This window comes from Brachymonas moutaii (nom. illeg.) (genome assembly GCF_049977365.1).
GTDB lineage: Bacteria > Pseudomonadota > Gammaproteobacteria > Burkholderiales > Burkholderiaceae_C > Brachymonas.
The window spans coordinates 229966-285790 of sequence record NZ_JBNGEN010000002.1; the positions used below are offsets into that span (position 1 = coordinate 229966).

The 55825-nt window shown below is 64.8% G+C and carries 55 protein-coding genes and 1 pseudogene; 11 read left to right on the plus strand and 45 right to left on the minus strand.

The genetic code is table 11. The features are described 5' to 3' along the window. Positions 1–156 precede the first annotated feature (156 nt). Together ACP2WS_RS04720 and ACP2WS_RS04725 are read right to left on the minus strand one after the other, a co-directional pair. Positions 157–2550 carry a DNA translocase FtsK gene (locus ACP2WS_RS04720; protein WP_426459728.1) on the minus strand — a complete coding sequence of 798 codons (2394 nt, stop codon included), beginning with the start codon at positions 2548–2550 and terminating at the stop codon, positions 157–159. An 89-nt stretch (positions 2551–2639) separates the two neighbouring features. After that, positions 2640–3314 (minus strand): Crp/Fnr family transcriptional regulator, encoded by a 675-nt coding sequence (locus tag ACP2WS_RS04725; protein ID WP_374492454.1) that lies wholly within the window; start codon positions 3312–3314, stop codon positions 2640–2642. A gap of 289 nt (positions 3315–3603) precedes the next feature. On the opposite strand from ACP2WS_RS04725, the gene trxB reads away from it, so the two are divergent. The 3 genes from trxB (at position 3604) to rpmG (ending at position 5246) form a co-directional block, all read left to right on the plus strand. Continuing rightward, positions 3604–4593, plus strand: coding sequence for a thioredoxin-disulfide reductase (trxB, locus tag ACP2WS_RS04730; RefSeq protein WP_426459730.1), 990 nt, complete (start codon positions 3604–3606; stop codon positions 4591–4593). 216 nt (positions 4594–4809) lie between these two features. Further along, entirely contained in the window at positions 4810–5043 is a 234-nt protein-coding gene (gene rpmB, locus ACP2WS_RS04735; protein ID WP_374492459.1) for a 50S ribosomal protein L28, read from the plus strand. 32 nt (positions 5044–5075) lie between these two features. Next, positions 5076–5246 carry a 50S ribosomal protein L33 gene (gene rpmG / locus ACP2WS_RS04740; RefSeq protein WP_374492460.1) on the plus strand — a complete coding sequence of 57 codons (171 nt, stop codon included), beginning with the start codon at positions 5076–5078 and terminating at the stop codon, positions 5244–5246. A 240-nt stretch (positions 5247–5486) separates the two neighbouring features. Here rpmG and ACP2WS_RS04745 read toward each other — a convergent pair whose 3' ends face one another. Next, on the minus strand, positions 5487–6767 hold the full coding sequence (locus ACP2WS_RS04745) for an RsmB/NOP family class I SAM-dependent RNA methyltransferase (protein WP_374492462.1): 1281 nt from the start codon (positions 6765–6767) through the stop codon (positions 5487–5489). 58 nt (positions 6768–6825) lie between these two features. On the opposite strand from ACP2WS_RS04745, the gene cutA reads away from it, so the two are divergent. Beyond that, a complete protein-coding gene (gene cutA, locus ACP2WS_RS04750; RefSeq protein ID WP_426459731.1) occupies positions 6826–7524 on the plus strand; it encodes a divalent cation tolerance protein CutA in 699 nt (232 codons plus the stop codon). On the opposite strand, the gene nagZ is transcribed toward cutA, so the two are convergent. From nagZ to ACP2WS_RS04860, 22 genes are all read right to left on the minus strand, one after another. Then, positions 7482–8585, minus strand: coding sequence for a beta-N-acetylhexosaminidase (nagZ, locus tag ACP2WS_RS04755; protein WP_426459732.1), 1104 nt, complete (start codon positions 8583–8585; stop codon positions 7482–7484). The two genes, cutA and nagZ, sit on opposite strands and share 43 nt — an antisense overlap. 92 nt (positions 8586–8677) lie before the next feature. Continuing rightward, complete coding sequence (acpS, locus tag ACP2WS_RS04760) at positions 8678–9088, minus strand: holo-ACP synthase (protein ID WP_374492467.1); 411 nt, start codon at positions 9086–9088, stop codon at positions 8678–8680. 30 nt (positions 9089–9118) lie between these two features. Continuing rightward, positions 9119–9886 carry a pyridoxine 5'-phosphate synthase gene (locus ACP2WS_RS04765; protein ID WP_426459733.1) on the minus strand — a complete coding sequence of 256 codons (768 nt, stop codon included), beginning with the start codon at positions 9884–9886 and terminating at the stop codon, positions 9119–9121. Further along, the gene (gene recO, locus ACP2WS_RS04770) at positions 9883–10665 is read right to left on the minus strand and encodes a DNA repair protein RecO (RefSeq protein WP_426459734.1); all 783 of its coding nucleotides are present in this window, start codon (positions 10663–10665) and stop codon (positions 9883–9885) included. Before recO ends, ACP2WS_RS04765 begins: the two co-directional genes overlap by 4 nt. A gap of 64 nt (positions 10666–10729) precedes the next feature. After that, entirely contained in the window at positions 10730–11764 is a 1035-nt protein-coding gene (gene era / locus ACP2WS_RS04775; RefSeq protein WP_426459735.1) for a GTPase Era, read from the minus strand. After that, positions 11761–12555, minus strand: a complete 795-nt coding sequence (rnc, locus tag ACP2WS_RS04780) for a ribonuclease III (RefSeq protein WP_426459736.1) — start codon at positions 12553–12555, stop codon at positions 11761–11763. The genes era and rnc overlap by 4 nt, the downstream gene beginning before the upstream one ends. Positions 12556–12557: 2 nt before the next feature. Continuing rightward, on the minus strand, positions 12558–12914 hold the full coding sequence (locus ACP2WS_RS04785; protein ID WP_374492475.1) for a DUF4845 domain-containing protein: 357 nt from the start codon (positions 12912–12914) through the stop codon (positions 12558–12560). A gap of 92 nt (positions 12915–13006) precedes the next feature. Continuing rightward, positions 13007–13972, minus strand: coding sequence for a signal peptidase I (gene lepB / locus ACP2WS_RS04790; protein WP_374492476.1), 966 nt, complete (start codon positions 13970–13972; stop codon positions 13007–13009). A 5-nt stretch (positions 13973–13977) separates the two neighbouring features. Beyond that, the gene (lepA, locus tag ACP2WS_RS04795) at positions 13978–15786 is read right to left on the minus strand and encodes a translation elongation factor 4 (protein ID WP_426459738.1); all 1809 of its coding nucleotides are present in this window, start codon (positions 15784–15786) and stop codon (positions 13978–13980) included. A 307-nt stretch (positions 15787–16093) separates the two neighbouring features. Continuing rightward, on the minus strand, positions 16094–17680 hold the full coding sequence (locus tag ACP2WS_RS04800; protein ID WP_374492479.1) for a DegQ family serine endoprotease: 1587 nt from the start codon (positions 17678–17680) through the stop codon (positions 16094–16096). A 229-nt stretch (positions 17681–17909) separates the two neighbouring features. Beyond that, positions 17910–19091, minus strand: coding sequence for a MucB/RseB C-terminal domain-containing protein (locus ACP2WS_RS04805; protein WP_426459739.1), 1182 nt, complete (start codon positions 19089–19091; stop codon positions 17910–17912). A 224-nt stretch (positions 19092–19315) separates the two neighbouring features. Next, positions 19316–20032, minus strand: a complete 717-nt coding sequence (locus ACP2WS_RS04810; RefSeq protein WP_426459740.1) for a sigma-E factor negative regulatory protein — start codon at positions 20030–20032, stop codon at positions 19316–19318. 13 nt (positions 20033–20045) lie between these two features. After that, a complete protein-coding gene (gene rpoE / locus ACP2WS_RS04815) occupies positions 20046–20714 on the minus strand; it encodes an RNA polymerase sigma factor RpoE (protein ID WP_426459741.1) in 669 nt (222 codons plus the stop codon). Beyond that, on the minus strand, positions 20711–21166 hold the full coding sequence (locus tag ACP2WS_RS04820) for a hypothetical protein (protein WP_426459742.1): 456 nt from the start codon (positions 21164–21166) through the stop codon (positions 20711–20713). The genes rpoE and ACP2WS_RS04820 overlap by 4 nt, the downstream gene beginning before the upstream one ends. 175 nt (positions 21167–21341) lie before the next feature. Further along, positions 21342–22583, minus strand: coding sequence for a beta-ketoacyl-ACP synthase II (gene fabF / locus ACP2WS_RS04825; protein ID WP_426459744.1), 1242 nt, complete (start codon positions 22581–22583; stop codon positions 21342–21344). Between the two features lie 298 nt (positions 22584–22881). Continuing rightward, the gene (gene acpP / locus ACP2WS_RS04830) at positions 22882–23121 is read right to left on the minus strand and encodes an acyl carrier protein (protein WP_374492491.1); all 240 of its coding nucleotides are present in this window, start codon (positions 23119–23121) and stop codon (positions 22882–22884) included. Positions 23122–23309: 188 nt separating this feature from the next. After that, entirely contained in the window at positions 23310–24071 is a 762-nt protein-coding gene (gene fabG, locus ACP2WS_RS04835; protein ID WP_426459745.1) for a 3-oxoacyl-ACP reductase FabG, read from the minus strand. Positions 24072–24085: 14 nt separating this feature from the next. Next, positions 24086–25027 (minus strand): ACP S-malonyltransferase, encoded by a 942-nt coding sequence (gene fabD, locus ACP2WS_RS04840; RefSeq protein ID WP_426459746.1) that lies wholly within the window; start codon positions 25025–25027, stop codon positions 24086–24088. Between the two features lie 84 nt (positions 25028–25111). Then, a complete protein-coding gene (locus ACP2WS_RS04845; protein ID WP_374492496.1) occupies positions 25112–26089 on the minus strand; it encodes a beta-ketoacyl-ACP synthase III in 978 nt (325 codons plus the stop codon). A 192-nt stretch (positions 26090–26281) separates the two neighbouring features. After that, positions 26282–27394 carry a phosphate acyltransferase PlsX gene (gene plsX, locus ACP2WS_RS04850; RefSeq protein ID WP_374492566.1) on the minus strand — a complete coding sequence of 371 codons (1113 nt, stop codon included), beginning with the start codon at positions 27392–27394 and terminating at the stop codon, positions 26282–26284. 180 nt (positions 27395–27574) lie between these two features. After that, positions 27575–27757, minus strand: a complete 183-nt coding sequence (gene rpmF, locus ACP2WS_RS04855) for a 50S ribosomal protein L32 (RefSeq protein WP_374492498.1) — start codon at positions 27755–27757, stop codon at positions 27575–27577. 187 nt (positions 27758–27944) lie between these two features. Next, positions 27945–28529, minus strand: a complete 585-nt coding sequence (locus ACP2WS_RS04860) for a YceD family protein (protein WP_374492500.1) — start codon at positions 28527–28529, stop codon at positions 27945–27947. 40 nt (positions 28530–28569) lie between these two features. On the opposite strand from ACP2WS_RS04860, the gene ACP2WS_RS04865 reads away from it, so the two are divergent. Together ACP2WS_RS04865 and ACP2WS_RS04870 are read left to right on the plus strand one after the other, a co-directional pair. Beyond that, a complete protein-coding gene (locus tag ACP2WS_RS04865) occupies positions 28570–29196 on the plus strand; it encodes a Maf family nucleotide pyrophosphatase (protein WP_426459747.1) in 627 nt (208 codons plus the stop codon). Beyond that, entirely contained in the window at positions 29193–29972 is a 780-nt protein-coding gene (locus ACP2WS_RS04870; RefSeq protein ID WP_426459748.1) for an SAM-dependent methyltransferase, read from the plus strand. Before ACP2WS_RS04865 ends, ACP2WS_RS04870 begins: the two co-directional genes overlap by 4 nt. A 438-nt stretch (positions 29973–30410) precedes the next feature. Here ACP2WS_RS04870 and ACP2WS_RS04875 read toward each other — a convergent pair whose 3' ends face one another. Both ACP2WS_RS04875 and ACP2WS_RS04880 read right to left on the minus strand, forming a co-directional pair. After that, positions 30411–30698 carry an H-NS histone family protein gene (locus ACP2WS_RS04875; protein WP_426459749.1) on the minus strand — a complete coding sequence of 96 codons (288 nt, stop codon included), beginning with the start codon at positions 30696–30698 and terminating at the stop codon, positions 30411–30413. A 49-nt stretch (positions 30699–30747) separates the two neighbouring features. Further along, the gene (locus ACP2WS_RS04880; protein WP_374492508.1) at positions 30748–32076 is read right to left on the minus strand and encodes a hemolysin family protein; all 1329 of its coding nucleotides are present in this window, start codon (positions 32074–32076) and stop codon (positions 30748–30750) included. Positions 32077–32108: 32 nt separating this feature from the next. On the opposite strand from ACP2WS_RS04880, the gene ACP2WS_RS04885 reads away from it, so the two are divergent. Then, complete coding sequence (locus tag ACP2WS_RS04885; protein WP_426459750.1) at positions 32109–32930, plus strand: symmetrical bis(5'-nucleosyl)-tetraphosphatase; 822 nt, start codon at positions 32109–32111, stop codon at positions 32928–32930. 83 nt (positions 32931–33013) lie between these two features. Here the strand turns inward: ACP2WS_RS04885 and ACP2WS_RS04890 are convergent, their stop codons facing one another. From ACP2WS_RS04890 to dcd, 3 genes are all read right to left on the minus strand, one after another. Then, positions 33014–34528 (minus strand): DEAD/DEAH box helicase, encoded by a 1515-nt coding sequence (locus ACP2WS_RS04890; RefSeq protein WP_426459751.1) that lies wholly within the window; start codon positions 34526–34528, stop codon positions 33014–33016. 528 nt (positions 34529–35056) lie between these two features. Next, the gene (gene ypfJ / locus ACP2WS_RS04895) at positions 35057–35914 is read right to left on the minus strand and encodes a KPN_02809 family neutral zinc metallopeptidase (RefSeq protein WP_374492513.1); all 858 of its coding nucleotides are present in this window, start codon (positions 35912–35914) and stop codon (positions 35057–35059) included. A 185-nt stretch (positions 35915–36099) separates the two neighbouring features. After that, a complete protein-coding gene (gene dcd, locus ACP2WS_RS04900) occupies positions 36100–36669 on the minus strand; it encodes a dCTP deaminase (protein ID WP_374492515.1) in 570 nt (189 codons plus the stop codon). A 179-nt stretch (positions 36670–36848) separates the two neighbouring features. Between dcd and ACP2WS_RS04905 the strand changes: the two genes are divergently transcribed. Both ACP2WS_RS04905 and ACP2WS_RS04910 read left to right on the plus strand, forming a co-directional pair. Then, complete coding sequence (locus ACP2WS_RS04905) at positions 36849–38036, plus strand: hypothetical protein (protein ID WP_426459752.1); 1188 nt, start codon at positions 36849–36851, stop codon at positions 38034–38036. Further along, positions 38000–39394: a PEP/pyruvate-binding domain-containing protein gene (locus tag ACP2WS_RS04910; RefSeq protein WP_426459781.1), complete on the plus strand. Its 1395-nt coding sequence runs from the start codon at positions 38000–38002 to the stop codon at positions 39392–39394. The genes ACP2WS_RS04905 and ACP2WS_RS04910 overlap by 37 nt, the downstream gene beginning before the upstream one ends. Here the strand turns inward: ACP2WS_RS04910 and ACP2WS_RS04915 are convergent. The 6 genes from ACP2WS_RS04915 to ACP2WS_RS04940 form a co-directional block, all read right to left on the minus strand. After that, entirely contained in the window at positions 39363–41246 is a 1884-nt protein-coding gene (locus ACP2WS_RS04915) for a nitric oxide reductase activation protein NorD (protein WP_426459753.1), read from the minus strand. The two genes, ACP2WS_RS04910 and ACP2WS_RS04915, sit on opposite strands and share 32 nt — an antisense overlap. A 43-nt stretch (positions 41247–41289) precedes the next feature. Beyond that, entirely contained in the window at positions 41290–42063 is a 774-nt protein-coding gene (locus tag ACP2WS_RS04920; RefSeq protein ID WP_374492520.1) for a CbbQ/NirQ/NorQ/GpvN family protein, read from the minus strand. 127 nt (positions 42064–42190) lie between these two features. Beyond that, a complete protein-coding gene (locus ACP2WS_RS04925; protein WP_426459754.1) occupies positions 42191–42454 on the minus strand; it encodes a cytochrome C oxidase subunit IV family protein in 264 nt (87 codons plus the stop codon). Positions 42455–42551: 97 nt separating this feature from the next. Then, a complete protein-coding gene (locus tag ACP2WS_RS04930; RefSeq protein WP_426459755.1) occupies positions 42552–43205 on the minus strand; it encodes a cytochrome c oxidase subunit 3 in 654 nt (217 codons plus the stop codon). Between the two features lie 136 nt (positions 43206–43341). Further along, complete coding sequence (locus ACP2WS_RS04935; RefSeq protein ID WP_426459756.1) at positions 43342–44796, minus strand: cbb3-type cytochrome c oxidase subunit I; 1455 nt, start codon at positions 44794–44796, stop codon at positions 43342–43344. A 45-nt stretch (positions 44797–44841) separates the two neighbouring features. After that, entirely contained in the window at positions 44842–45267 is a 426-nt protein-coding gene (locus tag ACP2WS_RS04940) for a c-type cytochrome (protein WP_426459757.1), read from the minus strand. A gap of 201 nt (positions 45268–45468) precedes the next feature. On the opposite strand from ACP2WS_RS04940, the gene cobA reads away from it, so the two are divergent. Then, on the plus strand, positions 45469–46299 hold the full coding sequence (cobA, locus tag ACP2WS_RS04945) for a uroporphyrinogen-III C-methyltransferase (protein ID WP_426459758.1): 831 nt from the start codon (positions 45469–45471) through the stop codon (positions 46297–46299). A gap of 135 nt (positions 46300–46434) precedes the next feature. Then, positions 46435–47316, plus strand: a complete 882-nt coding sequence (locus ACP2WS_RS04950; RefSeq protein WP_426459759.1) for a DUF3553 domain-containing protein — start codon at positions 46435–46437, stop codon at positions 47314–47316. 155 nt (positions 47317–47471) lie between these two features. On the opposite strand, the gene ACP2WS_RS04955 is transcribed toward ACP2WS_RS04950, so the two are convergent. The 9 genes and pseudogenes from ACP2WS_RS04955 to ACP2WS_RS04995 all read right to left on the minus strand — a co-directional run bounded on the left by ACP2WS_RS04955 (position 47472) and on the right by ACP2WS_RS04995 (position 55611). After that, positions 47472–47750, minus strand: a complete 279-nt coding sequence (locus tag ACP2WS_RS04955; RefSeq protein WP_426459760.1) for a sulfurtransferase TusA family protein — start codon at positions 47748–47750, stop codon at positions 47472–47474. Between the two features lie 60 nt (positions 47751–47810). After that, on the minus strand, positions 47811–48515 hold the full coding sequence (locus ACP2WS_RS04960; protein ID WP_426459761.1) for a Crp/Fnr family transcriptional regulator: 705 nt from the start codon (positions 48513–48515) through the stop codon (positions 47811–47813). A gap of 84 nt (positions 48516–48599) precedes the next feature. Then, positions 48600–50483 (minus strand): cytochrome D1 domain-containing protein, encoded by a 1884-nt coding sequence (locus ACP2WS_RS04965; protein WP_426459762.1) that lies wholly within the window; start codon positions 50481–50483, stop codon positions 48600–48602. Continuing rightward, the gene (gene nirJ, locus ACP2WS_RS04970; protein ID WP_426459764.1) at positions 50468–51739 is read right to left on the minus strand and encodes a heme d1 biosynthesis radical SAM protein NirJ; all 1272 of its coding nucleotides are present in this window, start codon (positions 51737–51739) and stop codon (positions 50468–50470) included. Before nirJ ends, ACP2WS_RS04965 begins: the two co-directional genes overlap by 16 nt. 145 nt (positions 51740–51884) lie before the next feature. Continuing rightward, positions 51885–52361: a siroheme decarboxylase subunit beta gene (ahbB, locus tag ACP2WS_RS04975; protein WP_426459783.1), complete on the minus strand. Its 477-nt coding sequence runs from the start codon at positions 52359–52361 to the stop codon at positions 51885–51887. 129 nt (positions 52362–52490) lie between these two features. After that, a pseudogene (locus ACP2WS_RS04980) lies at positions 52491–52985 on the minus strand (Lrp/AsnC family transcriptional regulator); the annotation flags it as partial. Next, entirely contained in the window at positions 52969–54054 is a 1086-nt protein-coding gene (gene ahbB / locus ACP2WS_RS04985) for a siroheme decarboxylase subunit beta (RefSeq protein WP_374492544.1), read from the minus strand. The pseudogene ACP2WS_RS04980 and the gene ahbB (ACP2WS_RS04985), both read right to left, overlap by 17 nt. 4 nt (positions 54055–54058) lie before the next feature. Then, positions 54059–55333 carry a cytochrome D1 domain-containing protein gene (locus ACP2WS_RS04990; protein WP_426459765.1) on the minus strand — a complete coding sequence of 425 codons (1275 nt, stop codon included), beginning with the start codon at positions 55331–55333 and terminating at the stop codon, positions 54059–54061. Next, positions 55330–55611 (minus strand): c-type cytochrome, encoded by a 282-nt coding sequence (locus tag ACP2WS_RS04995; protein ID WP_426459784.1) that lies wholly within the window; start codon positions 55609–55611, stop codon positions 55330–55332. The genes ACP2WS_RS04990 and ACP2WS_RS04995 overlap by 4 nt, the downstream gene beginning before the upstream one ends. Positions 55612–55825: the final 214 nt, after the last annotated feature.

Here is a 55825-nt window from a genome sequence, read left to right on the forward strand (position 1 = left end):
AAAGATGTAACAGGCACTCTCCCCCTCCGTCCAGAGGACGTTTCCGTGCCTCCGGCTCTGTTACATATTGCCGGAGGGGCGGTTTCTGCCACGGCCCTGCCCGCTTTGTGCACCCCAGGGCCTGACCGCACGAAAAGTGGCCGAATCGCCGATCGATCAGTCGTCGCGCGCGGGAACCAGAATGTCGCGCTGGCCATTGGTCGAGAGGCTGCTGACCAGCCCGGCCTTTTCCATGTCTTCGAGGAGACGGGCGGCGCGGTTGTAGCCGATGCGCAGTTCGCGCTGCACCAGGGAAATGCTGGCCTTGCGCTTCTTAAGCACCACTTCGACCGCCTGGTCGTACATGGGGTCCTGCTCGTCGCCGGCCTGGCCCTCTCCGCCCGGACCGTCCTCTCCCTCCACGGTGCCGCCTTCGAGCACTCCCTCGATGTAGTTGGCTTCGCCATGCTCCTTGAGGAAATCCACTACCCGATGCACTTCCTCGTCGCTCACATAGGCGCCATGCACCCGCTGCGGCACTCCGTGACCTGCCGGCAGATAGAGCATGTCCCCCAGCCCCAGCAAGCTTTCGGCCCCCATCTGGTCCAGGATCGTGCGGCTGTCCACCTTGCTCGACACCTGAAAGGCAATGCGGGTGGGAATGTTGGCCTTGATGAGCCCCGTAATGACGTCCACGCTGGGGCGCTGGGTCGCGAGGATCAGGTGGATGCCGGCCGCCCGAGCCTTCTGCGCGAGGCGGGCGATCAGCTCTTCGATCTTCTTACCCACCACCATCATCAGATCGGCCAGCTCATCGATGACCACCACGATCTGCGGCAGTCGCTCCAGAGGCTCGGGAGACTCCGGCGTCAGACTGAAGGGATTGGGAATGAGGACCTCACGCGCCCTGGCGTCGTCGATCTTGGCGTTATACCCGGCCAGATTGCGCACCCCGAGCTTGCTCATGAGACGATAGCGCCGTTCCATTTCACCCACGCACCAGTTGAGGCCATGCGCCGCCTGGCGCATGTCGGTGACCACAGGCGCCAGCAGATGCGGGATCCCCTCATAGACCGACATTTCGAGCATCTTGGGGTCGATCATGAGCATGCGCGCCTCTTCCGGCGTGGCCTTGTACAGGATGCTCAGGATCATGGCATTGATACCGACCGACTTGCCCGACCCTGTGGTCCCTGCCACCAGCACATGGGGCATCTTGGCAAGATCGGCCACCACCGGGTTGCCCACGATATCCTTGCCCAGCCCCATGGTCAGCACGGAGCGCCCTTCATGGTAGGCGTTGGAACCCAGCACTTCGCTGAGGTGAATGGTCTGACGCCGCGCATTGGGCAACTCGAGCGCCATGAGATTCTTGCCGGGAATGGTCTCGATCACCCGGATCGACACCAGACTGAGCGAGCGTGCCAGATCCTTGGCCAGATTGACGATCTGGCTGCCCTTCACCCCCGTGGCCGGCTCGATCTCGTAGCGGGTCACCACCGGCCCCGGCATGGCGGCCACGACACGCACCTCCACCCCAAAGTCACGCAGCTTCTTCTCGATGAGCCGGCTGGTCATCTCCAGCGTCTCGTGCGGAATCCCTTCCTGCATCAGGGGCGCCTCGTCGAGCAGACCGATCTGCGGCAGATGGCTGTCTGGCATGTCGGTGAACAGCGGCTTCTGGCGCTCCTGCACGACCCGGGGACTCGGCTCGACCACGGCCGGCCGGGGTGGTTGCTCGATGACGAGGGGCACATGGGGCTTGGCCTGAGCCTGTTCGAGCTCCTGCTCCACCATCTCCTCGCGCTGGCGGGCCGCTTTCTGGCCTGCTGCCTTGTCGGCCGCGATCTCGCGCTGTTCGCGGGCAAACGTGAGACGGCCATCCACCCACGCCCCCACGGTCTGCGCCACCTGCCCCCACTCGAAGCGGAACACCCAGGACAGCGACCACAGGAACAGGATGATCCCGACCAGCCCCGACCCCACCGCACCCAGCGCCATGGTGGCGACAGGCCCGGTCATGGTACCCAGCATGCCGCCCGCTCCGTTGGGCAGGCGGGATTCGCCCCCGTACAGGCGACTCCATTCGAGCGCGGTCGAAACCGCCAGCATCACCCCCACGGCCAGCCACCATGCGGCAGTGCCTCCTGCCAGGGAACGCCCCCAGCGCTTCCACCAGGCCCGCACCGAAGTCGTCTCTGCCGCCGGTGCGGAAGGCATCGGAGCAACTGCCCGCCCTCCCCGCATCCACTGGCGCAGCAGACGCCACCACCCGGCCACTGCCGTGGCAAACAGCAGCCAGACCGAGCGTCCGAACACGAAGAAACTGATGTCGGCGGCCCAGGCCCCCACATGCCCCAGCAGATTGCGGGGCTGCACACGAATGCCCGTGGTGCTCCAGGCCGGGTCATCCGGACTGTAGCTCAGCATGGACAGCAGCCAGCACAGCAGGAACAGTCCTCCGAAGAACAGCACGGTCTCCTGGCTGAAGCGGCGAAAAAGCGGGGGAATCAGGGGTTTGGGTGCCTGTGCAGGCACCTCGCGGGAAGCGTTACGGATCAGATAGGCCATTCAACAACTACTCTCAGGCAAGGCCACCGGCGGCACCGAAGCGAAGCGGGGACACAAAGGAAAGGATGCGCGGCTGCAGTCCACCGGATTCACTCCAGGGTATGTGGCATGGGCCTGAGCAGGAAACTGCCATCCCCCCGTGCCTGCACAAGGCCGTTGTCCTCGAAATGCTTCATGACCCGGCTCACCATCTCGCGCGAGGCGCCGACCATGCGGGCGACTTCCTGCCGCGACACCTTCTTGCGCAGCACCAGGGTGCCATCGGCTTCCTCTTCGGCCATGTCGAGCAGGGCATCGCCCACCCGTCCATACACGTCCATCAGCGCCAGCGAACGGATCTGCCGGTCTGCATTGCGCAGTCGACGCACCAGGGCACGCATGACAGCCTCGGCCATGTTCACGTTGTCGCGCAGGCAGCGCGTGAAGGCATCGTGTTCGAGCGTGAGCACATCGGTCTGCACCTCGGCCCGCACCGTGGCGGAATGGGGATCTCCGTCGATGAGGCTCATCTCGCCGATGCAGTCTCCAGGCCCGAGGGAAGCCATGATGACCTCCCGCCCCCGGTCATCCTGCGCCACGACGCGAGCCTTGCCGGACAGGATCATGAACAGCATGCCGCTAACGGCTCCCTGTTCGACAATGGTTTCTCCCCGCCGGAAGCGTCGCTTGCCCACGGCGGAAGAAATGATGCCCGATTGGCCGGGCGTAAGATCGCTGAACAGGGGAACCCTGCGGATCAGCTCCAGATTGGATACGATTGCCATCCACTATCTCCAGATCTTCAGGCCATGAACGGGAACGAGAGCATTCTTGCACGATCCCTCTGCGCACGCTGCAGCGCGGTGGATTATAAGGAATGAATCCCGATTACTGGAATTATTTACAGTACACACTTCCTGCATGCCATTGGCCTGCCAGCACCACGGCGGCAGGGGCATGCTGCTATATTCCGGCAGCATGGCTGGCGGCACTCCCACCGAGGGGTTCCAACGGCCCGGCCTCCTGTGTGGCCATTGCCGCGCAGGACATGTTTTGCCTGACAGGACATTCATCATGACTCACCCCACCCTCCACGCCCAGGTCTTGATTCTGGGCTCCGGCCCCGCTGGCTACACGGCCGCCATCTATGCCGCCCGCGCCAATCTCAAGCCGGTCCTCATCACCGGCATGGCACAGGGCGGACAGCTCATGACCACCACCGAAGTAGACAACTGGCCGGCCGACGTGAACGGCGTGCAGGGGCCCGATCTGATGCAGCGCCTGCAGGCGCATGCCGAACGCTTCAAGACCGAAATGGTGTTCGACCATATCCACACGGTCGATCTCTCCCGTCGTCCCTTTACCCTCACGGGGGACAGCGGCACCTACACCTGCGACGCCCTCATCGTGGCCACCGGAGCCACGGCCAAGTATCTGGGACTGCCGTCGGAGGAAGCCTTCATGGGCAGGGGCGTGAGTGCCTGCGCCACCTGCGACGGCTTCTTCTACCGCGATCAGGAGGTCTGCGTGGTGGGCGGCGGCAACACAGCCGTGGAAGAAGCCCTCTATCTGGCCAATATCGCCCGCAAGGTGTATCTGGTACACCGGCGCGACACCTTCCGTGCCGAGCCGATCATGATCGACGTGCTCAGCGAAAAAGTGCAGGAAGGTCGCATCGTGCTCAAGCTCGACTCCACGGTCGACGAGGTGCTGGGTGACGCATCGGGCGTCACCGGTGTCCGGCTCCGGCATGTATCCAGCGGCAGCACCGAGGAGCTGGCGCTGCAGGGCTGCTTCATCGCCATCGGACACGCGCCCAATACCGAAATATTCAAGGGACAGCTGGCCCTGGAGAACGGCTACATCGTCACGCAGGGGGGCCATCAGGGGTTTGCCACCCAGACCAGCGTACCCGGAGTGTTCGCCGCCGGCGACGTGCAGGACTACATCTATCGCCAGGCCATCACCAGTGCCGGAACCGGCTGCATGGCTGCACTGGATGCTCAGCGCTTTCTGGAACAGGAAGAAGCGGCCGCTGCGCTGCTTGCACAGGCAAAGAAGTAAGTTATAATCCAAGGTTTTCTGTCTTGCTCCTCGGCTTTTACGGGTCAAGGCGCGGCAGGAAAAAAGTCCCCTTACCACCGGCATCCGGGTTTTCTCGCGAGATCACGGAGATGCAGGCCTTGCGCAATGCGGCTTGCGTTGCCGGTGAGGTGCAGGTGTCGGCCAGCGCTGTCGACCCTGTTTTTCGACAAACAGTTCATTCAAGGAGTGTCCTTCATGGCACGCAAATGTGAAGTCACGGGCAAGGCCCCGATGGTGGGCAACAATGTGTCCCACGCCAACAACAAGACCAAGCGTCGCTTCCTGCCCAACCTGCAGTACCGTCGTTTCTGGGTCGAGAGCGAAAACCGTTGGGTGCGTCTGCGCGTGTCCAGCGCAGCCCTGCGACTGATCGACAAGAATGGCATCGACTCCGTGCTCGCCGACATGCGCGCCCGCGGCCAGGCCTGATCCACTCCCTGTTTCACTGAAAGGAATTCATCATGGCAAGCAAAGGCGGACGCGAAAAAATCAAGCTGGAATCCAGCGCCGGCACCGGTCACTTCTACACCACCACCAAGAACAAGAAGACCATGCCCGAGAAGATGACGATCATGAAGTTTGATCCCAAGGCTCGCAAGCATGTCGAGTACAAGGAAATCAAGCTGAAGTAAATTTCAGCCCCTTCCTGCCGCAAGAACCCGCCTCTTCAGGCGGGTTTTTTATCGCCCATACATCACCACGGCCACAGCGACACCTGTCTCCGCGAGCGTCAGAGCGCAGCGCCAACGCACTCCCGACAGGCGGACACACTCACACGCTCACCTCTGACGGGTGGCTGGCGTGGAGGAGAAGATATGTACTGGCAGCCCTGACTCTCTCTGGGGGCCGACCTCAGGGGCGCAGGGGCAGGATCAGTCCTTCTGCCAGGCGGCAGCAAAGAAGCCGTCGGTGTGATGCAGCCCGGGCCACAGGCGCAGATAGCGCCCCGCCTCGACGCCTGGGGCCTCGGCAGTGCACAGGCTTTCGGCGTCCGGCACCTTGAGCTGGGTCAGCAGCGAGGCCACGTTGAGCGGTTTGAAGGCTGGATTGGCCAGGGTGAAGGCATTGGCAATGGCCTCGTTTTCCTCCGGCAGAACGCTGCAGGTGGCATACACCAGCCGTCCACCGGACCGGAGAAGGCGGCATGCGCTCTGCAGAATGGATGCCTGCTTGAGCGTGAGCTCGCGCACGGATTGCTCGTCCTGTCGCCACTTGAGATCGGGATTGCGGCGCAGCGTGCCCAGACCGGAACAGGGGGCATCCACCAGCACGCGGTCGGCCTTGCCGGAGAGCCGCTTGACCCGCTCGTCGCGCTCGTGCGCAATGGCCACCGGGTGCACGTTGCTCAGGCCACTGCGCGCCAAGCGGGGCTTGAGCTGTTCGAGCCGGTGGGCCGAGACATCGAAAGCGTACAGACGCCCGGTATTGCGCATGGTGGCGCCGATGGCAAGCGTCTTGCCGCCTGCTCCAGCACAGAAATCCACGACCATTTCGCCCCGATGGGCGTCGAGCAGCAGGGCCAGCAGCTGGGAGCCTTCGTCCTGCACCTCGATGGCACCTTCCTGAAACAGCGCCATGCGCGTGAGGGCAGGCTTGTCGTGCAGGCGCAGCCCCCAGGGGGAATAGGGAGTGGGAACGGCTGGAAATCCATCTGAGGCCAGTGCCTTCTGCACCTCGGTGCGCTTGGCACGCAGGAGATTGACGCGCAGATCCAGAGGAGCCGGCTCCAGCATGGCACGCGCCTCTTCCTCGAAGCGGTCTCCCAGCTGCGCGCGCAGTGCATCGGCGATCCAGATGGGCAGGTTATGGCGGTGCACGGGCAGCAGATCGCTGTCCTGCACCTGGTCGCAGCCCTGGAGCCATTCGCGCTCCTGCTTGTTCAGGGCGTCCAGCAGGAAGGCACGGTCAGCCGCGAATCCGAGAATCGCCAGCCGGCGCTCCCGGGGGCCGCTGCCGCTGCGTGCCAGCATGTCGAAGAGGGATTTGCGACGCAGCACGGCATAGGCGGTTTCGGCCAGAGTGGCACGTTCGCGGGAACCGAGCTGACGATGGTCGCGGAAGTAGTGCGACACGACGGCATCGGCGGGATGATCGAAACGGAGAATCTGCGCCAGCAGGGCGGCGCTGTGGTCCAACAAGGCTTTAGGATGCATAGGTGCGTATTGTCCCACGCCAGACTCCGCTGCAGCCCATTGTCCTTCTCTCGCGCCCATGTCCAGCCCCTCCTCTTCCACATCCTTCGTGTCCGGTCTCTATGTGCATTGCAAGGGCCGGTTCTACCGGGCGTGGGAGGTGGTGCGCCACAGCGAGACAGCGGAGCCTCTGGTGCTGTATCAGACGCTCTACGGAGACCGGGGATGGTGGGTACGGCCGCTGGCCATGTTCGTGGAGCAGGTGCAGTGGCAGAACCGGCAGGTGCCGCGCTTTGCCCTGCTGCAGGCCGAAGAGGCCGACAGGGATGCCCCTGTGTGCAGCGCGCCGCCCTCTGCGCACGCTTCCGGAATCGCGCTGGTGACGACCACGCTGGGCAGCGCGCAGGAAGCCGAACGCTGGGCAGATCTGCTGGTGCGGCACCAGCTGGCTGCCTGCGTGCAGATCACGCCCATCCGCAGCGTGTACCGCTGGCAAGGCACCGTGGAGCGCGCCCCGGAATGGCTCTTGGCATGCAAGACACCGGACGCATGGGCCCCACTGGTGGCAGCGCTGCTGCAGGCCCTGCATCCCTATGCGCTGCCCGAAATCAGGATCGCACGTTCAGAGCCTGTCTCGCCAGCCTATGCGGCATGGGTGCAGGACAGTACCCGTGACCCACGCTGTCCCGATGAGCTGCTGCTGCGCCTCCATGACCGTGCCGACAAGACAGGCCTTCAGGCGGGAATGGTCGCCAGCACATCCAGCGCGGCCATGTAGCGATGGCTGCGCATGAGGGCGTCCCACTCCATGGGGGCCCCCGGCGGAAGCAGCGCCCGGCGGCGAAGGTCAGATGCTTCGCGCGGTTGCCAGTGTCCCTTGACGATGGCCTCGCTCAGGCCGTCGAGCACCTCATCGAGCACCTGTCCACCATCGAGACTCTGGTTGCACAGCAGCGCCAGATCACATCCGGCATCCAGTGCCGTCTTCACGGCATCAAGTGGTGTGAGCTGCCGTCCTTCGATCTGGCGCGCTCCCTGCATGCTGAGATCGTCGCTGATGATGGCGCCCCCAAACCCCAGTCGCCCCCGGAGGATGTCTTCCAGCCAGCGGGAGCTGAATCCAGCCGGACGGGAATCGACCTGCGAATAGATGACATGGGCAGGCATCACGGCGGTGAGTGTGTGGTCGAGCCATCCATAGGGCTGGGCATCGCGCCGCAGAATGTCAGCCAGGGGACGATCATCCACCGGCATGGCGACATGGGAATCGGCCCGAGCGAAACCATGCCCCGGAAAGTGCTTGCCGCAGTTGCCCATGCCTGCCTGCAGAAGGCCGTGCATCAGGCTGGCAGCCAGGGCACTGACCATTCTCGGATGCGCGGCAAGGGCGCGATCCCCAATGACGCCGCTTGATCCATGGTCGAGATCGAGCACCGGGGTAAAGCTGAAATCCACCCCGCAGGCACGGAGCTCCGATGCGAGCACATAGCCACAGGCCGTGGCAGCCCGTGTGGCAGCAAGGGCATGCCGGTTCCAGCGCACGCGGCCCTTCACTCCGACATCCTCCGACCACATGCGCCCCAGCGCACGCATGGGGGGAAGATGGGTGAAGCCGTCCGAACGGAACCGCTGCACACGCCCTCCCTCGTGGTCCACCGCAATGAGCAGATCGGGCCGGATGGCCTTGATGGCACGGCTCAGGGCCGTGAGCTGTTCGCGGTTTTCCCAGTTGCGCGAGAAGTAGATCAGTCCCCCCACGAGCGGATGGCTGATGCGGCGCTTGTCGTCCTCGCTCAGATGGGTGCCAGCGATGTCGATGATGAGGGGGGAGGGATACATGGAGAGGGACTCCTGAACGGAAGGGAACGGAACGGCATGGAAGCAGGATGATTCAGGGGCCATCCCGACGCCCCGCTTGCAAGCCCACTCACTCAGGCAGGATCGCCCGGGCAGATGCGCTCCACCACGCAGAAGGTGGCTGCATAGGCCGATTCGTCCGACACGGTGACGTGAACCTGCAGGTTCCGGGCCTCGCACCATTCCCGCAGAGGCCCGTGCAGACGCACATACGGCTGTCCGCCCGGCGCGTTGAGAATTTCGCAGCGCCGCCAGGTCATGGGCATGTGCATGCCAAGGCCGATGGCCTTGCTGAAAGCCTCCTTGGCCGAGAAGCGTGTGGCCAGATACCGCACGGCCCGATCGGGCCAGCGCACACCCCGCGCATGGTAGACGTCCATTTCGGCATCTCCGAGCACGGTGGCCGCAAAGCGCTCGCCCCGCCGCGCGAGGGCTGCCTCGATGCGGCGGATGTCGCAGATGTCGGTACCGATGCCGTAGATCATGGGGTAGCTTCCTGCAGGGACTCCTGCAGATCAGTGCCCTGCCTCGCGCAGGCACCGCAGATAGGCCTGTACGGTGGCGGCATACCCCTGCTCCAGGGCGTCGGCGATGAGCGCATGTCCGATCGACACCTCGCACAGGCCTGGCACATGGCGGGCGAAATGCGTGAGGTTGTGCAGATTCAGGTCATGGCCTGCATTGACCTTCAGCCCGGCATCCAGAGCCGCCTGGGCTGCCACGGCAAACCGTTCGGTCTCGGCGGCCTGTTGCCCGGTGCCCCATGCCGCAGCATAGGGTTCGGTATAGAGCTCGACGCGGTCGGCTCCCAGGCTGCGTGCCACTTGCATGGGGGCGGGTTCGGCATCCATGAACAGGCTCACGCGCACCCCCAGGGCATGGCACTCGTCGATCAGCCCGGACAGCCTCCGGCAGGTGGCATCGTCGGTCAGATTCCAGCCATGGTCGCTGGTGAACTGGTCCTCGCTGTCGGGAACGAAGGTGGCCTGTTGCGGACGCACCGTCCGGATGAACTCCATCAGATTCTGGGTGGGATTGCCCTCGATATTGAACTCACGCCCCTGCCATTGTTGCCTGAGCAGGGTGGCCAGATCGGACACATCGCCCGCGCGGATGTGCCGCTCGTCGGGACGGGGATGCACGGTGATGCCGTCGGCCCCGGCTTCCAGACAGAGCTGTGCGGCACGGGTGACGCTCGGGATGCCGAGGTGCCGCGTGTTGCGCAGCAGAGCCACCTTGTTCACATTGACCGAAAGAGCGATGGGAGAGAAAGAGCCTGTCATAGTTTCTGCAATTCGAGCAGCAGTTGCCGCGTGCGCAAGGGATTTCCCCCGCAATGGTAAAGCAGCACGGTCCGGAGTTGGTTCTTGAGTGCCAGCGAAATGTCCTTGCGGCGCAGGCACAGCGCGATCAGGGCCTGCTGCGGGGCCGGATCGCACAGAGCCTCGTCGATCAGCCTCCATTCGCTCCCCCCCAGAGTGGCCCGGGCCGGGCCGCCCTCCTCGTCCTGCGCCTCGCGCAGGCCGGATTCGGCCGTGAGCAGATAGGGTGCAGCGTCCTGCAGGGGACGCTGGGTCAGCGTCTGGGCGTCGAGTGCGGGCAGCACTCCGATCTGGCGCAGCAGCACCAGCTCGAAGGCACGCAGCACCGCCTGGATCCAGTCCCCCTGCGAGCCCGTCCCCTCTTCGGGCGCCGTGAGACTGGCCACCGTGAGTGCATAGGCATCGAAGAGCGCGGGATGCGGATCGTCGCGTGCCAGCAGGCGCATCAGCAGCTCATTGAGGTAATACCCCGACAGCAGCGCCTCGCCCACGGGCATCACATGGCCGCCGGCCCATTCGGCGCTCTTGAGCGTGCCGATCTCGCCATCTGCGCTGTAGTTGAGGTGCAGCGGCTGCAGCGGCAGCAGCACGGGCCGGAAGTTGGAACTGGGACGCTTGGCCCCCTTGGCCACGAGGGCCGTGCGGCCCTGGCGGCGCGTAAAGACCTCCAGGATCAGGCTGCTTTCACTCCAGTCGTAGCGATGCAGCACAAAGGCCGGCTCATGCAGCACCCGCTTCATGTCGGCGTGCAGCCCAGGAGATCAGGCATGGTGATGCGTTCGTTCCGTCTGTGCGGTCCGGGACTCACTCGTAGCCGTAGGAGCGCACGCGCGCCTCGTCGTCGGCCCACCCCGAGCGCACCTTGACCCACAGCTCCAGGAATACCTTGGCCTCGAACAGCCTTTCGAGCTCCTGCCGCGCCTCGGTGCCGATGCGCTTGATGCGCTCTCCGCGGTCTCCAATGACCATGGACTTGTGTCCGTCCCGCTCCACCACAATGGTCGCGGCAATACGCACCATGCGCGCAGCGGTCCGGCCGGGCTCCTCCTCGAAGCGGTCGATCACCACCGTAGAGGTATAGGGCAATTCATCGCCCGTGAGACGGAACAGCTTTTCGCGGATGATCTCGCCGGCCAGAAAGCGCTCGCTGCGATCGGTCAGCTCGTCAGCGCCATACCACCAATCCTGCTGAGGCAGGTAACGAGCCACCACCTCCAGGAGGCGCTGGACATCGCGGGGATTCTTGGCCGACAGGGGCACGAATTCCGCAAACGCATGGCGCTGCTGCATGTCGCGCAGCCACGGCGCCAATTCGGCGCGACGGTGCACCATGTCGAGCTTGTTGGCCACCAGCAGCACCGGCACCTGGGGCGGCAGCAGCGACAGCACCTTGGCATCGGCCAGACCGAAATGCCCGGCCTCGACCACGAACAGCACCACATCCACATCCGCCACGGCCCCGGTCACGGCCTTGTTGAGCGACTTGTTGAGCGCATTGCCGTGCCGTGTCTGGAACCCGGGCGTATCGACGAACACGAACTGGCTGCTGCCCTCGGTGCGCATGCCCGTGATGCGGTGGCGCGTGGTCTGAGCCTTGCGCGAAGTGATGCTGATCTTCTGTCCCACCAGGGCATTGAGCAGGGTCGACTTGCCCACATTGGGCCGCCCGACGATGGCCACCAGCCCGCAGTGTGGCTGCACCGGCTCCCCCGTGGCAGGGCCCGAAGCCTCAGCCGGGGCGGCCGCGATGGGCTCCTTGCCGAGAATGCGGTGCAGCTGCGCCGAGACGTCGGGCGACAGGTCAGCCTGGGAGGCCGGTTTTTGAGGCGATGGACTCATGGTTGGGACGACGGTTTGTGGCGCGCGTGACGGGTGGTCTTGCGGGTGATTTTGACGATGGCATGGGCGGCCTCGCCCCCCTGTGCCAGGGACTGCTGCAGATGGGCGAGCATGCGCGCAGCTGCATCCTGCTCGGCCGCACGGCGCGAACTGCCGCTGCCGCGCTGCACCTGCTGCAGGGCATCGACACGGCAGTCCACGAAAAAGGTCTGCTGGTGCGCCTCTCCGGCGATCTCCGACACCGTGTAGTCGGGCACATGCATGCGCCTGCCCTGGAGCCATTCCTGCAGGGCCGTCTTGGGATCCTTGCCCATGGCCGCCATGTGGGTGCTGATTTCGATGTCGGCAAACAGATGGTGCACGATGGCTTCCGCATGCAGATAGCTGGAATCGAGGTAGATGGCCCCCAGAACCGCCTCGAAGGCATCGGCGAGAATGGAGGGACGCTGCGCGCCTCCGGATCGGCGCTCGCCTTCGCCCAGGCGCAGGCCTGCTGCCAGATCGAGCCGCAGCGCGATCCGGTGAAGGCTGTCCTGCTTGACGAGGTTGGCGCGGATGCGCGAGAGCTCGCCCTCGGTGGCGGAAGGCAGGCGCGCGTAGAGCAGGCTGGTGATGGCCAGGTTGAGCACCGAATCCCCCAGGAATTCGAGCCGCTCATTGTGATCTGCACAGAAGCTGCGATGGGTAAGTGCCTGCTGCAGCAGGGGCAGGCAGGAGAATTCATGCCCCACCCGCCGGGCCAGAGCCGTCAGCTCCGTCTGGGCAGGTACAGGCACTTCATGGGAAGACATGTTTATTTCGATTCACCTGAATAATGAATGAGCAGGGAAACCGGACCGGCAAGGGGCACTTCCTTGTCATAGGCGAACTTGATCTTGACCTGATCGTTGACCTTGGTGACTTCCAGATCCTTGCCCGAGATGGTATGAATATCGTCAATGGCAGCGGAGGCGTCGAAGGCACGCTCGATCTCGGCCACCGTGGCGCCGGTCTTGGCCCGCTCCACTGCCTTGAGAATCGACTGGTACTCGACGATGCTGGGCACGGCACGCGCCACGGCAATGCCGACCACGGCGACGAGCGCCAGAATGAGAACCAGACCGAAAAAGGTCAATCCGCGCTGATGGCGGATGGGTTGGATGTGCTGCATGTCGATGCTCTCCCTGTCTGATGGATGGGGCCTGCGTGTCGTCCGGGGCACAGACTCGGAGTCCGTGCCGGGTGCTCCGGCAGTTGCCGCGCTCAGTCGATGCGACCGATGCGCTTGAAATCGCTGAAATTGAACCACACGACAATGGCCTTGCCCACGATATTGTGATCCGGCACAAACCCCCAGTAGCGGGAATCTGCCGAATTGTCCCGATTATCCCCCATGACGAAATACTGACCCTGCGGCACCTTGCAGGTCACGCCTTCGGCGCTGTAGCGGCAGTTGTCGCGCTGGGGAAAGGGCTCGGTCACCGGAATGCCGGCAGGCCGGTTGTCGTCGATGAGGATGCGGTGCGTATGTGTGCCGAGCTGCTCCTGGTACTGCTTGAAGTACTGCATGGTGCTCGTGTCCAGATAGTCGGGCAGCGGGGTCTCGTCGATCTCGCGGCCGTTGATCGTCAGCCGCTTGTTGAGATACGACACGGTGTCCCCCGGAAGCCCCACCACCCGCTTGATGTAATCGACGCTGGGGTTGGGCGGATAGTGGAAGACGATCACGTCGCCGCGCTGCACGGGGCTGCCCTGCGTGATGCGAGCATTGCTCACGGGCACCCGCAACCCCCAGACATGCTTGTCCACGAGGATGAGGTCACCGATGAGCAGCGAGGGAATCATCGACCCGGACGGAATCTTGAAGGGCTCATAGGCGAACGAGCGCAGCAGGAACACAGCCACGATCACCGGGAAGAGTCCTGCCGTCCAGTCGAGCCACCACGGCTGGGCGAGCATGCGCTGGCGGGTTTCCTGCACGTGGGAAGTGTCGGAGGCAATGCCCTGCGCAGCCAGCGCTTCTTCCTGCTGTCGGCGGGATTCCTCGAACTGCGCGGCAGCACGGCGGCGACGCGGCAGAAACACGAGTTTCTCCGCGACCCAGTACACCCCGGTGACCACGGAGGCCCAGAGCAGAAAGACGCTCATGTCGCCCTGCAGGAACCCAAGATACCAAGCGGCCACGTAGGCCACGAACGCGGCTAGTACCGCACTGGTGAGAAATGGCATGTTGTTCAGTCTTCCACTTGCAAAATGGCCAGGAAAGCCTCCTGAGGGACTTCGACCGAGCCGATCTGTTTCATGCGCTTTTTGCCGGCCTTCTGCTTTTCGAGCAGCTTGCGCTTGCGCGTGATGTCGCCGCCATAGCACTTGGCCAGCACGTTCTTGCGCAGGGCCTTGACGGTTTCGCGGGCAATGATATGCCCGCCGATGGCCGCCTGGATGGCCACGTCGAACTGCTGACGGCTGATGATCTCGCGCATCTTGGCCACTACCGCACGGCCCCGGTACTGGGACTGGCTGCGGTGCACGATGATGGACAGGGCATCGACCCGTTCGCCATTGAGCAGGATGTCCACCTTGACCACGTCGGAGGGGCGGTATTCCTTGAACTCGTAGTCCATGCTGGCATAGCCGCGGCTCACGGACTTGAGCTTGTCGAAGAAGTCGAGCACGATTTCGCCGAGCGGCAGGTCATAGGTGAGCATGACCTGCCGGCCGTGGTAGGCCATGTTGAGCTGCACACCGCGCTTCTGGTTGCAGAGGGTCATCACCGGGCCCACGCAATCCTGCGGCATGTACAGATGCACGGTCACGACGGGTTCGCGGATCTCCTGGATCTGCGCCACATCGGGCATCTTGGAGGGATTCTCGACCATGAGCGTTTCGCCGTTGCCCTTGAGCACCTCGTACACCACGCTGGGCGCGGTGGTGATGAGATCCTGGTCGAATTCCCGTTCGAGCCGCTCCTGCACGATCTCCATGTGCAGCAGCCCCAGAAAGCCGCAGCGGAAGCCGAAGCCCAAGGCCTGGGAAACTTCGGGCTCGAAGTGCAGCGAGGCATCGTTGAGCTGGAGTTTCTCGAGACTGTCACGCAGGGCGTCGTACTGGTTCGCCTCGGTGGGGTACAGACCCGCGAACACCTGTGGCTGCACCTCCTTGAAGCCAGGAAGCGGGTTAGTGGCAGGGCCGAGGTTGTTGGGGAGCTTCTTTTCCAGTGTGATGGTGTCGCCGACCTTGGCGGCCTTGAGCTCCTTGATGCCGGCGATGATGTAGCCCACCTCGCCGGCTTCGAGCACGTCGCGCGGCTTCTGGGACGGAGTGAAGACGCCCAGGTTGTTGGCATCGTAGGCCGCTCCGGACGCCATCATCTTGAAGCGCTCGCCCCGCAGCAGCCGGCCATCGACCACACGCACAAGCATGACCACGCCCACGTAGCTGTCGAACCAGCTGTCGATGATCATGGCCCGCAGGGGCGCATCGACCTGCCCCCGGGGAGCAGGCACCCGCGCCACGATCAGCTCCAGAATCTCGTCGATGCCTTCGCCGGTCTTGGCCGAGCATGGAATGGCATCCGTCGCATCGATGCCGATGACGTCCTCGATCTCTTCCTTGGCGCGCTCGGGATCGGCCTGCGGCAGATCCATCTTGTTGAGCACCGGCAGCACTTCTACTCCCAGATCCAGGGCGGTATAGCAGTTGGCCACGGTCTGCGCCTCGACACCCTGGCTCGCATCGACCACGAGCAGGGCCCCTTCGCATGCCGACAGGCTGCGGCTCACCTCATAGCTGAAGTCGACGTGCCCGGGCGTATCAATGAGATTGAGGTTGTAGATCTGGCCATCCTTGGCACGGTATTCGAGTGCCGCCGTCTGTGCCTTGATGGTGATGCCGCGTTCCTTCTCGATGTCCATCGAGTCGAGCACCTGCTCGCTCATTTCGCGCTCGGACAGCCCCCCACAGCGGGCGATCAGCCGATCGGCCAGGGTGGACTTGCCGTGATCGATGTGTGCAATGATGGAAAAGTTGCGGATATGTTTCATGAGGGCTGTCGTGCACGGGCAGCAAAAAAACGCCCCGCTTCTCGGTTCTCTGCCGTGGCAGGGAACGTCGCCTGGCAGCAGGCGGGAGCGTGGCGTGAGGAGGATGGGACCCTTCTGGTGCAACGGAAGACCCCATGTGCGGCACCGAAGATATCGGGAGGGGCAAGGGGCCTGCGCTTTCCCCCTGCATCCATGTCAGGGCATTTTAACGGGATTCGCGCGCAGAGGCGCCCATTCCGGCAGACCAGGACTACACGAAGGGGACGTATGTGCAGCTGCCCCCTCCCTGCCCGCCTGGTCGCATTCCTCAGCGAGTGGGCTTGATCAGGGTGTACTGCGCCCAATCGCCGCGCTGCAGCAGAACCACAGCCGGGCGCTCCAGAGGAAGCCTGGCCACAGCCGCCCCGAAGGCCGCGACATTGGCCACCGGCTGATTGCCGATGCTCAGAATCACGTCCCCCGCCTGCAGACCCGCACGGTCGGCAGGGCTGCCGTCCTCCACCTCGCGCACCACCACGCCGCCCTTGCCGTGCAACTGCTGACGCTGGGTGGTCGAGAGTTCGCCGACGGAAAGCCCCAGCCGCTGCACGCTGGCTACACTGCCGGGCTCGGCTTTGCTGCCCAGCGAGGATGCAGCGCTGTCGCTCCCTTCGGTGAGCTTGCCGACCGTGATGGTCAGATCATGGCTGCTCCCGTTGCGCAGCACCGTCATGCTGGCACGGGTGCCGGGGGCGGTATCCCCCACCAGTCGCGGCAGGTCGGAGGTGCGCTCGATCGGGGTGCCATTGAAGCGGGTGATGATGTCGCCCGCCTGCACGCCAGCCTTTTCTGCCGGTGAACCGGGCATGACCCCCCGCACCACGGCGCCCCTGTCCTTGCCCAAGCCCATGGATTCGGCCACATCGCCTTCCACGGTGCCAATGGTCACGCCAATCTGGCCTCGTGTGACGCTGCCGGTGGCACGCAGCTGGTTGGCAATGCGCATGGCTTCGTTGATGGGGATGGAAAACGAAATCCCCATGAAGCCGCCCGAGCGGGAATAGATCTGGCTGTTGATGCCCACCACCTCGCCGGCCATGTTGATCAACGGCCCTCCGGAATTGCCGGGATTGATGGCCACGTCGGACTGGATGAAGGGAAGATAGTCCCCGGTGTCGCGTTGCTTGGCACTGACGATGCCGGCGGTCACGGAGTTTTCGAGCCCGAACGGCGAACCTATGGCCATGACCCACTGCCCGACTTTCAGATTGGCTACATTGCCGATCGTGACGGCTGGCAGATTCCTGGCGTCGATCTTGACGACGGCCACGTCGCTGCGGCTGTCCTTGCCCACGACCTTGGCCTTGAACTCGCGCTTGTCGGGCAGCGTCACGACCAGATCATCTGCACCATCGACCACATGGGCATTGGTGAGGATGTAGCCATCAGGCGAGATGATGAAGCCAGAGCCCACCCCTGTGGGACGTTCGCTCTCGCCGCCGCCCGGGCTCGGCTGCTGGCGGCGCTGAGAGTTGTCCGGCAGGGGAACACCAAAGAACCTGCGCAGCAGCTCATCCATCTGCTGCTCGGCACTGCCGCCCTGCACACCGCGCGCCACATGGGTCTTTTCCATGGTGCGGATGTTGACCACAGAGGGGCCGACTTTATCCACCAGAGGGGTGAAATCAGGAAGTCCGCTGACCAGGGGCCGCGAGGGCGGCGCAGACGCTGGCGGCACAGCGGCCAGAGAGGATGTCTGCGACTCTCCATCCGGCCGGGAAGCCGCGGAAGTCTTGGCATTGCAGGCCGACAGCACCAGGGCCAGGGTAGTGAGCGCCACGGTGGCGCCGCGATGGCAGCGGAGAGTCAGACGCGAACGGGCGGCCGCATCAGCGGCTCGATCGGGGACAGGCATCGTGAAACCTCATCAACGAATGAACGGGTAAGCCGGGCCGGCCTCCACGATTTCCAGGAAATGTCGTCATCTCCCGGCCTCTTCTGTCGTGCATCGCAGCAATGCCAGCCTCTCAGAGGCACATTCTTGCAGGCCCCGGTTTTTTCAACCGGAACAATCGTAAGAACCTGTATGTCATCCCCTCTTCCCTCCTCACCTTGCCTGTGCGAGGGAGCCATGAAAAGGGATCCTAGCGAATGCGATACAGGTTCTGCAGGACTTCCTGCAGGGCGGCCAGCGGCGCCTCCCCCACGGCTGTCACAAACGCATCGGGACCGAAAGTGCGCGACAGGATGCGGGTGGCGCCCCGTTCCACCGGCCCTGGAGGCGGGTGGCGCATCGCCCCCGGAGACTCGATGAACAGCGAGATGCTGCCGAGGCCATCCGACAGCACACACTGCGTCACGGGAGGTCCCCAGCCTTCGCTCGGGGGCGTCGGGCGCTGGAGAAAGGGAGTGGACGCTGGCGGCGGGGGGCGATGCCCGAACCAGCGCCCCCCATGCCCTCCGGGACCTTCTCCATGCCGGCCACCATGCCCCTCGTGTCCCGGCCGCATGCCCATGAGAGGGCCAGCCTCCGCCGGCCCTCCGTCGCCACCTTCCATGGGGTGGCGCTGGTAACACGATGTCACAACATAGCCCGGGGTCGGCTGTCTCCACCCCCATCCGAGACGACTCAGGTCCAGGGATTGCAGGGCACGCCGATCCACCCGGTAGGCCTGGGTGGCTGCCATCATGCGCTCGAGTGTCTGAAAATCGACCGGGGCAGACAATTGGACATTCTCGAACGCCACCTCGCGCACCACCCTCAGATTGCCAGGCTCCCACACCCCTGGCCGCACCGCATCCAGCATCTGCCAGCGCAGGATCAGTCCGGTCTGCTTGTCACTCCAGAAACGAAAGGCATTGCGCAAATGGTCCACAGGGGCAAGCAGGGTCACCCAGGCCTCGCGCCCCGCCACCCGTGCACTGCCCTGCGCACCGGCCCGGTAGCGTGCCGCCGTCTCGACCAGGTGCATGCGGCTCAGCGGTGCCAGCCCCGGAAAGAGACTGCGGAATGCTGGCATGTTGGTACGCAGCTGCACGACATGCGCATCCGGCATGAAGACGGCCACCGCCTGATCGGTACGGAAGATGGTGCGTCTGCGCCCTGCCAGCAGCTCGACCCGTTCGATTTGCCGTGTGCCCTGCACGGCATGGACCATGCGGGCACCACGCACCCGTCCATCCGGTCCCGACATGGCGAGCGTGCCTGCATAGGGCTGTGAAGAGGCCGCATTCTGCCAGCGCTCCAGCCACGGCAGAGCCGAAGTCCAGCGCACGGGCGCGACCCAGCCATCCCGGGAAGGAAGCACGAATGCAGTGCGCTGCATTTCAGGCTCTCCATGCCCATGCCTGTGCCCATCTCCATGCATATGCATGTGCGCAGTGGCGGGCGCCCCCCACAGCAGCACCGCACACAGGGCTGCAACCTGGAATGCCCCCGCTGTCGACCGACGCACGATGACCACGCCACCGCCAGGCGCACAGAAGGCACCTGGTCTTCCACCCTGCCTCTGGATCACTGTGGACACCCCTTTATCCCTCCCCGCACCCATCAGAAGGCCGAGCCATCATCGACTCCTCCCTGCACCAGGTCCGGCAGCATCGACTGCCCTCCCAGCTGCGCATGCGCCACCACCAGACTGTCGATCTGGCGCTCCATGAGCTGATCGGCAGCCCCACTGGCAGCGGTCGTGGCCTGCATGCCTCCGACCTTTCCGCCTGCAGCCACCGTCTGCGACCAGCCCGCTGCATCCTGCCCCCGCGACACCATCCCCCCTTCGAGCATGGCAGGCCACTGCGATGCCGCCACATTCCAGACAGTCACGACCATGACCGCCAGAGAAGCAAATCCGACCGCCCATTTCCAGCGCCACACAGGCGCATTGGCCGCCTCGCGCTGGCCGCGGACATCCACCACGGGCTCGGATGGTTCACGGTGCGGCTCCAGTGCCCGTGATCCGGTATCGCCTGCCAGCACATCCTCGCGCATGCTGCCCACCTCACATTGCTCCAGTCTGGCATGCAGGGCCACCATCCAGCCAGAACCCCCTACTGCCGCACTCTGATCGCCCGTCGCCGCATGGGAAACCAGCTCCCCACGCAGCAGGTCGCGCATGCCATGCCACTCTGCCCACTGTGCCCGAGCCTCTGCATCCTGCAGCAGCCATGCGAGCACCGCGTCCTCCTGCACCTCATCGGGCAAGGGGGCGCCATCCATCCAGGCCGACAGGGCCTGCGGCAGAACCTGATTGACTGTGTCTTGCTGCATGATTCCTTCTACCTTACCAACGTTTACCCGTCCGGTGATCCAGGAGTGGGCGCAACTTTCTGGCCACGGCCTCCCGGGCCCTGAAGATGCGCGAACGCACCGTTCCCACCGGACACCCCATCTCCTGGGCAATGTCCTCGTAGCTCATTCCATCCATCTCACGCAAGGTCAGCGCCCGCCCCAGTTCTTCCGGGAGATCTTCCAGCGCCTGATGCACGGCCTCGGCCACCTCGCGTGCAGCCATGACCGCCTCCGGGGTTTCCTCGCTGGTTGGTTCGTTGTGCTTCAGAAAAGTTTCATCGTCTTCATCCCCGGCCACCGAAAGCGACGCGTCGCTCACCGTGGGATTGCGCTTGAGGTCGAGCAGCGCCTTGCGGGCGGTGTTCATGGCAACGCGGTACAGCCAGGTGTAGAACTGGGCGTCCCCCCTGAACTGGTGGAGAGCCCGATAGGCGCGGATGAAGGTTTCCTGCGTGATGTCCGGCACCAGATCGACGTCGCGGACCATGCGTCGCACCAGCCGCTCGATGCGATGCTGGTATTTGAGCACCAGCAGCTCGAAGGCGCGCTGCTCGCCCCCGAGCGTACGCTGCACCAGCAGCCAGTCGGCATTCTGGTTTTCCTGAGCGGAAACGGCGCCCTCTCCTTCGCCAGACGCCCCATGAGACTCGACTGGGCTCATGGATGCCCCCCTGGATCGCTGCTGTCTTCCACCACAGGACGCCACCCATACAGAGCCGACCGCAGGGCATGCCAATGCGCGGGAGCCTGCGAAGCGCTGAGCCAGAGATAACGCACTGCAGGACGGGACGTGGTGGAAGCAGCGCGCCAACGCACCAGTGCCATGTGCTGGAAATCCAGCAGCACGGCACATGCGCCTTCGTCACGCTGCAGAGGAGCTTCCGAGGCTTCTGCCGTACACGCAGACCATTCGAGCCGCCATTGCTGGCCTGACCACACCAGCCAGCCGGCTGTCTGCCGGGAAGCCCAGTGCCAGCTCCACAGACTCAGGATCACCGAAAGGGCTACACACCCCCACCACAGCGCATCATGCCGCCAGGCCGGAAAGCGCTGTGCAAGCCGCCATCCCCCCAGCGTGCATGCGAGCACCAGGGTTTCCATCCCCCACGCCATGCGCCATCCTGCCCGACCTCCTGTCGGGTAATGCACTGCAGGAGGCTGGTAGGATTTCTTCACGGTTCTCTGCCATGAAAGGAAGACGCCCCCTCCTCCATGCGAAGGAGGAGAGAGACGGAGGAATGCAGTTCCCCTCGACGCACAGCCCAAACGGAGGGAGAGGCTGGATGCGTCAGACGCGCTTGAAGATCAGCGTGCCGTTCGTTCCACCGAACCCGAAGTTGTTCTTCATGGCCACATCGATCCGGCGTTCACGCGCCGTGTTGGCACAGTAATCCAGGTCGCAATCCGGATCCTGATCGACCAAATTGATGGTTGGCGGGCAGATCTGATGGTGCAATGCCAGTACCGTGAAGACACTCTCCACGCCGCCGGCACCGCCGAGCAGATGCCCTGTCATGCTCTTGGTCGAGCTGACCACGGTACGGTAGGCATGATCCCCCAGCGCCGCCTTGATCGCATTGGATTCGTTGGCGTCTCCCAGGGGAGTCGAGGTGCCATGGGCATTCAGGTAGTCCACGGCATCGGCATTGAGACCTGCATCGCGCAAAGCGGCCACCATGGCGCGGCGCGGCCCATCCATGTTGGGAGCCGTCATGTGTCCGGCGTCACCGCTCATGCCGAAACCGACAATCTCGGCATAGATGCGTGCCCCGCGTGCCTTGGCCCGCTCGTACTCTTCCAGCACCAGGATTCCTGCGCCTTCACCCAGCACGAAACCATCGCGCCCCTTGTCCCAGGGACGGCTGGCGGCCTCGGGCTCGTCATTGCGCGTGGACAGGGCCCGCATGGCAGCGAACCCTCCGATGCCGAGAGGAGACACAGTGGATTCTGCTCCGCCAGCGATGATCACATCGGCATCGCCATGCTCGATCAGACGGGCTCCCTGGCCAATGCAGTGCAGCCCGGTGGTGCATGCCGTGACGATGGCCAGGTTGGGCCCCTTGTAGCCAAAGCGCATGGACACATGCCCAGCCACCATGTTGACGATGGAAGCAGGAACGAAGAACGGAGTAATGCGACGGGGCCCCCGGTTGACATATTCGCTGTGCGTGTCCTCGATCAGGGGCAGACCGCCAATGCCGGAACCGATCACGCAGCCGATGCGTTCGGCTTCCTCCTGGGAAAGCGCATCGCCGAAGGGCAGACCGGCATCCTCCACGGCTTCCTGCGCAGCGGCAATCCCGTAATGGATGAAGGTATCCATGGTGCGCGCCTCCTTGGTGGAGACGTACTTGTCGACCTGGAACCCCTTGACCTCACCCGCGATCTGGCAGGCAAAGTTCGATGCATCGAAACGGGTGATCCGGCCGATGCCGGAACGGCCGGCGATGAGGTTCGCCCAGGATTCGCCTACGGTATTGCCTACGGGAGTGATGCACCCGAGGCCAGTCACAACAACGCGACGGGACATATCAGTTTCTCGGCAGTGTGACTCGCCTGTGCAGAGGTAACCCGCTAGGCGAATCTTGGAAAAGCGGAGACTTTCGCACCTTGTCTTGCACAGTGCCTGCCAGATGCGCAGAGAGCCATGCCTCTGCCATCTCTCGCAGAGATGGCACAAGACGACGAAGTCCGTCCGGAAATGGGAATGATGGCAATGGGAACCGCCCTACTGTGACGCACTCCCACAATGCACGATACCCCATGCCCCTTCGTTTTCACGCAAGGGGATATGGGGCCATGCAAACGCTCTGTCCACCCGCAGGGGATCAGGCCTTCTGGTGAGAAGTAGCGTAGTCGACAGCGTTCTGGACGGTGGTGATCTTTTCGGCGTCTTCGTCGGGGATCTCGATGCCGAATTCATCTTCGAGCGCCATGACCAGTTCCACGGTATCCAGGGAATCGGCACCCAGATCGGCCACGAAGGCCTTCTCGTTGGTCACCTGTGCTTCTTCAACGCCCAGTTGTTCGGCGATGATTTTCTTGACGCGGGCTTCAATGTCACTCATGGTTATCTCGATTGGGTAGTGGTACAAAGGGTTTCCATTTTAGCGGTTGGACAGGGGCTTTTTCAAAACCAGGCCGCACGGCACTGGCAAAGAAGCGAACCACCAGCATCCAATTCGGAAAAATGAAGCATTTTCATCCAGGATGATGAAGGATGTATGTCATTTGATGCACGAATGCATCAAACGCCTCAGGCCATGAACATGCCGCCATTCACGTGCAGTTCCTGCCCGGTGATGTAGGCGGCCTGAGGGGATGCCAGAAAGGCGACCGCATGGGCAATGTCCTGCGGCTTGCCCAGATGGCCAAGGGGAATCTGGGCCAGGAGCGCCTTCTGCTGCTCCTCGGTCAGTTCGGCTGTCATGTCGGTGCTGATGAAGCCAGGAGCCACGCAGTTGACCGTGATGTTGCGACTGCCCAACTCACGGGCAAGCGCACGCGTCATGCCTGCCACACCGGCCTTGGCGGCAGCATAGTTGGCCTGACCCGGATTGCCGGATGCACCCACCACACTGGTGATGCTGACGATGCGGCCATAGCGCTGCTTCATCATGGGCTTCATGACGGCCCTGCTGACCCGGAACACAGCCTTGAGATTCGTGTCGAGCACCGCATCCCAGTCCTCGTCCTTGAGGCGCATGGCAATCATGTCGCGCGTAATGCCGGCATTGTTCACGAGCACATGGATGCCGCCACATTGCTTGACGATGGCATCCACAAGGGTTTCGACCGCCGGGAGGTCATTCACGTTCAGGCAGGCACCGCGACATCCGGGATAGGCGGAAAGCGCCTGGTCGATGCGTGCTGCTCCGGCTTCGGTCGTGGCAGTGCCGACGACCTGATAGCCAGCCTGTGCCAGCTCCAGCGCAATGGCGGCACCAATGCCACGAGAGGCACCCGTGACGAGCGCCACCTGACGCGACTTGTCGGAAGAAGAGAGATCAGAGGTCATAGAGAAAATCCTGTTCAGGCCAGTGCAGCCATCGTCTCGGACAGAGTGGCCGGATCGAAGACCATGCCACTCACGATGGAGGCATCGATGCGCTTGTGGAGTCCGGCCAGGACCTTGCCGGGGCCACACTCTACCACGTGGGTCACGCCACGTGCCTGAATGGCCTGCACGCATTCGACCCAGCGCACCGGCCCGAATGCCTGGCGATAGAGGGCATCCCGGATACGCGCGGGATCGCTCTCGACCATCACATCGATGTTGTTGATCACGGGAATGCGGGGGGCTGCCAGCTCCACAGTCGCCAGCTTTTCACGCAGTTTCTCGGCTGCGGGCTTCATGAGGCTGGAATGGAACGGGGCAGAGACCGGCAGGGGCAGGGCTCGCTTGGCTCCCCTCGCCTTGAGGAGTGCACAGGCCTGCTCGACACCTGCCTTGGTGCCAGCGATGACGGTCTGGGCCTTGTCGTTGAAATTCACGGCTTCTGCGATCTCGCCCGGAGCTGCCCGCTCGGCTTCGGCACACCCGTCGATGACGGCCTGCGCATCCAGACCGAGGATGGCCGCCATGGCACCAGCGCCCACCGGCACGGCATCCTGCATCGCCTGGGCACGGAAGCGCACCAGCGGTGCCGCCTGCGCCAGCGTGAGCACTCCTGCCGCAACAAGTGCCGAATACTCCCCCAGCGAATGGCCCGCGACGATCTCGGGCTCGGCTCCGCCTTCTGCGCGCCATGCACGATAGGCTGCCACACCCGCAACGAGCATCACGGGCTGGGTGTTGGTGGTCAGTGCCAGGGCCTCCTTGGGACCTTCGTGTACCAGTCGGGCAACATCTTCACCCAGTGCATCAGAAGCTTCCTGGAGTGTGGCGCGCACGGCAGGATGATCGCCCCAGGCATCGAGCATGCCCACCGACTGGGAGCCCTGACCGGGGAAGACAAAAGCGAATTTTTTCATGGTATGCAGAAATCGAACACAAACACAGATGGATGCAGAGGAAAGGCCCTCTCGCAGAACAACAACGAAGGCGCTGCCGCCGCCTCAGAAGCGGATGAGCGCGGAGCCCCATGTGAAGCCGCCCCCGACGCCTTCGAGCAGCAGATGCTGTCCGCGCTGGATCTTGCCGCTGCGCACCCCGGAATCCAGTGCCAGCGGAATGGAGGCTGCCGACGTGTTGCCCTGATCCTGCAGGGTGACAATGACCTTTTCTGGCGGCAGGCCGAGCTTGTGTGCGGTGCTCATCATGATGCGCAGGTTGGCCTGATGGGGAATGAGCCAGTCCAGGCGTTCCTGCGGAAAGTCGGCCTTGGCCAGCGTGGTGCGGGCAGTTTTTTCGAGGACATTGACGGCCAGCTTGAACACTGCGCGCCCATCCATGACCAGCAGGGGGCTGCCCTGCACCTGACCATGGCTCACATGACCGGGCACGCACAGGATGTCGCGGTACTTGCCATCCGCATGGATATCGGTGGCCAGAATACCGGGCTCGCTGCCGGACTCCAGCACCACAGCACCGGCGCCGTCACCGAACAGGACGCAGGTGGTGCGATCGTCGTAGTTCAGGATGCGCGAGAACACCTCGGACCCGATGACGAGCGCTCTGGTCGCAGTTCCACTGCGCAGCATGGCATCGGCCACCGTGAGCGCATAGATGAACCCGGAGCACACAGCCTGCACGTCGAAGGCAGGACAGCCCGCCACTCCGAGCTTGTGCTGAACCATGGAGGCCGTGGAAGGAAAGACCATGTCGGGCGTGGAGGTGGCCACGATGATCAGATCGATGTCCTCCGCCTGCCGGCCGGCACTCTGCAGCGCCTGCTGGGCAGCCCAAGTGGCCATGTCGCTGCTGTTCATGCCCTCGTCGGCAAAATGGCGTGCCTCGATGCCGGTGCGCTCCACGATCCAGTCGTGAGAGGTTTCGATGCCTCGTTCCGCCAGTTCGGCAGCCAGCTGCTCGTTGGTCACGCGACGGGGCGGCAGGAAACTGCCTGTGCCAGTGATGCGGGAGTGGAGGGTCATAGGATCGATCTCGTACAGTGCGTGAGCCGGAAGAAGAGGAGACGCCATGAGGCTTTCCTCGAAGGGGGAAAATTTCCGCCCGAAAAGCGCCGGACATTGTAGCTTTATGCTACATGGCGCCCCAGAAGGTCAGAAGCGGAGTGGTGCCGGAAGAGCCGGAAGCGCACAGCTCGTCGAGAGGGAGTCCGTGCATCAGGACACGACCTCGGGAAGACGCGCAGGCACTGCTTCCTGCTCACGCTGATGCAGTGCAGCCGCGTGCCCGCTGCTCAGCAGAGGCGCCGCATGGCGGATACGCTCTTCGACCCGCTGCAGCAGCTGATGACGAGCGGCATCGCATGCACTGTCGAGCGCATAGCCAAAGGCAAGCGCATCGGCAGAACCGTGGCTCTTGAACACCAGCCCCCGCAATCCGAGCAGCGCTGCTCCATTGTAGCGACGGTGGTCCACGCGTTTCTTGAAGGCAGAAAGCACCGGCAGCGCGACGATCGCAGCCATGCGGGTGAGCAGATTGCGGGAAAACTCCTGCTTCAGGAAGCTGGCGACCATGGAAGCCAGCCCTTCGCTGGCCTTGAGTGCCACATTGCCCACGAACCCGTCACAGACCACGATGTCTGTGGTGCCCTTGAAGATATCGTTGCCCTCGACATTCCCCTGGAAGTTCAGGTCTCCACTGCGGCCTGCCATGGCCAGCAGCTCCCCTGCCTTCTTGATCATGTCACTGCCCTTGATGGCCTCTTCCCCGATGTTGAGCAGCCCCACGGTAGGACGTGCGCTGTGCTGCCGGACCGACACCAGCGCAGATCCCATGACGGCAAACTGCAGCAGGTGCTCGGGCGTGCAGTCGACATTGGCCCCCAGATCGAGCACGGTGGTGGCGTCCCCTTTGGCATTGGGCAACTGGGTCGCAATGGCCGGGCGGTCGATGCCCTCCATGGTCTTGAGCACATAGCGCGCAATAGCCATCAGGGCGCCGGTGTTGCCAGCGGAAATGGCAGCCTGAGCCCGTCCGGCCTTGACCTGCTCGATGGCCACGCGCATGGAGGAATCCTTCTTTTTGCGCAAGGCAATCTCGATGGGATCGTCCATGGTGACCACTTCGGAGGCAGCCACGAATGCGACACGCTCCGGCGCAATGTCGGAGGCTCCCTTGAGCTGTTGCCATGCCGATTGCAGCAGGTCGGTGGGCCCCACCAGCAGCAGCCCGACCTCTGCGGGCTGGCGCTGCAGAAACCGGAGACAGGCGGGCAAGGTGACCGTCGGCCCGTGATCGCCGCCCATGCAATCGACGGCCAGCGTCACCAATGCAGAAGAATCATCGCTCATGGAAGTGCCGCAAGAGGAAGGCGCAGCCTTGGAAGGCCACCCGTTTCCTGGGTGTATCGAGGATCAAAAGAAAAGGCCCGAGGCTTGTGGAAAGCATCGGGCCAGTCATGTCTGGCAGGCGCCTCGGTCATGGATGCCGGGCAGCCATGCCGACCCTGATCAGGCTTCGGACTTGTTCTTCAGAACCTGACGGCCACGGTAGAAGCCATTAGGGCTGATGTGGTGGCGCAGATGGTTTTCACCCGTGGTGGCTTCGACGACCACGTTGGGGGCGGTCAGTGCGTTGTGCGAACGGTGCATGCCGCGCTTGGAAGGGGACTTTTTGTTTTGCTGAACGGCCATGATCCGCTCCTATGTCAGTAAGGGGTTGAAAAATGTCTTTACGGCAGCCCGACCTGCCAAAGAGCCGGACATGGCGCCAACCGCACCCATGTAAGGCACAGTCGAGAAGCTTGGGAGTATAACCCAACGCCTTGAGAAAACACAAGTTTTTTGATCGTCCAGCAGCCAGCACACGTCTGCAGGACGATCAATGCCGGCGCCGGAGCGACTCCAGGGCAGCAAAGGGATGCGCCTTGTCCTCGGATGCGGCGTCAAAGTCGGCCGTGCGTACTTCCATGGTCGGCGGCTGGGGGCAGACGTCGTGACGAGGAGACACCGGGAGCGCCATGAGGAGCTCGTCCTCGATCAGTTCGTCGAGATTGAAGTCCTTGCCGAGCACCAGCACATCGTCTTCGATCTCGTCATCGAGACGGGCGGCCTGTGCTTCGTCGGCCACGAAGCAGAAGTGCCGGTCGACCTCCAGCGGTAGTTCCATGGACTCCATGCAGCGCTGGCACTCGACCCTGATGTGCGCACGCGCCTTGAGGTGCACCCATGCCTGCAGCCCCGGAACGCTGGGCTGTCGTGCCATGCGCCCCGTAGCCTCCCAGACGACTTCGGCCGCATGGGCCCCTGACGGGTCCAGGTCTTCTGCGGCCAGTCGCGGGTAGTGCGACAATGGTTCTTTGCCTGCCAGCGAGGCACCCTCCTCGGCAAACGCCTGAATGTCCAGATGGCGAGCCACAAAGGCACGCGGCATCTTGCGCGGGCTGGGTGTGTTGCGTGATTCCATAGCTGGCAGTGTAAGAGATTCCTGCGCAGACACTCTCTCCATGCCCGACCTTTCCCCTTCTCTTCCTCGCCCTCTCATCCTGGCTTCCACCTCACGCTATCGGCGTGAGCTGCTCGAACGCCTGCGACTGCCCTTCACCGCGGTATCTCCCGAAGTCGACGAAACCCCTCACGCGGGCGAAGCTCCGCGCGATCTGGCACTGCGCCTGGCGCGAGCCAAGGCCCAGGCGGTGGCCATACGGCACCCCGAGGCCGTGGTGATCGGCTCCGACCAGGTGGCCGACCTGCACGGGGTCCCGCTCGGCAAGCCTCTGACCCATGACCGTGCCGTGCTCCAGCTCAGACAGATGCGGGGGGAGACGGTGGTGTTCCACACCGCTGTGGCAGTCGTCTGTCAGGGTCGCCAGTGGGCACAGTCCGATGTGGCCGAAATCCGCGTGCGGTTCCGGAATGAAGCCGGCGGCATGAGCGATGCCGAAATCGAGGCTTACCTGCAGGCAGAACGTCCCTATGACTGCGCAGGCAGTGCCAAGAGCGAAGGGCTGGGCATCTGCCTGCTCGAAGAAATCGTCAACGACGATCCGACTGCACTCATTGGGCTGCCGCTGATCCGCACGTGCCGCCTGCTGCGCGCGGCAGGCGTTCAGCTGCTGGGGACCCAGGCATGAAGGGGCGGCTCTTTCTGGCCCCTTCCCCGCTGGACTTCGGCTGTGCGCCCCCTCTGCCCGCCCTGACCAACGTGCTGCCGCTGGGCGCCATCGAGCAGATGGCACACATCCGCCACTGGATCTGCGAGAACGCCAAAACCACCCGCGCCCTGCTCAAGCGGATCGATGCCGTGCATTCGCTGTGTGCCCCCCTGCAGGAGCTGCATCTGACCGAGCTTCCTCGCGTCCTGCACAAGAAGGGTGACCATGCGCTCTCTCCCCACGATCCGGTGATGACAGAACTGCGCGAGCTGCTGGCCCCAGCCCTGGTGCATGGCGAGGACATGGCTCTCAACAGCGAGGCTGGCATGCCGGCCATTGCCGATCCGGGAGCGTCCATCGTGTCTGCGGCACACTCGGCCGGAATGGTCGTGATTCCGCTCACCGGCCCCTCGTCGCTGCTGCTGACGCTGGCCGCGAGTGGACTGAATGGGCAGAATTTTGCGTTTGTCGGATATTTGCCACAGGATGCGGCAGCCAAGACCCGCCGACTGCAGGAGCTGGAGCAGCTGGCCTTGAAGACGGGACAGACCCAGCTCTGGATCGAAACGCCCTACCGCAACCAAAGCATGCTGCAGACTGCACTTCAGGTGCTCAAGCCTTCGACCCGGCTGTGCGTGGCCCATGGGCTTACGCTGCCGCAGATGCATGTGATGAGCGCCCCGGTCGGGGAGCTGCGCCGCCAGTCTCCCTGCCTGCCGGATCGCATTCCTGCCGTATTCGCTCTGGGCCGGTAAAAACACGACGCGGCAGCCCCGCCGCGCTCGATATCTGCAGTCCATACCGCGCCGGAAATGTCTTGTGCATGCCGCAGAAATCTCTGGCCTCGGTGAAATGAACGCCCCGGGCCTCACAAGCGCACGTGAATCGACTGCATACCGGGCTGGGCGGACCCCTCCTTCAGAATGGAAAATGGGCACCACACAAGGGCACTGTCCTGCGGCTACCAGAGGGACTTCCCAATGGGCGAGCGATATAGGTGTTCATTTTCAGGACACTTTGGAGAAAGGTCTTTCTCTGACAGGGTTGCACCTCATTGCATTGCCCCACCCCATATGTAATGAAATGCTTTTTTTGTGAGATGGTGAAGTGCATGGCACGAAGCTCCCACTGGCAGGCATGAAAAAGCGCCCACAAGGGGCGCTTTTTGCTGAAACAGGCAATGGAAATGCGACTTACTGGATCAGGAAATCGTCGCGGTTCTTGCCCTGAATCCACTTGGGCGGCTTGCCACGGCCGGTCCAGGTTTCCCCGGTTTCGGGGTTGCTGTATTTGGGGGCCACTTTGCTGCCGGTGTGCACTGCCTTGCGACGGCCACCGAATACGTCGGCTTCGGTCAGCTCGAATTCGGCAATGAGGCTCTTGATCTTGGCGATGGCTTCTGCCGTTTGTTCCTGACGGGCCTGGCGGATCTGTGCATCCAGGGCCTCACGCTGCTGCAGCAGCTCTTGCAACGAGTTCATATTTGCTCCACGAACACCATAGAAAATAAACTATGCGGCCGATTGTATATCAGGATTCGGAAGATTCGTTTTGATCTTTTGGTAACCGGGATGCCAGTACCTTGTCGATGCGTTTTCCATCCATGTCGATAATCTCGAAACGCCAGCCCACACACTCTATTTTCTGCCCCAGCTGAGGCAGATCTCCGAGCACGAACATGAGCAGACCGGCGAGGGTGTTGTAATGGTCCCGGTCCTCGCTGGGCAATTCCTCGATATCGAGCCGCTTTTTCAATTCGTTGATGGGAATCAGGCCATCGAGCAGCCAGCTGCCATCTTCGCGTTCGAGCGCCCAGGCTTCCTGATAGGTTTCCGGCTTGAGTTCGCCGGTAATGGCTTCCAGCAGATCGCGGGGCGTCATGATGCCCTGCACTTCGCCATATTCGTCCACAATGAATATCAGGCGATTGGCCTGCATGCGGAATTGCTCAAGCAACTCCATGCCACTGAGGGTTTCTGGAATGAAGGTGGCTGGCTGTGCAATATCGGCCAGTGTCTCTGTCGAGCTGCTGCCCAGTCCCAGCATGCAGCCCACGCTCACGATGCCCTCGACCCGGTCGAGTGACCCCTTGCATACGGGATACCAGGAATGGATGTGTCCGTCAGGATCCTTCTGGAGCGCGTCGGAAAGGCGCGACAGGGCTTCTGCCACGGTGGAGTGCGCATCGAACCAGACCACATCGGCACGGGGAATCATCATGGACGACAGGATGCGGTCATCGAGCTGGAACACGTTCTGCACCATCTCGTGCTCGTGCTCCTCGATGAGGCCCGCATCGACGCCTTCCTCCAGGCTGGCGGCGATTTCTTCCTCAGTGACCTGGCGGGAGGCTGTGGTGTCGATGCGCAGCAGCCGAAGCACGCCCTGCGTCACGGCTGCCAGCAGGATGACGAAAGGCTTGGCCAGACGCGCCAGCAGGGCCATGGGACGCGCCACCCAGCTGGCCACCGCCTCGGGAAACAGCTGGCCGATGCGCTTGGGCACCAGCTCCCCGAAGATGATGGTGGTGAAGGTAATGATGGTCACCACCAGGGCGGTGGCCGTGACGCCGGCTGCCTTGCCGGCCACTCCCCACTGCTGGAGCCACGCGGCCACCACGGGACTGAAGGCGGCCTCCCCGAAGATGCCGTTGAGCACGCCGATGGACGTGATGCCCACCTGCACGGTCGAGAGGAAGTGGGTGGGATTGTCCATGAGCTGCATGGCCACCGAGGCTCCCTGGTTGCCCGCATGGGCCATGGCCTCGAGCCGGGCATGGCGGCTGGCCGCAAGAGCCATCTCGGACATGGCGAAAATGGCGTTGAGTATCGTCAGCAGGACGATGATGAGAAGTTCCATGAAGTCATCGGATAATGCGCAGCATGAGGGAAATGTACTGCATTGGGGATATCCAGGGCTGCGCCGAGGCATTCGACGATCTGCTCGACGTCCTGGGATTTTCTCCCAGCCGACATACGCTGTATGTGCTGGGAGATCTGGTCAATCGCGGCCCGGATTCGGCGGGCGTGCTGCGGACCATGATGCGCCACGAGGGCAGCATCCATTGTCTGCTGGGCAACCACGACATTCATCTGCTGGCAGTCTATTGCGGCGTGCGGCAAATGGGTCGGCGCGATACGCTCACCGATCTGTTGTGCGCACCCGACGCCGACCGGATGATCGAATGGCTGCGGCACCAGCCCCTGGCCCGGTGGTCCCGGGACTGCCTGATGGTCCACGCGGGCGTGCAGCCCGACTGGACAGTGCAGGACACCCTGGCGCATGCTGCCGAAATCAGTGGGGCCCTCTCGGGGCCGGACTGGAAGCGCTTTCTGGCCGGTGTCTTCGGAAACAGCCCTTCCCGCTGGAGCCCCTCGCTGACGGGTATGGACCGACTGCGCGTGATTCTCAACACCCTGACCCGCATCCGATTCCTGGAAGTGGATGGCTCCATGGACTTTGCCCACAACCGCGGTCTGGACGAGGCGCCGCCGGAACTGGTGCCGTGGTTTGCACATCCGCTGCGTCGCACGGCCGATGCCCTGGTGGCCTTTGGCCACTGGTCTGCCCTGGGCCTCGTGGTGCGTCACAACCTGCTCGCCCTCGACACGGGCTGTGTCTGGGGAGGACAGCTCACCGCAGCCAGCATCCTGCCCCGAGGTCGGGTCGGAGAGGTGGTGCAGGTGGACAGCCGCTCTCGCACTGCCCCCTGAAGACATCCACCTCGGCACCGACACCCTGCGACACCTGCCGCAGGGCTGATGGGGGCAGAGGCGGACGCCCTGCCCCCTGCAGCTCAGGAGGTCGACCGGGAGGAGGCGGAGGAAGTGCTGCCTGCGGCCGGATCCGACACGGGCGCGGAAGCGGGCTGAGGGGCCTTGAACAGGGCCGCCATGGGACGGCGGGGACGGATGTTGGCACTCAGGCTCGACCGCATGGGCTTGCGGGGCGCTGCGGCTTCCCATGTGGGAGCCTCTTCGCGCTTCTGGGGCTCGTAGGGCCGGTCAAAGAAGGCATCTGTCACCTTGGGAGCGCGGCGATAGCGGTCTCCCTGCGGATCACGGTCACGCCCGCGGTCGTCCTCGGAGCGCGCATGGCTGCTGCTGCGACGCGAGAACTCGCTGCGCCCCTCATGCCCTCGCTCCGGCAGGTGGCGATGCGAGGCCGACCGCGAGGCGAGTACCAGACTCTCGGGGTGGATGGCCTGGTGGGTGAGCTTGCCGATCTCGGCCACCAGGCGCGCGTCGGCATCTCCCACGAGGCTGATGGCCAGCCCCTCGGCACCGGCACGGCCCGTGCGGCCGATGCGGTGCACATAGTCTTCGGCGTTGAAGGGAATGTCGTAGTTGAAGACGGCGGGGACGTCCTTGATGTCCAGCCCGCGGGCTGCCACGTCGGTGCAGATGAGGTAGTCGACGTCCCCGGCCTTGAACGCATCGAGCGACTTGAGGCGCTCGTCCTGGCTCTTGTCCCCATGCAGGGCAGCCGTTCTGAAGCCGTCGCGCTCGAGTGCACGTGCGAGCCGCGAGCAGCCGAGCTTGCTGTTGGTGAACACAAAGGCCTGCCGCACGGCATTGTCGCGGATCAGCTGTTCGAGCGCCGCGCGCTTGTCGGCATCCTCGACCCGCACGAAGCGCTGGGTGACCGTGGAAGCCGTTTCGTTGGAGCGGGCCACCTCGATGGTGATGGGGTTGTGGAGATAGCTGGAGGCCAGTCGCTTGATCTCGGGCGAGAAGGTGGCCGAGAACAGCAGCGTGGTGCGCTGCTTGGGCAGATAGGCGAGGATGCGTTCGAGATCGGGCAGGAAGCCGATGTCGAGCATGCGGTCAGCCTCGTCGAGCACCACGTATTCCACCTGGTTGAGCACACAGTTGCGCGCCTCGATGTGGTCGAGCAGCCGTCCCGGCGTGGCCACCAGCACCTCGACGCCCGCCTTGAGCTCGGCGGTCTGAGGCTTCATGTCCATGCCACCGAACACCACCGCGCTGCGCAGGTGGGTGTACTGGGCGTACTGACGAATCTGCTGGGCCACCTGGTCGGCCAGCTCGCGCGTCGGCAGCAGCACCAGGGCCCGCACGGGATGGCGTGCCGGGGAGGCAGAATGGTTTTCGTGGCGCATGAGGCGCTGCAGCAGGGGCAGCGCGAAGGCAGCCGTCTTGCCGGTGCCGGTCTGCGCGGCGCCCATGACGTCCTGCCCGGCGAGCACGACGGGAATGGCCTGCGCCTGGATGGGGGTGGTTTGCGTATAGCCCATTCCGGCCACTGCGCGCTGCAGCGGCTCTGCCAGGGGCAGGTCTGAGAAATCTGTCATATCGACTGCCTGTTGAATATCGGTCGTGGCCGCTGCCTCATGCCGGTAGCCTGCATGCATGCAGGCACGCAAGTCCGAGAGAACGGTCTGTTCGGTGTATGCGCGGGAAAACTGCGCAGAAAATCATCTGTCCGCCCATGCCGGCCTGCAGCGCTGCATGCAGATGGAGAAAATGGCCATGGCGGAATCTGTGCAGGGAATTCCGGAAGTTGCCCACTCGGGCGCACCGCCGGTGCTGCATGGCGGCCATGGGCGCTGCCAGATCAGGGGGCGTGATCCGGTGCCATGCACCGGGATTTTCCGGCAGATAGGCCTGCCCGATTCCTTCGGGAATGACAGGAACGGAAAAACATATCGCGCCGGGCGAGATTTTGCATCTTTTTCAGGGAGGGTCAAGCACCCGGGCACCCCAGAGAAAAGAGAATGGGCGACAAGGGTACGGGTTTTGGACGGATTTTCGCCAGAATGGCGCCTCATTTTGTGGGGTGCCCCGGCCGATTCAGCAGGGCATGCCGTGCCCGGCATGCCTCACAGCGTCTGGGCATTGAATGTGTCGCAGGACTGCACCGTACCGCCCTTGAATCCGGTGGTGAACCAGCGCACACGCTGGGCGCTGGAACCATGGGTGAAGCTGTCGGGCACCACATACCCCTGGCTCTGTTTCTGCAGGGTGTCGTCCCCAATGCGGCCTGCGGCATTGACGGCGCTCTCGATATCGCCCTGCTCCAGAATATGCCGCGCCTGATCGGCGTGGTTGGCCCAGACACCTGCAAAGCAGTCGGCCTGCAGTTCGAGTCGCACGCTCAGGGCATTGGCCTGGCGCTCGCTGCCCCGGCTGCGGGCCGCATCGACCTGATCGGAAATGCCCATGAGGTTCTGCACATGGTGCCCGACTTCGTGCGCGATGACATAGGCCTCGGCGAATTCGCCCCCCGCTCCGAGCTGGTTCTTGAGGGTATTGAAGAAATCGAGGTCGAGGTAGACCTTCTGGTCCTGCGGGCAGTAGAACGGCCCCATGGCGGCCTGCCCCGTGCCGCATGCCGTGGGTGTGGAACCGGAATAGAGCACCAGCTTGGGCTTGACATAGGTACTGCCCGCCTGGCGGAAGATGTCGGTCCAGACGTCCTCGGTATCGGCAAGCACCGTGGACACGAATCGGGCCGTGGTGTCGTTGGCTGGAGGTGCCTTGGCCTGGGGCTGGCGCTGCACGACGGCCTGTCCCTGATTGAGCACGCCGATGGTGGTGAGCGGGTTGACCCCGAATACGGCCCAGCCGAGGATCGCAAGCACGATGGTGCCGATGCCCAGCCCCGTGCCCCCCACCAGGCCTCCGCCGCCCCGGCGGTCCTCGACGTTGTCGGATTCGCGATTGCCTTCCCATTTCATGGCGCATGTCCCCTGGCGTGCAAAGTGGAGCGAACCTCCCGGTCCGCAAGAACGCCACATGCCTGTCGGAGGGGACAGACAGCGGCACCGTGCGCCGCATTATCCGATGGATGGCCTGTGCCGGGACCGGCGCCGCGCCTGACGGGCCAGGGGAAATGTCACAGGGCGTGTCGCCCGGAAGTGCCTCAGGTCTTGGGCAGGGTGACGCCGACCTGGCCCTGGTACTTGCCGCCGCGGTCCTTGTAGCTGGTTTCGCAGATCTCGTCGCTCTCGAAGAACAGGACCTGGGCACAGCCCTCGCCGGCGTAGATCTTGGCCGGGAGCGGCGTGGTGTTGCTGAATTCGAGCGTCACGTAGCCTTCCCATTCCGGCTCGAAGGGGGTGACGTTGACGATGATGCCGCAGCGCGCGTAGGTGGACTTGCCGAGGCAGACGGTGAGCACGTTGCGCGGGATGCGGAAATACTCGACCGTGCGTGCGAGCGCAAAGCTGTTGGGAGGAATGATGCAGACATCGCTCTCGATGTCGACAAAGCTCTTCTCGTCAAAGTTCTTGGGGTCCACCACGGTGCTGTGGATGTTGGTGAAGACCTTGAATTCGGGGGCGCAGCGGATGTCGTAGCCATAGCTGCTGGTGCCGTAGCTCACGATCTTCTGGCCGTCGGGAGCGAACCGGACCTGCGAGGGCTCGAAGGGTTCGATCATGCCGTGTTGCTCGGCCATGCGCCGAATCCATTTGTCGCTCTTGATGCTCATAGCAGGTCTATGTGTGTCCGAGGTGGGCCTGGGGGGATTCTATCTCCGGGGCACTGTACTTCCTGTACTTCCTGAATCCCAGAAACCGAATCGCCATACAGGCGTCACATGCGCACCCTAGAGTCGGCGCATGGTCCGGCTCTGCCGGGTTCCGTGAATGACCGTGAAAGGAATGTGCCTTGCTCAAGGAAAAAGCCGTGGCCGCACTCGGCCAGAAGCGCCTGCTGCTGCCGGCCTGGATCACTGCCGCCCTGAAGGCCAATGACCGTCTCAAGCTGTATCTGTCGATGCTGCAGGCGGCCAGTGCCCAGGCCGATGCCCACCGCGACGAGGGAGGCGGCGAATGGCATGCGGCATGGGGTGCCGAGCTGCAGCGGGCAGGTCTGCAGGATGCCTCGTGGATTCAGGAGATGGTGCTCCATGCCTACCGCGACGAGGGGCAGCTCATGCTTGCCCACCAGGCGCGCATGATGCAGGCCCTGGCCACGGATGTGCAGACCATGGCGCGCCCGATCATCGAGGCGGCGGTGCCGGAGGCAGCGGGGCTGCAGGCCCGCGTGCACACCTGGCAGGAGACCCTGCAGAAGCTCGGGCATGCGGAAGGGCTCGACCCCGCTGCCCTGCAGGCGCTGACGCGCGGGGACCGCCATGCGGGTGACAGCCTGCACCTGCTGGTGATGGACATGCACCGCACGCTCAATGCGCTGGCCAGTCAGGTGGAGACGGAAAACCTCGACGGGGCGCATGTGTGGAACATCCTGCCGGAGGATCGGCCGCTGGTGCGCGCGTTCATGCGGGGGCTGGCGCGCACGGCGGCGCTGAAGTTCGGCCATCCGGGACTGGATACGGCCGTGACCCGTGACGGGGCGCGGCTGCTGATCCAGAACGACATCGGCACCAATGATGCCCATGTGCTGGTGATCGAGGTGGAGGAGCACGGCATCTCGCTCACCTACTCGGATCTGCATGCACCGCGCTTTGCCTTCTTTCGCCGGATGCTGGAGCAGGTGGGGTACGGCTGGGAGGTCGATGCCCCGGTGGCGACCACAGGCCTCAACGAGGGCAAGCCCTACACCGTGGGGCATGCCAGCCTGCAGGCCCAGGACAGCGCGGAGCTGGTGCGGGCGCTGGAGGCCACGGCCTCGCGCATCGTGTTCGTGATCGACTGGAACCGGGCCCGCAAGAAGCTGCAGGCTTTCGTGCCGCGCCGCGAGGCAGTGGCCCTGCTCGATCAGGCCGCCCGGCAGGAGTGGGGGCACATGGGCTGGCTGCCCTGGAGCAGCTGTGCGGGCAGGTGCTGGGAGATGCCCGCAACCCGCTGCTGGTGTCGGTGCGTTCAGGCGCTCCCGTGTCCATGCCGGGCATGATGGAGACGCTCCTCAATGTGGGGCTGTGCGATGCCACGCTGCCCGGTCTCCTGCGGCAGACCGGGCATCCGCGGCTGGTCTGGGATGCCTACCGCCGCCTGATCGCTACCTATGGCGAGGTGGTGGAGGGGCTGCCGCCGGAGCTGTTCGAGCGCGAGCTGCAGCAGGTCTGCGACGGCCGCGACGAGCGCATGCTGGACTTCGTCGAGCTGCGCGCACTGACCCGCCTGTTTCTGATGCGCTATGCCGATGCGGCGGGACAGTCGTTCCCGCAGGACCCGCATGAGCAGCTGCAGCGCGCGGTGGAAGCGGTGTTCCGCTCCTGGGATGCCGACAAGGCCCGCGCCTACCGGGCGCTCAACGCGATTCCGGACGATCTGGGCACGGCCGTGACGATCCAGCGCATGGTGTTTGGCAATGCCGGGGGCCGTTCGGGCGCAGGGGTAGGGTTCACGCGCCACCCGGGCACCGGCGAGGCCACGCCGTGGATCGACTTTCTGAGCAATGCCCAGGGCGAGGACGTGGTGTCGGGCCGCCGCAATGCCCACGGGCACGAAAGCATGGCACAGCTCGTGCCGCAGGCCTGGAGCCAGCTGCAGGGAGCCGCCCATACGCTCGAACACCTGATGGGCGACATGCAGGACTTCGAGTTCACAGTGGAGGATGGCCATTTCTTTCTGCTGCAGGCGCGCAACGGCAAGCGCACGCCGCTGGCAGCGGCCCGCATTGCACTGGATCTGCTCGACGAAGGGCTCATCACCCCCGCCGAGGCCCTGACGCGCACCAAGGCGCTCACGCCGCAGGATCTGGGCACCGTGTGCCTGGCCGGTGCCAACAGCACCCCTGCCCTGCCGCTGGCGGAAGCTGCCAGCGCCTGCCCTGGCGTGGCGAGCGGTGTCATCGCCCTGGATGCGGCCCACGCCACCGCGAGCGCCGCCACGGGAGCTCCCGTGGTGCTGGTGCGTCCGGGCGCAGAGACAGGCGATATTGCCGCGCTGGATGCCTCGACCGGGATGCTGACCGTCACCGGCGCGCGCACCTCCCATGCTGCCGTGGTGGCGCGCCAGCTCGGCAAGGTCTGCCTGGTGGGATGCACAGCCCTGCACATCGATCCCGAAGGGCGCAGCCTTCAGCTGGGAGACACGGTGTTCCACGAAGGCGACTGGCTCACGCTCGACGGCAACTGCGGCAAGGTCTATGCCGGCCGGCTTGATGCGGTGCTGGTCCCGGATGCGGCGCTGCAGGCCCGGCTCGCGGCCTTGCGGCAGGCGTCGGCGGACACCACAGCTACTACCACAGCCACCACCACGGCTCCGCAATCAGGGGCTACTGGGAAAGCGCCGCATACAGTCGCGTGAGCACCTGGGGCAGACGGGTGGCGTCGTGCACCACCACATAGTGGTGGGCTCCAAACAGGTGTGGCAGGTATTCGGCGGCCTCGCGGTCGATGGTGACGCAGAAGGGCACGAGGCCAGCCTCGCGCGCCTCGCGCACGGCCTCCCGGGTGTCCTCCACGCCATAGCGGCCCTCGTAGTGGTCGAGGTCGTTGGGCTTGCCGTCGGTGACGAGCAGAAGCAGGCGCTTGTGCGCGGGCTGCTCGCGCAGGATGCGGGTCGACTGGCGGATGGCCGCCCCCATGCGGGTGTAGTAGCCCGGCCGCAGCGCCGCAATGCGCCCGCGCGCAGCGGCATCGTAGGGTTCGCCAAAGTCCTTGAGCAGCAGGTAGCGCACCTCCTTGCGCTTGAGCGACGAAAAGCCGTACAGCCCGAAGCTGTCGCCCGACGCCTGCAGGGCCTCGGCAAAGAGCATGAGGCTGTCCCGGATCACGCTGATGACCGTGCTGGCATGCTCGCCACGGCCCACCCAGGCTTCGGTCGAGAGGGACACATCGGCCAGCAGCAGACAGGCCAGGCTGCGCTGGCTGCGCGGCATCTCCACATAGAGCCCCTCGCCGCTGTCGGCCTGCCCGGCACGCATGTCGGTGAAGAAGCGCACCACCCGGTCGAGATCCAGATCCTGCCCCTCGGACTGGGCAAAGCGGCGGCTGCGCTGCGGCGCGAGTGCCTGAAACTGCCTGCGCAGGCGCCGCGCCGTCTCGCGCAGCGGTTCGGGCAGGAGCACGGGACTGGCGTCGCGGGGGCGCATGGGCTTGAGCAGGCAGTGGCCGGGCACGAGGGTGCCGGTCTTGTAGTTCCATTCGGGCAGGGGCATGCCGGGACCGACCGGAATGTCGTCCGCCTCGGCACTGGGCAGGTCGAGGTCGAACTTGACGCGGGAGGCACGGCGGCGCGTGTCGCGCGTGACGACCAGATGGTCCATGTCCTCGGCGGCACGCAGGTCGCCCATGTCCTCGTCGTCCTCGTTGCGGTTCATGCGCAGATAGTTGTCCCACGTGAAGATCGACTCGGCCCGAAAGATGAGCAGCGGGCCGTTCTTGCGCTCGTCGGGGGTCACGCGCTGGGCACGGTAGCGGCGCTTGCGCGCCTCCTGGCTGTCCTGCTGATGTTCCTCGGCCTCGCGGTTCGCCGCCTCGTCCCCACCTCTGCCGGCCGGTGCCGCCTGGGCTGGAGGCGCCGGATGCATCCACAGCGGCACGGGCGTGATGCCCTGCAGCCGCGACTCCAGCCCCGCCACGGCCCGCGCTTCCGGCGCATGGCCCGGATCGCGCAGGGTGTCGCGCAGCATCTGCTCGATGGCCTGCTGGGCGGGCGGCAGGCTCGCCGGATCGCCACGCAGCGGCAGGTAGTCCCGCACCAGTCCCGCGTACAGCAAGGCCATGCCCGGCATGCGGTGCAGGCAGCGCAGGGTCGCCAGGCGGTTGGATTCCAGCCAGCCGGGCGGAGGCGTGCATTCCTGCATCAGCTGTGCGTGCTCGGCACTCAGGGCCAGCAGCCAGAGGTAGAGCTGCTGGTTGCGCGTGCGCTCGGGAAACAGGTCGATGCGCCCTGGCAGGTAGAGCGAGCGCTCGTCGCTCCAGGCCAGCTCCACGCTGGTGTTGGTGCCGGCCACGCGCTCCAGCCAGGTGCGGCGCCCTGCGTGCTCCGTGCCCACCGTGCTGCGCAGGTGCAGGCCGGGCTCGCCGCCCATGGCACGGAAGAACACGGGCGCGAGCCGCTCCATCTCCTCGAGCTGCACGGCCGCCGCCGGATACCCCCGGTAGGCCGCCTTGCGGATCAGCACATCCCACCAGCCGCCTACGGTGTCTTCCATGGCCTTGTCCTTGTGTGTGTCGGCCCTGCGCGGTCGTGCCGCCTCAGGCTGGGAACTGGGTGTCGACCACGGCCATCAGGGCGGCAATGGTCTCGGCCTCGTCAGACAGCGGCTCCACCACGGCCGCACGGCAGGCCAGGCGCGGCGCCATGCCTGCTGCCATGAGCTTGGCCGCATAGACCAGCAGCCGGGTACTCACCGCCTCGTCGAGGTCATAGCCGGTCAGGCGGCGGATGCTGGCAGCCAGGCCCACCAGCCGCTGCGCATGGGCAGTGTCGATGCCGCTTTCCTGCATGACGACGGGCACCTCAACCTCGGCCGAAGGAAAGTCGAAGGCCAGTGCCACAAAGCGCTGCCGCGTCGAGGGCTTGAGCGTCTTGAGCACATGCTGGTAGCCGGGGTTGTAGGACACCACCAGCATGAAGCCGGGCGGCGCCTGCAGCACTTCGCCCGTGCGCTCGATGGGCAGCATGCGGCGGTCATCGGTCAGCGGGTGCAGCACCACCGTGGTGTCCTTGCGGGCTTCGACCACCTCATCGAGGTAGCAGATGCCGCCCGCGCGCACAGCCTGCGTCAGCGGCCCGTCGCACCACACGGTGCTGCCAGAGGTGATGAGATGCCGGCCCACCAGATCGGCGGCCGTCAGGTCGTCATGGCAGCTCACCGTGAACAGCGGCACGCCCAGCCGGGCGGCCATGTGGGCCACAAAGCGCGTCTTGCCACAACCGGTCGGCCCCTTGATGAGCACGGGAAGCTGCTGCTGCCACGCCTGCGTGAACAGCTCGCACTCCTGCCCCGTGGGCTGGTAATAGGGCATTCCGGCAGGGGCTGCCCGGCTGGGCGCCCCGGACGGAACTTCGGGGGAAAGATGCAGACTCACCGACATGACATACCACGCTTGATTGCAGAACAGAGAAAAAACAGGAGCCCCGCGCCTCCACGGCCTACAGCGCCCACATGAGCCCCACGCACACCACGGTCAGCCAGCCGAGCACCACCCCACGCAACAGCCAGGGTGCCTCGCGCAGCTCCATGAAGTGGTCCGCGATCAGCCAGCCCTTGATCCAGGCAAAGCCCAGCGCCGCAGTGCCCACGCTCACCGGCAGATGCACCTTCCCGGTGGCGAACCAGGTCGACAGGCTCGTGAGCACGAGCAGCAGCACCGCCACCAGGGCGACGCTGCGAAAGGAGGTGTCGAGGGTCTTCATGCAGCCAGTATCGTGACCCGGGCCGGACATGGCATTGACCGCAGCCAAGACTCGGCGCCCTGCCCTTCCCCACTGCCGCGGCGCAGGACCGCGTGCCTCAACGCGCCACGTACACCAGCGCAAAGAGCACGATCCACACCAGATCGACCATGTGCCAGTAGGCGGTGCCCGATTCGATCCAGTTGAGCGAATCGTCGGTGAAAGTGCGCAGGGGACGCAGCTTGTGCCACACCAGCATCAGGATCACCAGCCCCAGCACCACGTGCAGGAAATGGAAGAACGTGAGAGAGAAGTAGAACAGCCAGAAGTCGTCGGTCGACATGCTCAGGCCCTGATGGAACTTGTCGACAAAGTCCATCGACTTGCTCACCAGAAACCCCATCGCCAGCCCGCTCGCCACCAGCAGCCCTCGCCGCGCACGCTGCACCATGCCGGCCTGCCCTGCACGGGCCACCCGCACGGCCCAGGCCGCTGCCGCACTGGCCAGAATCAGCAGGGCGGTATCCAGAAAGCCCTGCTCCAGCCCCACCCGCGCCTGATCTGCCGCGAACAGCGCCCGCTCGTCATGCCGGAACCAGGCATAGGCCGAAAAGAACAGCGCGAACACCAGCAGCTCGGCCAGAATGAAGGCCCACATGGCCACATCGCCCGGCACCCGCCGCTCGTCGGAGCGCACACACTCCCCGGTGCTGCGCGGGTCCCTGCCGTGGTCGTGCGGTGCCATCGACACCATGCGGTCTGCCGGTTCCATCTGTCCTGTCCTCCCTCATGCACACAGGCTGCCGGGGATATGGCATCCCGCGGCAGCCTGCGTGCGCATGTCTTGAAGAAGCCGGAACGGAAAGGCTCCCTGCCCTGCCCGTTCCGGCACCCCACTCACCCCAGACTCAGCGCACCGCCTTGCGGTTGCCGACGAAGAAGCTCGCCACATAGAGCAGCAGACCGGTGAAGAACACCAGACCCGCGCCCTCGCGCAGCCAGAAGAAGAACGAAATCTTCTCCTGCACCTGCATGAAGGGCATGGGGTTATCGCTGTAGCGCTGCAGCCAGGTCTGCAGAATGCCTGCCGCGGTCAGGAACAGGGTGATGAACACCATGGCCACGGTCATGAGCCAGAACGACCACATCTCGATCACCTGCGACTTGTTGCTGTTGGCCTCGCGCCCGTTGATGATGGGCATGGAGTAGGAGATCATGGTCAGCACCACCATGGCATAGGCGCCATAGAAGGCCATGTGCCCGTGGCTCGCGGTGATGTGGGTACCATGCGTCCAGTAGTTGACGAAGGACAGCGTGTGCAGGAAACCCCACACCCCGGCTCCCAGGAAGCCCATCACCGAACAGCCCAGCGCCCACAGCACGGCGGCCCGGTTGGGGTGTTCGCGGCGGCGCTTGTTGACCACGTTGAAGGCGGCCACGGTCATCATGAAGAAGGGAATCGGCTCCAGTGCGGAGAAGATCGAGCCCCACACCTTCCAGAAGGGCGGCATGCCGGTCCAGTAGTAGTGGTGGCCGGTTCCGATCAGGCCGGAGATCAGCGTCATGGCCACGATCAGGTAGAGCCACTTCTCGATCACTTCACGGTCCACGCCCGTGACCTTGACCAGCACAAAGGCCAGCATCGCGCCCATGATGAGCTCCCACACGCCCTCGACCCAGAGGTGCACGACCCACCACCAGTAGAACTTCTCGCGCGGCACGCTGTCCGGGTTGTAGAACGCGAACAGGAACATCAGCGCCAGCCCCCACAGACCGATCATCATCACCATGCTGATGGCCGTCTTGCGGCCCTTGAGCATGGTCATGCTCAGGTTGAACAGAAAGGCGAGCGCCACCACCACAATGCCCACCTTGGTGATGAGCGGCTGCTCGATGTAGCCCCGGCCCATGGTCGGCAGCAGGTCGTTGCCCGTCAGGCGCGCCAGCTCGGCATAGGGCACGGTCAGATAGCCCACGATGGTGAGCGCACCGGCCGCCAGGAAGATCCAGAACATGATCAGCGCAAGCCGGGGGCTGTAGAGCTCGTGCTCGCACTCCTCGGGGATCAGGTAGTAGCCCGCCCCCATGAAGCCGAACAGCAGCCACACGATGAGCAGGTTGGTGTGCACCATGCGGGCCACGTTGAACGGAATGTACGGGAACAGGAAGTCGCCGATCACGTACTGCAGGCCAATCGTGAGGCCGAAGCAGATCTGCCCCACGAACAGGGCAATGGCGGCGATGAAATAGGGCTTGGCCACCGCTTGCGACGCATAGCGCAGCTTGGCCGGCTCCGGTGCCAGATCGGCCGGCGCCACGGGCGCCAGCCCCTCTGCATCCACCGGCAGGGCAATGTGAGTCATGAAATTCTCCTTGGAATGTGAACGTTGCGGTGCATGCGGGGGCAATCAGCCTTCCTTGTTCGGCGGCCAGTTGTTGGTGCGGATGCCCGAGGTGTACTTGAAGAACGCCACGAGATCGTCGAGCTGCTGGTCTGTGAAGTGGAAGTTGGGCATCTGGCGGCGGCCCGGCGCATGCGTGGGCTGTGCCTTGATCCAGACCTTGATGAAATCCGGGCCGCGGCGCGTGTAGACATTGCCCAGCTCCGGCGCGAAATACGCCCCTTCACCCAGCAGGGTGTGGCAGCCGGCGCAGTCGTTCACCTCCCAGAGCTTCTTGCCCCGGATGGCCTGCGCGGTGAGGTTTTCGTGGTTGTCGTACTTGGGAAAATCCTGTTCCGTCTGGAACGTGAGCGCCAGAAAGAGCAGGATGAAGAACAATGAACCGCCGTAGAAAATATTACGGGCGGTCGACTTGGTAAAACTTGCTGCCATGTCGCCATCCTTTGATGAGTAATGAGGAAACAAACCGGGTGTAACTGTATGTTTGGCCCGGGCAGTCCGGCATTGACGGCAGTCAACCAAAAAAAGCCGCCGCAATTTGTACACTGTCACCCTCGGAAACCCCCACATGCCCCGCGTTCCCCGCAAGGCTCCGGGAATGCCCTCCTCTCGACCCATCCTGTGACCTGCCCGATGACCTCCGTTCCGCACGCCCACGCACCCTCCGTCCCCTCTGCGGCACAGCCCCCTGCCGTGCCGGCCGTCTCGCTCGTGGGAGCCGGCCCCGGCGATCCGGAGCTGCTCACGCTGCGCGCGCTGCGCCGCATCGAGACGGCCGACGTGGTGCTGTACGACCTGCTGGTCTCGCAGGCCATCCTCGACCTGATTCCGCCCCGCGCCGAACGCATCTGCGTGGGCAAGCGCGCCAGCCGCCACACCCTGCCGCAGGAGGACACCAACCGGCTGATCGTGCAGAAGGCCCAGGACGGGCTGCGGGTGGTGCGCCTCAAGGGGGGCGACCCCTTCATGTTCGGCCGTGGGGGCGAGGAAATGCAGGAACTGGCCCGCGCGGGCATCGCCTGCGAAGTCGTGCCCGGCATCACGGCCGCCATGGGCGCTGCCGCCTGCACCGGCATTCCGCTCACCCACCGCGACCACACACAGATGGTGAGCTTCGTCACCGGCCACCGCAAACAGGACAGCTCCACGCTCGACTGGGTGGAACACCTCGATCCGGCCTCGACCCTGGTGGTCTACATGGGGCTGGGCGAATCCCCCCGCATCGTGCAGGACCTGATGGCCCACGGCTTCTCCGGCGACACGCCGCTCGCCGTGGTGGCCAGCGCCACCCTGCCACAGCAGCAGGTGGGGCTCGCCACGCTCGCCACCCTGGAAGCCATGCTGGCCAAGAGCACCCTGACCTCCCCCGCGCTGCTCATCATCGGCAGCGTGGTCACCCTGCACACCACGCTGTACCCCCTCATCCGCCAGGCCCGGGCCCAGCTGGACCTGCCGACGGCGTAAGCGCAAAGCCACTTTCCTGCAGTACGCTGAGTTCTGAAAGCTCGTTCCTTGGAGTACCTCGGCCGAGTCATCGGAATTGGCGATCCTAAATCAGTCGCCCAACGTTGCGGCTCAAGATGTTTGGAGAAATAAACCATGCAAAAAGGGAAAAAGGGCAGCAGGGTACGGCACGCCACCAAAACCGAGTGGGGTGTTGGTCAACTGCTTGAAGATGCCAACAGCCAAGACTTTCATATCTTTTTTGAAGGGGCAGGAGAGAAGCACTTGGACCCCACCGCAGCAGACAAGCTAATCTGGGTGAGCGGAGCAGAAGCAGAAAGTGCACTGCTAGATAACATGCATCTACCAGCGGACGGCCAATCCTACCCAATATGCACCATCGCCGAAGCCAAGGAGAGGTTGTTGGAAATTTATCCGGGGGGGCTTCATGGTCAAAAGATGAAGGACCATGAACGGGACTACAAGGACCGATTGTCTGCACTGGCTCGCCAATGGTATTCGCCTGACTGCTTGCGGTCTGCGCTGACCGAGGGTCGCTATACCGACGTGGTGCAACTGGCTTATCAGTTGGTCAAATGCAGCGAAAATAACCTGCCCGCTTCCTTTGAGAAGATGGCCTTTGCCAATGCCGTCAAAAAACACTCAAGACCGAAGGCATTCGCGGAAGCCTTTTGTGCATGGGTGTTGCCAGAACGACCGAGTCAAGCCGCATTTGATGCCTTTGCCAAAGAGCTGAATCACATGGGGTGCGCCAAATGGCCGCTGCTGACAATCTACCGGTTTTTGCTACACCCCGAGGTAGACGTACTAATCAAGCCGACCAATCTAGCAAATGCAGCCAAAGTAGCCCGGTTTGAAATCAACTACCGGCCAAAGCTCAATTGGCTGACGTACAGCACCGTGATGGCGTTCTATGGGTACGTGAAGCAACAGATCGCCGATCTGCAGCCGAAGGACATGATCGATGTACAGAACTTCATCTGGTGCATCGACCCCAATTACGGAGGCATGGTCTGATGCGCGCCTTCACGCAGGGGGAAGTTCTGCCACGGACCAGCAAAGGTGCCATCAATTGATGCCGCGCTGAGATGCGCCCTCCTCGACCACGCCCGCCCCCCACTCAAACGGAACAGCGGTCCCAGGGCGACACTGCGGGCAAAAACAGAAGAGCGTCAGTCCTGCCCGCCGCCTGGCATGATGAGCATCAGCACGCCTCGGTAGTCAGGGGCAGGTTCGGCGCGAAAGGCCAGGCCCATGGCTTCGATGCGGGTGACGAGTGGCTCGGGAAAGCGCGGCAGCAGAAAGGCCCAGTACCCGCAGGCCGGCAGGGGAGCGTCGAGCGCGTCCATGACGGCCACCATGGGTTCCGGGGGCGGCAAGTCCCGCAGATCCACTGCCTCCACTGTCTGTTCGTCGTCGATGCCGTGCGTGGGCTGCGTGGGGGTAGTCATGGGAAATGCCTTTCTCTGTCTGGATGGGAGGGGAAAACGGCTGCGCCGGAAGGCTGGGGCTTATCCCCGGCCCCGTGCGCTGGTCTGCGCGAACATGAGCATGCCCGAAGGATTGCTCACGGTGATGTCCTTGCCGTCGACCGACAGGAAGCCTGCATCCATGAGCTGGTGCAGCACGCGCGAGAAGGTCTCGGGGGCGAGGCTGAGGCGCGAGGCGATGAGGTTCTTGTTGACGGGCAGCGTCACGGTGAAGTGCTCGGCCTGCGGGTCGTTGGTGAGTTCGAGCAGGTAGCCCGCCACGCGCTGGAGCGGGTTCTCGATGGAATAGCGTTCCACGTCCTGCACGAAGGTGTGCAGCCGCAGCGACAGCCCCCCGAGCAGATGCCGTGCAAAGGCCGGGTCCTGCTCGATGGCGTCGGAGATGACTTTCTCGCTCACGTGCAGCACCATGCTGTCTTCGAGCAGCTGCGCGCTCAGAGGGTAGGGGCGGCGCAGGAACATGACGGCTTCGCCGAAGCTCTGGCCCGCATGGACGATCTCGATGACTTTCTCGCTGCCCTGCGCGGAGGTGACAAAGAGCTTGCAGCGCCCGAACACCATCACGTACATGCCGTCGCAGGCGTCGCCGCGACGGAACAGGTCGGTGCCCTTCTCGGCACGGATTTCGCGCACGCCCAGCATGAGGCGCGCGATCTGGGAATCGTCGAGCTCCTGGAACAGGGGCTGATGACGGACGAGCTGACGGATATCTATTTCTTTTCTCATGACCTGCACACGGGGAAACGGGGGCACACACCACAGGGTGCCGCGCCGGGAGCCAGCCAGCCCCCTTCCCTGGCCTGCACAGGGTCAGTGGCTGGTTCCTTCAGAGCGCGTCACTTTGTTGAACACATTGTATTTACCAATGGGCTTGGACATGGGGAGACTTTTGACCTCCCGCAAGGTGCGCGCATCGACCACGACCAGCTCGCCGGGATTTTCCATGATGCTCACCAGGGCATAGCGGCCGTCGCGGGTGAATTCGACGTGCGCATTGGTCTTGCCGGGGCGCAGCCGGAGCTCGCGCACCACCTGCAGCGTGCGCTTGTCGATGATGGAGAGGGTGTCCCGCGCCGTGGGCGACATCATGGAGTCGGCCCACATGTAGGGGGTGTCCTCATGGCTGCGCAGGAAGAAGCCGGGGCCCGGCAGGGGAATGTCCTTCACCACCTTCCAGGTACCCATGTCGATGACGGTCACGCTCGATGTCTGGAGATTGGTCGAGGCCATGTACAGATGCCCGTCGTGCCGGAACGTGATGCCCGAGCCCAGGTGCGGCATGCCCCGGAGCGGCAGATCGGCCACCTTGGCCCCGGAAAGCAGCGAGATGACCTCCCCCTTGCCGGCACGCGAGGCGCCCATGACGTAGCGGTAGTCGGGATCGAAGTAGAAGTCGTCGAGCACCACGTCGAGCGGGATCACCCGGGGTTCGAGGTAGGCCGGCGTGGGCATGGCTTCCTTGAGGCGGTAGTCATGCACCAGCCCCTTGTAGAGCGGCTCGGCGTGCGGATCGCAGGAGATTTCCCACAGCTCGGGCGCGTCCTTGAGCGCCACCACAAAGCTCTTGCGGGGAGCCGCGTCGTACACGGCCGACACCCGCGAGGGATGGCCCTGCCGGTCCACCACCGGATAGGTCCGCACGGGCGCGAGGCCGTGGGCGTCGAGCAGGACCAGCGTGTTGGGCAGCGTGTTGCCGGCCATGACCCACTTGCCGTCGTCCGAGACGGCCACGTTGCGGGTGTTGATGCCCACGCGGATCTCGGCCACTTTCTGCAGGCGGTACAGGTCGTACTGGCTCACCCACCCGTCGCGGCTGCCGAAGTACACGAAGCGGCCATCGGGGCTGAACTTGGGCCCCCCGTGCAGGGCATAGTGCGAGGCAAAGCGCGTGAGGGGAGTGAAGGTGTCGCCGTCCAGAATGCTGACATGGTGGTCCCCAGCTTCCACGACCACGAACAGGTTGCGCGGATCGGCCCGGAACACGGGCGCCACGGGCCCGTAGTCGGGCTGCACAAAGGTGTGGTGCGAAGCCTGCATGTCGGCCTCGGTCCAGCGGGGCGCCTGCTCGGGAGCCTGCTGCAGCCAGCGGGCGATGCCCCGGATCTGGGCCTCGGTCAGCGTGCGTCCGTAGGCCTGCATCTGGGTGGCCGGACGCCCGTCGCGGATGGTCTGCACGATGGTGCCATGGCGCAGCCGCTCCAGGCTCTCGGGCAGCAGGGCAGGCCCCATGGCACCCATGCGCGTGGCCCCGTGGCAGCTCGCGCAATGCTGGGCATACAGGGCGGCGGCCTCGCGGGCGGGTACCCCGGGGGCCTCGGCGCCAGCGGCTGCCCCGGTCCCTGACTCTGGCGCAGGCGCGGAGGCGGCACGGTGGCGGGAGGATGCTGTGGTGGCGGCATGGGCCACAGGCGCACCCTGCACGGCAGCGGCAGAAGCCGGCTGGTGGGCCCGCATCATCCATTCCAGCGGACCGGCATCGCGCTGGGCCACGGCAGTGCCGGAGGCTGACGGCATGGCTGCGGCAGCCGACTGCTCGGCGGCACTCGCCCCCGCCGCTCCAGCGGCTGCCAGCCCGGTCAGGATACAGAGGGCAAGGCTGCCCATGCCGGCACGCAGGACGCTGCCCTGCCGGGACACGACAGACAGGCGCCGCACAGGTCGGGAAAACAGGGAAGGCTTCAGGAATGGGCGCATGGCGCGGTCTCCAGTTCGTCGTCAGGGGCGGACGTGATGGGTATGCTGCGCAGGCGGCGCGCCAGCGCATGATCGGGCACGGCGTAGCTGCCGGGCTCGACGCCGATCTCGGCATCGCTCAGGTAGCAGGCCGGATCGGCCGCCCAGTAGTCGCCCGTCAGCTCCCAGGCACGGACCCGGGTGTTGCCGTTGCACAGCGGCAGCCAGGAACAGGCCGCGCACCGCCCCTGCACGGGACGGGGCAACTGCTTGAGCCCGGCCATGAGCGGGTGCGTGGTGTCGGCCCAGATGGCACCGAAGCTGCGTTCGCGCACATTGCCGAGCCGCACCTTCCACCACATGGTGTCGGGGTGCACATGGCCCCGGTTGTCGATGTTGGCCACGTTGACGCCGCTGCTGTTGCCTCCCCAGCGCAGGAGCAGGCGCTCCATGCGGGCCAGCGCTTCCTGCCGCTCGGGGTGGTGGCGCCGCGCCCACTGCAGCAGGTACACGCCGTCGGCATCGTTGTTGCCGGTGACGAACTCGCGGGCACGCCCCTGCCGGATGCTGCGCACGCAGGCCTCGACGAGCAGATCCATCGCCCAACGGGTGCGCTGGTGGTAGGCGTCGGTCTCGCGGTTGGCGTTGCCCCGGCCGGCGTAGTTGAGGTGGCTGAAGTAGAACTTGTCGAGGTTCTCGTCCTCCATGAGCTGCAGCAGCGCGGGCAGGTCATGGGCGTTGCCCTCGGTCATGGTGAAGCGGATGCCGACCTTGAGCCCCCGCTCCACGCACAGGCGGATGCCCTGCAGCGACTGCGCGTAGCTGCCCTCCACGCCCCGGAAGGCGTCGTGCGTGGCCCCGATGCCATCGAGACTCACCCCGATGTAGTCGAACCCCACGGCGGCAATGGCGTCGATGGTGCGCGCATCGATCAGGGTGCCGTTGCTCGACAGGCCCACGTACATGCCCAGGCTCTTGGCCCGGCGTGCGATCTCGAAGATGTCCGGTCGCATGAGCGGCTCGCCGCCCGACAGAATCAGCACCCGCACCCCGCTCGCATGCAGGTCATCCAGGACGCGGAACACCTCGGTGGTGTCGAGCTCGCCGGCAAACTGCTTGTTGGCGGCGCTGGCATAGCAATGCTGGCACAGCAGGTTGCACTGCCGGATCAGGTTCCAGATCACCACCGGCCCGCTTCCCGGGCCACGCGCGGAACGCTCCGGCGCCATCGGCTGATCGGCCAGCAGGGCCTTGAGATAGGTGGTCATGCGCAGCATGGGCAACTCCAGGGAATCGGAAACTTTCGGCTGCCTAGTACACCACAGCCCACGGGGACCCTCCTTGCCTCCGATCAACCGCACTCAAGATGCCCCTGCCGACAGAAGGGTTGAGCCTGCACTGCCTGGCCCGTGCCTGCCCGCTTCACACGCGCAGGCCGGTCTTCTTGAGAATGGCGGTGGAGAACAGCGCATCGTGCGCACGGCAGGCCGGGCCGAGCAGGGCCCGAATCTGCTCCACCTGCTCGAGCACGGCCTCGCGGCTGGCGCCGTGGCACATGGCAAAAAGGCTGTACGGCCACAGCGGAAGATGCCGGGGGCGGCGGTAGCAGTGGGTCACGAAGTCCAGCGCCCCCACGCGCGGCCCAAGGGATTCGATCTGGGCATCCTCCACGTCAAACACGGCCATGGCGTTGTGCCGGTAGCCGATGGCGTAGTGGTTGGGCACCACTCCGATGCGCCGAATGACGCCGGCGGCCAGCAGCCGCCCCAGCTCCGCACGCACCTGGGTCTCATCCCAGCCCGCCCCCAGGGCCTCGGCCACGGCGGCGTAAGGCTCGGGCACGAGCGGCAGGCCGGCCTGCGTGGCACGCACCAGCGCCTGCACACGGGCGTCCTGCAGCGGTGCGACCCCACCCGCCTTTCCTGCCGAAGCTGCTGCTGCCGGGTGGGCATGCACAGGGGGCGCTGCGCGGCCGACGGGCTGGTGCCCGCCCACCGTGAAGCGCATGCCCACGAAATATTCCTGCAGCTTGGGAAAGACGTGTACCTCCAGCCCCGTGGCGGCCTCGATGCGCGCCACCGCCGCCTGCATGGCAGCCGGCGACTCGGTGGCCAGCACGAACCACATGTTCAGGGCATGGTCGCGGCGGTAGTTGTGTGCCACGGCCTCCAGGGCGTTGACCTGGCGCGTCACGGCCTCGTAGCGGTCCTCGGGCACGGCCAGCGCCGCCAGCACGAAGCGCCCGCCCAGCCGCTCGATCTGGTAGAGCGGGCCGAAGCGCGTCAGCACCCGGCGCGCCAGCAGCTGCTGCAGGCGGGTGCGCAGGGCAGCCCCATCGAGCCCGAGCGTCCGTCCGGCTTCGTCATAGGGCGATGCACACAGGGGAAAGCCTTCCTGCAGGCCATTGACAAGGGCCACGTCCACGGCATCGAGCGCCAGAGACGCGTCACTGCCGTGGGAAAAGGAGGATGCAGAAGCAGCTGTCATGGCAGACGGGAGAAAGACATCATGAAGGCGCGCCATCCGGCTGCCGGGGCTCCGGGTGCCAGGAGGACGACACGGGCAACGGCGCACGCTGTGCCTCAGGGGCCGCCTGCCAGCCGTACATGGCTCCGGTCTGCTTGAAGCGGCGCCGCGAAAACAGGCAGGCATGCGGATAGCCGGCCAGTCCGGCCGCTCCCGCAAGGCGGGTGACCTGGGCACGCACCGCCTCGCGGTCCTTGCCATGCACCATGCAGAACAGGTTGTAGGGCCAGGCCTCGCCGCGCGGGGGGCGCCCGTAGCACAGGTTGACGCCGGGCTGCGCCGCGAGCCGCTCACCCAGCGCGTCCCGCGCATCGGGCGGCACCTGCCACACGCACATGGCATTGGCGGTGTAGCCGAGTTCGTGGTGCCGCACGATGCAGCCGAATCGGCGCAGCACGCCGGTGGTCTGCCAGTGCCGCAGCTGGGCCAGCACGCCGGCCTCGGTCCAGCCCAGCCGGTGCGCCCAGTCGGCATACGGGTGTTCCACCAGCGCAAGCCCTTGCCCCAGCAGCGTCATGAGGCGGCGCTGGTCGGTGGACAGCGCCCCGCGCGGCTGCGGACGGATGCGGTGGGGAGCCCGGCTGCCGTCCTGCAGCGAAAAGCCCAGATCGATGTGGTATTCGGCTTCGAGCGGAAAGTCATGCACCGGCACCCCCAGCTCCTCGCCAATGGTGTCGAGCACTTCCCGCAGGCGCGCCGCATGGTCGGCAGCCGCCACGAACCACAGATTGAACGCATGCTCGCGCTCGTAGTTGTGGTTGACCTCGGGGTGCCGGTTCACGATGGCGGCCGCACGGGCGATGTCCTCCGGCGGCACCGCCACGGCAGCCAGCGTGCTCGCTCCCACCGTATTGGGCGCAAACACGCCCCCTATGCGCCCCAGCACCCGGTGGGTCTGTGCCTCGTGCAGGTCGTGCAGGAGCGCCTCCACCTCGTAGCCGTGGTGCCGCGCCAGTACGGCAAACGGTTCCGGTACGCACGGAAAGTCGCGCTGCCAGGCATCCATCACCGAGACGATGCGCGGATGCTGCCATGTGGCCGGTGCAGGGCCTGCGCCGAGTTCCATGGCCTCACATCCCCATGCGGGTGGCGCGGGTGGTAAAGAAGATGCCGGAGGGGCTGCGCGCCGGCAGCTCCTTGCGCACGGCAAAGGTGGCGGTGTCGATCACCATGAGCCGGTCGTCGTCGCGGCTGGAAATCCACACCTCGTCCCCCTTGGGCGTGAATTCCATGTGCAGAATCGCCCGCCCAGGCTTGAGGGTGCGCACCACCTTCATGGTCGGCACGTCGATGACCTGGACCGTGTCGTTGTGCGGAAAGGCAAAGTTCACCCACACCCGCCGTCCGGACGGCTCTGCCATCACGAACACCGGCTGGCCGTGCACGGCAATGGCGGCCTCCTGTTGCCAGCTGCGGCTGTCGGCCACCAGCACCTCGGGGTGTCCGATGGCGGGGAAGAAGGCATGGTCGCCCGCGATGCTCCAGCCACGCAGGTGCGGCATCTTGTAGACCGGCATCGGCGTCTGGCCATGGCCGTAGTGCGGCAGGATGCGGCGCACGCCACGCTCGGGATGCCAGGTGTCCAGGAGCGCCAGTCCGTCCTCTCCGTACAGGCCGGCAATGTAGTAGTGGCCATCCGTGCTCACCAGCCCGTCATAGGGCTGGCGCCCCACATGGGGAAAGCGCGTCACCGTGGGCTTGCGGGGGTCGGCGGCATCCACCACCCAGATTTCTCCCGCATCGAACAGGCTGAAGGCAAAGCGCTCGCCGGGCAGATCGGCCAGCCCCACCACCTTGGAGGCCTTGCCGTCCTCGCCGCGCGCAGGAATGTCGGCCAGCAGCTCCAGCGTGTCGGCATCGAAGAGCTTGACGCCGCCCGGCTCGTAGTTCTGGGCAGCCACCACCCGGCCGTTGGTGGAAATGGCTCCGCCGATGCTGTTGCCTGCCTGCATCACGCGGCGCTCGATGCGCTGGGTGAGCAGATCCACCTTGGTCAGGCCACCGTCGCGCCCGAACACGTAGGCGTGGCGACCATCGCGCGAAAACACCACCGACGCATGCGACAGATCGCCCAGCCCCTCGATGCGGGCCAGGCTGGTGCGCGCGTCGTTGTCCACCACCTGCACGCTGCCGGTGGCCCGCTCGATCACCACGCCCAGATCTCCCGTGCCGCGCAGCACGGGGGCCCCGGAGGCACCTGGACCGCCTGCGCAGCCGGCCACTCCGCCCGCAAGCAGGACACTGGCCGCCAGCGTGGCCAGCCGGGTGCGCAGCCGCCCGCCCTGCGAGCGTGCCGGCGTCGCCGCCAGACCCGTGAGAGGCAATGTGTGCTTGGTGTCGTTCATGGCAATCCCTTTCCGTTCTTGAGTACCCAGACCAGCCAGCGTGCTTCGGCTGGTGTCATGAAGGGCTGCCAGGGCGGCATGGCCGTGCCCGGGCGCCCCTGGAGAATGGTGGCCACCAGACTGTCTTCCGGCCGGTCGACGAGCGCCTGGGCCGTGATGGGGCTGCCGAGCCCGCCCTGCCGCGTCATGCCGTGGCAGGCCCCGCAGTCCTGCCGCAGCAGATGCATCAGCTCGGCCTGCCGGGCTGGGACGGGCGCCAGAGGCTCGGCCGTGCCCATGGCCCCCGTTGCCCCCTGGCTCTGCGCGACGGTGCTGTGCGCCTGCGGTGCGGCAGGCTCTGCCGCGGGAGCTGCCCAGATGCCGGCAGCCGCCAGCAACCCGGCCCCCAGGGCCGATGCGCGCCACAGGCATCGGCGAAATGTGCTTGCACCCCGGTCGGGCGCACCCTGCAATCGGTGATTCACGATGTCGTTCTCCTGCCCTGCCCCTCCC

Coding starts and splice junctions, on each gene's coding strand:
- ACP2WS_RS04720 (WP_426459728.1), bottom strand. CDS start 2,550: ATGGCCTATCTGATCCGTAACGCTTCCCGCGAGGTGCCTGCACAGGCA.
- ACP2WS_RS04725 (WP_374492454.1), bottom strand. CDS start 3,314: ATGGCAATCGTATCCAATCTGGAGCTGATCCGCAGGGTTCCCCTGTTC.
- trxB (WP_426459730.1), top strand. CDS start 3,604: ATGACTCACCCCACCCTCCACGCCCAGGTCTTGATTCTGGGCTCCGGC.
- rpmB (WP_374492459.1), top strand. CDS start 4,810: ATGGCACGCAAATGTGAAGTCACGGGCAAGGCCCCGATGGTGGGCAAC.
- rpmG (WP_374492460.1), top strand. CDS start 5,076: ATGGCAAGCAAAGGCGGACGCGAAAAAATCAAGCTGGAATCCAGCGCC.
- ACP2WS_RS04745 (WP_374492462.1), bottom strand. CDS start 6,767: ATGCATCCTAAAGCCTTGTTGGACCACAGCGCCGCCCTGCTGGCGCAG.
- cutA (WP_426459731.1), top strand. CDS start 6,826: ATGTCCAGCCCCTCCTCTTCCACATCCTTCGTGTCCGGTCTCTATGTG.
- nagZ (WP_426459732.1), bottom strand. CDS start 8,585: ATGTATCCCTCCCCCCTCATCATCGACATCGCTGGCACCCATCTGAGC.
- acpS (WP_374492467.1), bottom strand. CDS start 9,088: ATGATCTACGGCATCGGTACCGACATCTGCGACATCCGCCGCATCGAG.
- ACP2WS_RS04765 (WP_426459733.1), bottom strand. CDS start 9,886: ATGACAGGCTCTTTCTCTCCCATCGCTCTTTCGGTCAATGTGAACAAG.
- recO (WP_426459734.1), bottom strand. CDS start 10,665: ATGAAGCGGGTGCTGCATGAGCCGGCCTTTGTGCTGCATCGCTACGAC.
- era (WP_426459735.1), bottom strand. CDS start 11,764: ATGAGTCCATCGCCTCAAAAACCGGCCTCCCAGGCTGACCTGTCGCCC.
- rnc (WP_426459736.1), bottom strand. CDS start 12,555: ATGTCTTCCCATGAAGTGCCTGTACCTGCCCAGACGGAGCTGACGGCT.
- ACP2WS_RS04785 (WP_374492475.1), bottom strand. CDS start 12,914: ATGCAGCACATCCAACCCATCCGCCATCAGCGCGGATTGACCTTTTTC.
- lepB (WP_374492476.1), bottom strand. CDS start 13,972: ATGCCATTTCTCACCAGTGCGGTACTAGCCGCGTTCGTGGCCTACGTG.
- lepA (WP_426459738.1), bottom strand. CDS start 15,786: ATGAAACATATCCGCAACTTTTCCATCATTGCACACATCGATCACGGC.
- ACP2WS_RS04800 (WP_374492479.1), bottom strand. CDS start 17,680: ATGCCTGTCCCCGATCGAGCCGCTGATGCGGCCGCCCGTTCGCGTCTG.
- ACP2WS_RS04805 (WP_426459739.1), bottom strand. CDS start 19,091: ATGCAGCGCACTGCATTCGTGCTTCCTTCCCGGGATGGCTGGGTCGCG.
- ACP2WS_RS04810 (WP_426459740.1), bottom strand. CDS start 20,032: ATGCAGCAAGACACAGTCAATCAGGTTCTGCCGCAGGCCCTGTCGGCC.
- rpoE (WP_426459741.1), bottom strand. CDS start 20,714: ATGAGCCCAGTCGAGTCTCATGGGGCGTCTGGCGAAGGAGAGGGCGCC.
- ACP2WS_RS04820 (WP_426459742.1), bottom strand. CDS start 21,166: ATGGCGTGGGGGATGGAAACCCTGGTGCTCGCATGCACGCTGGGGGGA.
- fabF (WP_426459744.1), bottom strand. CDS start 22,583: ATGTCCCGTCGCGTTGTTGTGACTGGCCTCGGGTGCATCACTCCCGTA.
- acpP (WP_374492491.1), bottom strand. CDS start 23,121: ATGAGTGACATTGAAGCCCGCGTCAAGAAAATCATCGCCGAACAACTG.
- fabG (WP_426459745.1), bottom strand. CDS start 24,071: ATGACCTCTGATCTCTCTTCTTCCGACAAGTCGCGTCAGGTGGCGCTC.
- fabD (WP_426459746.1), bottom strand. CDS start 25,027: ATGAAAAAATTCGCTTTTGTCTTCCCCGGTCAGGGCTCCCAGTCGGTG.
- ACP2WS_RS04845 (WP_374492496.1), bottom strand. CDS start 26,089: ATGACCCTCCACTCCCGCATCACTGGCACAGGCAGTTTCCTGCCGCCC.
- rpmF (WP_374492498.1), bottom strand. CDS start 27,757: ATGGCCGTTCAGCAAAACAAAAAGTCCCCTTCCAAGCGCGGCATGCAC.
- ACP2WS_RS04860 (WP_374492500.1), bottom strand. CDS start 28,529: ATGGAATCACGCAACACACCCAGCCCGCGCAAGATGCCGCGTGCCTTT.
- ACP2WS_RS04865 (WP_426459747.1), top strand. CDS start 28,570: ATGCCCGACCTTTCCCCTTCTCTTCCTCGCCCTCTCATCCTGGCTTCC.
- ACP2WS_RS04870 (WP_426459748.1), top strand. CDS start 29,193: ATGAAGGGGCGGCTCTTTCTGGCCCCTTCCCCGCTGGACTTCGGCTGT.
- ACP2WS_RS04875 (WP_426459749.1), bottom strand. CDS start 30,698: ATGAACTCGTTGCAAGAGCTGCTGCAGCAGCGTGAGGCCCTGGATGCA.
- ACP2WS_RS04880 (WP_374492508.1), bottom strand. CDS start 32,076: ATGGAACTTCTCATCATCGTCCTGCTGACGATACTCAACGCCATTTTC.
- ACP2WS_RS04885 (WP_426459750.1), top strand. CDS start 32,109: ATGTACTGCATTGGGGATATCCAGGGCTGCGCCGAGGCATTCGACGAT.
- ACP2WS_RS04890 (WP_426459751.1), bottom strand. CDS start 34,528: ATGACAGATTTCTCAGACCTGCCCCTGGCAGAGCCGCTGCAGCGCGCA.
- ypfJ (WP_374492513.1), bottom strand. CDS start 35,914: ATGAAATGGGAAGGCAATCGCGAATCCGACAACGTCGAGGACCGCCGG.
- dcd (WP_374492515.1), bottom strand. CDS start 36,669: ATGAGCATCAAGAGCGACAAATGGATTCGGCGCATGGCCGAGCAACAC.
- ACP2WS_RS04915 (WP_426459753.1), bottom strand. CDS start 41,246: ATGGAAGACACCGTAGGCGGCTGGTGGGATGTGCTGATCCGCAAGGCG.
- ACP2WS_RS04920 (WP_374492520.1), bottom strand. CDS start 42,063: ATGCCCTATTACCAGCCCACGGGGCAGGAGTGCGAGCTGTTCACGCAG.
- ACP2WS_RS04925 (WP_426459754.1), bottom strand. CDS start 42,454: ATGAAGACCCTCGACACCTCCTTTCGCAGCGTCGCCCTGGTGGCGGTG.
- ACP2WS_RS04930 (WP_426459755.1), bottom strand. CDS start 43,205: ATGGAACCGGCAGACCGCATGGTGTCGATGGCACCGCACGACCACGGC.
- ACP2WS_RS04935 (WP_426459756.1), bottom strand. CDS start 44,796: ATGACTCACATTGCCCTGCCGGTGGATGCAGAGGGGCTGGCGCCCGTG.
- ACP2WS_RS04940 (WP_426459757.1), bottom strand. CDS start 45,267: ATGGCAGCAAGTTTTACCAAGTCGACCGCCCGTAATATTTTCTACGGC.
- cobA (WP_426459758.1), top strand. CDS start 45,469: ATGACCTCCGTTCCGCACGCCCACGCACCCTCCGTCCCCTCTGCGGCA.
- ACP2WS_RS04950 (WP_426459759.1), top strand. CDS start 46,435: ATGCAAAAAGGGAAAAAGGGCAGCAGGGTACGGCACGCCACCAAAACC.
- ACP2WS_RS04955 (WP_426459760.1), bottom strand. CDS start 47,750: ATGACTACCCCCACGCAGCCCACGCACGGCATCGACGACGAACAGACA.
- ACP2WS_RS04960 (WP_426459761.1), bottom strand. CDS start 48,515: ATGAGAAAAGAAATAGATATCCGTCAGCTCGTCCGTCATCAGCCCCTG.
- ACP2WS_RS04965 (WP_426459762.1), bottom strand. CDS start 50,483: ATGCGCCCATTCCTGAAGCCTTCCCTGTTTTCCCGACCTGTGCGGCGC.
- nirJ (WP_426459764.1), bottom strand. CDS start 51,739: ATGCTGCGCATGACCACCTATCTCAAGGCCCTGCTGGCCGATCAGCCG.
- ahbB (WP_374492544.1), bottom strand. CDS start 54,054: ATGGAACTCGGCGCAGGCCCTGCACCGGCCACATGGCAGCATCCGCGC.
- ACP2WS_RS04990 (WP_426459765.1), bottom strand. CDS start 55,333: ATGAACGACACCAAGCACACATTGCCTCTCACGGGTCTGGCGGCGACG.
- ACP2WS_RS04995 (WP_426459784.1), bottom strand. CDS start 55,611: ATGGGCACGGCCGAGCCTCTGGCGCCCGTCCCAGCCCGGCAGGCCGAG.